Annotated in this window: 53 protein-coding genes, 1 tRNA gene and 1 pseudogene; 11 read left to right on the plus strand and 44 right to left on the minus strand. The window is 40.3% G+C overall.

Going from position 1 to position 57,671, the window contains the following annotated elements; genetic code table 11:
• Positions 1–389: 389 nt before the first annotated feature.
• Positions 390–1,424: a YeiH family protein gene (locus FC26_RS05225; RefSeq protein WP_057778459.1), complete on the minus strand. Its 1,035-nt coding sequence runs from the start codon at positions 1,422–1,424 to the stop codon at positions 390–392.
• Positions 1,425–1,537: 113 nt separating this feature from the next.
• Here FC26_RS05225 and FC26_RS05230 point away from each other — a divergent pair, with 113 nt between their 5' ends.
• Entirely contained in the window at positions 1,538–2,464 is a 927-nt protein-coding gene (locus tag FC26_RS05230; protein WP_057778461.1) for a LysR family transcriptional regulator, read from the plus strand.
• Here the strand turns inward: FC26_RS05230 and FC26_RS05235 are convergent.
• Together FC26_RS05235 and tagD (FC26_RS05240) are read right to left on the minus strand one after the other, a co-directional pair.
• Positions 2,401–2,937, minus strand: coding sequence for a GNAT family N-acetyltransferase (locus tag FC26_RS05235; protein ID WP_057778463.1), 537 nt, complete (start codon positions 2,935–2,937; stop codon positions 2,401–2,403). The two genes, FC26_RS05230 and FC26_RS05235, sit on opposite strands and share 64 nt — an antisense overlap.
• A gap of 126 nt (positions 2,938–3,063) precedes the next feature.
• The gene (gene tagD / locus FC26_RS05240; protein WP_057778465.1) at positions 3,064–3,456 is read right to left on the minus strand and encodes a glycerol-3-phosphate cytidylyltransferase; all 393 of its coding nucleotides are present in this window, start codon (positions 3,454–3,456) and stop codon (positions 3,064–3,066) included.
• A 228-nt stretch (positions 3,457–3,684) separates the two neighbouring features.
• On the opposite strand from tagD (FC26_RS05240), the gene FC26_RS05245 reads away from it, so the two are divergent.
• Positions 3,685–5,079 carry an LCP family protein gene (locus tag FC26_RS05245; RefSeq protein ID WP_057778467.1) on the plus strand — a complete coding sequence of 465 codons (1,395 nt, stop codon included), beginning with the start codon at positions 3,685–3,687 and terminating at the stop codon, positions 5,077–5,079.
• A 245-nt stretch (positions 5,080–5,324) separates the two neighbouring features.
• On the opposite strand, the gene FC26_RS05250 is transcribed toward FC26_RS05245, so the two are convergent.
• From FC26_RS05250 to recX, 19 genes and pseudogenes are all read right to left on the minus strand, one after another.
• Positions 5,325–6,290 carry a glycosyltransferase family 2 protein gene (locus FC26_RS05250; RefSeq protein ID WP_057778469.1) on the minus strand — a complete coding sequence of 322 codons (966 nt, stop codon included), beginning with the start codon at positions 6,288–6,290 and terminating at the stop codon, positions 5,325–5,327.
• A gap of 348 nt (positions 6,291–6,638) precedes the next feature.
• Positions 6,639–8,375, minus strand: coding sequence for a hypothetical protein (locus FC26_RS05255; protein ID WP_057778471.1), 1,737 nt, complete (start codon positions 8,373–8,375; stop codon positions 6,639–6,641).
• 26 nt (positions 8,376–8,401) lie between these two features.
• Entirely contained in the window at positions 8,402–11,023 is a 2,622-nt protein-coding gene (locus tag FC26_RS05260; RefSeq protein ID WP_057778472.1) for a YfhO family protein, read from the minus strand.
• Positions 11,024–11,112: 89 nt separating this feature from the next.
• On the minus strand, positions 11,113–11,499 hold the full coding sequence (gene tagD / locus FC26_RS05265) for a glycerol-3-phosphate cytidylyltransferase (protein ID WP_057778474.1): 387 nt from the start codon (positions 11,497–11,499) through the stop codon (positions 11,113–11,115).
• A 16-nt stretch (positions 11,500–11,515) separates the two neighbouring features.
• A complete protein-coding gene (locus tag FC26_RS05270; RefSeq protein ID WP_057778476.1) occupies positions 11,516–12,139 on the minus strand; it encodes a sugar transferase in 624 nt (207 codons plus the stop codon).
• An 18-nt stretch (positions 12,140–12,157) separates the two neighbouring features.
• Positions 12,158–13,171 carry a glycosyltransferase gene (locus FC26_RS05275; protein WP_057778478.1) on the minus strand — a complete coding sequence of 338 codons (1,014 nt, stop codon included), beginning with the start codon at positions 13,169–13,171 and terminating at the stop codon, positions 12,158–12,160.
• Positions 13,172–13,175: 4 nt separating this feature from the next.
• Complete coding sequence (locus FC26_RS05280; protein ID WP_057778480.1) at positions 13,176–14,336, minus strand: CDP-glycerol glycerophosphotransferase family protein; 1,161 nt, start codon at positions 14,334–14,336, stop codon at positions 13,176–13,178.
• 3 nt (positions 14,337–14,339) lie between these two features.
• Positions 14,340–15,095, minus strand: coding sequence for a DUF4422 domain-containing protein (locus tag FC26_RS05285; RefSeq protein WP_057778482.1), 756 nt, complete (start codon positions 15,093–15,095; stop codon positions 14,340–14,342).
• Positions 15,096–15,119: 24 nt separating this feature from the next.
• Entirely contained in the window at positions 15,120–16,547 is a 1,428-nt protein-coding gene (locus FC26_RS05290) for a flippase (protein ID WP_057778484.1), read from the minus strand.
• 2 nt (positions 16,548–16,549) lie between these two features.
• Positions 16,550–17,671 carry a UDP-galactopyranose mutase gene (gene glf / locus FC26_RS05295; protein WP_057778487.1) on the minus strand — a complete coding sequence of 374 codons (1,122 nt, stop codon included), beginning with the start codon at positions 17,669–17,671 and terminating at the stop codon, positions 16,550–16,552.
• A 4-nt stretch (positions 17,672–17,675) separates the two neighbouring features.
• On the minus strand, positions 17,676–18,662 hold the full coding sequence (locus FC26_RS05300) for a glycosyltransferase family 2 protein (protein WP_057778489.1): 987 nt from the start codon (positions 18,660–18,662) through the stop codon (positions 17,676–17,678).
• Positions 18,659–20,038, minus strand: a complete 1,380-nt coding sequence (locus FC26_RS05305; protein WP_057778491.1) for an O-antigen ligase family protein — start codon at positions 20,036–20,038, stop codon at positions 18,659–18,661. The genes FC26_RS05300 and FC26_RS05305 overlap by 4 nt, the downstream gene beginning before the upstream one ends.
• A 7-nt stretch (positions 20,039–20,045) precedes the next feature.
• Entirely contained in the window at positions 20,046–20,681 is a 636-nt protein-coding gene (locus FC26_RS05310) for a Wzz/FepE/Etk N-terminal domain-containing protein (RefSeq protein WP_057778493.1), read from the minus strand.
• A 12-nt stretch (positions 20,682–20,693) separates the two neighbouring features.
• The gene (locus tag FC26_RS05315) at positions 20,694–21,626 is read right to left on the minus strand and encodes a glycosyltransferase family 2 protein (RefSeq protein WP_057778495.1); all 933 of its coding nucleotides are present in this window, start codon (positions 21,624–21,626) and stop codon (positions 20,694–20,696) included.
• 145 nt (positions 21,627–21,771) lie between these two features.
• Positions 21,772–22,845 carry an acyltransferase family protein gene (locus tag FC26_RS05320; RefSeq protein ID WP_057778497.1) on the minus strand — a complete coding sequence of 358 codons (1,074 nt, stop codon included), beginning with the start codon at positions 22,843–22,845 and terminating at the stop codon, positions 21,772–21,774.
• 115 nt (positions 22,846–22,960) lie between these two features.
• Positions 22,961–24,553, minus strand: coding sequence for a glucosaminidase domain-containing protein (locus tag FC26_RS12490; protein ID WP_235809475.1), 1,593 nt, complete (start codon positions 24,551–24,553; stop codon positions 22,961–22,963).
• Positions 24,554–24,613: 60 nt separating this feature from the next.
• Positions 24,614–24,727, minus strand: a pseudogene (locus FC26_RS13195) (KxYKxGKxW signal peptide domain-containing protein); the annotation flags it as partial.
• A 939-nt stretch (positions 24,728–25,666) separates the two neighbouring features.
• Positions 25,667–27,220 carry a KxYKxGKxW signal peptide domain-containing protein gene (locus FC26_RS13045; RefSeq protein WP_057778500.1) on the minus strand — a complete coding sequence of 518 codons (1,554 nt, stop codon included), beginning with the start codon at positions 27,218–27,220 and terminating at the stop codon, positions 25,667–25,669.
• 93 nt (positions 27,221–27,313) lie between these two features.
• On the minus strand, positions 27,314–28,108 hold the full coding sequence (gene recX, locus FC26_RS05340; protein ID WP_057778502.1) for a recombination regulator RecX: 795 nt from the start codon (positions 28,106–28,108) through the stop codon (positions 27,314–27,316).
• 188 nt (positions 28,109–28,296) lie between these two features.
• Here recX and FC26_RS05345 point away from each other — a divergent pair, with 188 nt between their 5' ends.
• Positions 28,297–28,503, plus strand: coding sequence for a DUF1659 domain-containing protein (locus tag FC26_RS05345; RefSeq protein WP_057778504.1), 207 nt, complete (start codon positions 28,297–28,299; stop codon positions 28,501–28,503).
• A gap of 38 nt (positions 28,504–28,541) precedes the next feature.
• Positions 28,542–28,775: a DUF2922 domain-containing protein gene (locus tag FC26_RS05350; protein WP_057778506.1), complete on the plus strand. Its 234-nt coding sequence runs from the start codon at positions 28,542–28,544 to the stop codon at positions 28,773–28,775.
• 174 nt (positions 28,776–28,949) lie between these two features.
• Here the strand turns inward: FC26_RS05350 and FC26_RS05355 are convergent, their stop codons facing one another.
• Positions 28,950–29,834: a YihY/virulence factor BrkB family protein gene (locus tag FC26_RS05355; protein WP_057778508.1), complete on the minus strand. Its 885-nt coding sequence runs from the start codon at positions 29,832–29,834 to the stop codon at positions 28,950–28,952.
• 18 nt (positions 29,835–29,852) lie between these two features.
• Positions 29,853–30,635, minus strand: coding sequence for a type I methionyl aminopeptidase (gene map / locus FC26_RS05360; protein ID WP_057778511.1), 783 nt, complete (start codon positions 30,633–30,635; stop codon positions 29,853–29,855).
• A gap of 207 nt (positions 30,636–30,842) precedes the next feature.
• Here map and FC26_RS05365 point away from each other — a divergent pair, with 207 nt between their 5' ends.
• From FC26_RS05365 to FC26_RS05380, 4 genes are all read left to right on the plus strand, one after another.
• Positions 30,843–31,292 carry a flavodoxin gene (locus FC26_RS05365; protein ID WP_057778513.1) on the plus strand — a complete coding sequence of 150 codons (450 nt, stop codon included), beginning with the start codon at positions 30,843–30,845 and terminating at the stop codon, positions 31,290–31,292.
• Positions 31,285–31,701, plus strand: coding sequence for a GtrA family protein (locus FC26_RS05370; protein WP_057778515.1), 417 nt, complete (start codon positions 31,285–31,287; stop codon positions 31,699–31,701). The genes FC26_RS05365 and FC26_RS05370 overlap by 8 nt, the downstream gene beginning before the upstream one ends.
• A gap of 266 nt (positions 31,702–31,967) precedes the next feature.
• Positions 31,968–32,309: a helix-turn-helix domain-containing protein gene (locus FC26_RS05375; RefSeq protein WP_162259972.1), complete on the plus strand. Its 342-nt coding sequence runs from the start codon at positions 31,968–31,970 to the stop codon at positions 32,307–32,309.
• Between the two features lie 145 nt (positions 32,310–32,454).
• Positions 32,455–33,465 (plus strand): DNA/RNA non-specific endonuclease, encoded by a 1,011-nt coding sequence (locus FC26_RS05380; protein WP_057778518.1) that lies wholly within the window; start codon positions 32,455–32,457, stop codon positions 33,463–33,465.
• An 81-nt stretch (positions 33,466–33,546) separates the two neighbouring features.
• On the opposite strand, the gene FC26_RS12725 is transcribed toward FC26_RS05380, so the two are convergent.
• From FC26_RS12725 to FC26_RS05395, 4 genes are all read right to left on the minus strand, one after another.
• Positions 33,547–33,708, minus strand: coding sequence for a hypothetical protein (locus FC26_RS12725; RefSeq protein WP_157061074.1), 162 nt, complete (start codon positions 33,706–33,708; stop codon positions 33,547–33,549).
• A gap of 249 nt (positions 33,709–33,957) precedes the next feature.
• Positions 33,958–34,030: transfer RNA gene (locus FC26_RS05385), tRNA-Arg, on the minus strand.
• 56 nt (positions 34,031–34,086) lie between these two features.
• Positions 34,087–35,439, minus strand: coding sequence for a DEAD/DEAH box helicase (locus FC26_RS05390; RefSeq protein WP_057778520.1), 1,353 nt, complete (start codon positions 35,437–35,439; stop codon positions 34,087–34,089).
• Positions 35,440–35,452: 13 nt separating this feature from the next.
• A complete protein-coding gene (locus FC26_RS05395) occupies positions 35,453–36,448 on the minus strand; it encodes a Gfo/Idh/MocA family protein (protein WP_057778522.1) in 996 nt (331 codons plus the stop codon).
• A gap of 178 nt (positions 36,449–36,626) precedes the next feature.
• Between FC26_RS05395 and FC26_RS05400 the strand changes: the two genes are divergently transcribed.
• Entirely contained in the window at positions 36,627–36,989 is a 363-nt protein-coding gene (locus FC26_RS05400) for a DUF4828 domain-containing protein (RefSeq protein ID WP_057778524.1), read from the plus strand.
• Positions 36,990–37,058: 69 nt separating this feature from the next.
• Here the strand turns inward: FC26_RS05400 and FC26_RS05405 are convergent, their stop codons facing one another.
• Positions 37,059–37,841, minus strand: coding sequence for a GH25 family lysozyme (locus FC26_RS05405; protein ID WP_057778526.1), 783 nt, complete (start codon positions 37,839–37,841; stop codon positions 37,059–37,061).
• Positions 37,842–37,928: 87 nt separating this feature from the next.
• Entirely contained in the window at positions 37,929–38,771 is an 843-nt protein-coding gene (locus tag FC26_RS05410; RefSeq protein WP_057778528.1) for a MurR/RpiR family transcriptional regulator, read from the minus strand.
• A 181-nt stretch (positions 38,772–38,952) separates the two neighbouring features.
• Between FC26_RS05410 and gntK the strand changes: the two genes are divergently transcribed.
• Together gntK and FC26_RS05420 are read left to right on the plus strand one after the other, a co-directional pair.
• The gene (gene gntK / locus FC26_RS05415; RefSeq protein WP_057778531.1) at positions 38,953–40,491 is read left to right on the plus strand and encodes a gluconokinase; all 1,539 of its coding nucleotides are present in this window, start codon (positions 38,953–38,955) and stop codon (positions 40,489–40,491) included.
• A gap of 122 nt (positions 40,492–40,613) precedes the next feature.
• The gene (locus FC26_RS05420; protein WP_057779074.1) at positions 40,614–41,183 is read left to right on the plus strand and encodes an LOG family protein; all 570 of its coding nucleotides are present in this window, start codon (positions 40,614–40,616) and stop codon (positions 41,181–41,183) included.
• Positions 41,184–41,224: 41 nt separating this feature from the next.
• On the opposite strand, the gene FC26_RS05425 is transcribed toward FC26_RS05420, so the two are convergent.
• The 14 genes from FC26_RS05425 to FC26_RS05490 form a co-directional block, all read right to left on the minus strand.
• Complete coding sequence (locus tag FC26_RS05425) at positions 41,225–42,733, minus strand: hypothetical protein (RefSeq protein ID WP_057778532.1); 1,509 nt, start codon at positions 42,731–42,733, stop codon at positions 41,225–41,227.
• A 136-nt stretch (positions 42,734–42,869) separates the two neighbouring features.
• Complete coding sequence (locus FC26_RS05430; RefSeq protein ID WP_057778534.1) at positions 42,870–43,118, minus strand: YdeI/OmpD-associated family protein; 249 nt, start codon at positions 43,116–43,118, stop codon at positions 42,870–42,872.
• Between the two features lie 168 nt (positions 43,119–43,286).
• Positions 43,287–43,421, minus strand: a complete 135-nt coding sequence (locus FC26_RS13150) for a hypothetical protein (RefSeq protein ID WP_057778536.1) — start codon at positions 43,419–43,421, stop codon at positions 43,287–43,289.
• Positions 43,422–43,455: 34 nt separating this feature from the next.
• A complete protein-coding gene (gene rlmD / locus FC26_RS05440) occupies positions 43,456–44,823 on the minus strand; it encodes a 23S rRNA (uracil(1939)-C(5))-methyltransferase RlmD (protein ID WP_057778538.1) in 1,368 nt (455 codons plus the stop codon).
• Positions 44,824–44,984: 161 nt separating this feature from the next.
• Positions 44,985–46,001, minus strand: coding sequence for a diacylglycerol kinase (locus tag FC26_RS05445; protein ID WP_057778540.1), 1,017 nt, complete (start codon positions 45,999–46,001; stop codon positions 44,985–44,987).
• Positions 46,002–46,021: 20 nt separating this feature from the next.
• Positions 46,022–47,449 (minus strand): Asp-tRNA(Asn)/Glu-tRNA(Gln) amidotransferase subunit GatB, encoded by a 1,428-nt coding sequence (gene gatB / locus FC26_RS05450; RefSeq protein WP_057778542.1) that lies wholly within the window; start codon positions 47,447–47,449, stop codon positions 46,022–46,024.
• Entirely contained in the window at positions 47,449–48,918 is a 1,470-nt protein-coding gene (gene gatA / locus FC26_RS05455; protein ID WP_057778544.1) for an Asp-tRNA(Asn)/Glu-tRNA(Gln) amidotransferase subunit GatA, read from the minus strand. The genes gatB and gatA overlap by 1 nt, the downstream gene beginning before the upstream one ends.
• A complete protein-coding gene (gatC, locus tag FC26_RS05460) occupies positions 48,918–49,229 on the minus strand; it encodes an Asp-tRNA(Asn)/Glu-tRNA(Gln) amidotransferase subunit GatC (RefSeq protein WP_057778546.1) in 312 nt (103 codons plus the stop codon). Before gatC ends, gatA begins: the two co-directional genes overlap by 1 nt.
• A 283-nt stretch (positions 49,230–49,512) precedes the next feature.
• Positions 49,513–50,598: a CamS family sex pheromone protein gene (locus tag FC26_RS05465; RefSeq protein WP_057779076.1), complete on the minus strand. Its 1,086-nt coding sequence runs from the start codon at positions 50,596–50,598 to the stop codon at positions 49,513–49,515.
• 32 nt (positions 50,599–50,630) lie between these two features.
• Positions 50,631–52,670 carry an NAD-dependent DNA ligase LigA gene (ligA, locus tag FC26_RS05470; protein WP_057778548.1) on the minus strand — a complete coding sequence of 680 codons (2,040 nt, stop codon included), beginning with the start codon at positions 52,668–52,670 and terminating at the stop codon, positions 50,631–50,633.
• An 18-nt stretch (positions 52,671–52,688) separates the two neighbouring features.
• Positions 52,689–54,989: a DNA helicase PcrA gene (pcrA, locus tag FC26_RS05475; RefSeq protein WP_057778550.1), complete on the minus strand. Its 2,301-nt coding sequence runs from the start codon at positions 54,987–54,989 to the stop codon at positions 52,689–52,691.
• 134 nt (positions 54,990–55,123) lie between these two features.
• Positions 55,124–56,284: an ATP-grasp domain-containing protein gene (locus tag FC26_RS05480; RefSeq protein WP_235809476.1), complete on the minus strand. Its 1,161-nt coding sequence runs from the start codon at positions 56,282–56,284 to the stop codon at positions 55,124–55,126.
• Between the two features lie 17 nt (positions 56,285–56,301).
• Complete coding sequence (locus tag FC26_RS05485) at positions 56,302–56,877, minus strand: xanthine phosphoribosyltransferase (protein ID WP_057778554.1); 576 nt, start codon at positions 56,875–56,877, stop codon at positions 56,302–56,304.
• Positions 56,878–56,899: 22 nt separating this feature from the next.
• Complete coding sequence (locus FC26_RS05490) at positions 56,900–57,535, minus strand: glycoside hydrolase family 73 protein (protein WP_057778557.1); 636 nt, start codon at positions 57,533–57,535, stop codon at positions 56,900–56,902.
• Between the last annotated feature and the right edge of the window lie 136 nt (positions 57,536–57,671).

Raw genomic sequence — 57,671 nt, forward strand, 5'->3', positions numbered from 1 at the left:
GAACGTAAGTTCCCTATAATATTATAATGAAAACACTGCGAAAAATCGTAGAGCTAGATGAGGTTACAATAAAAAAATGGAAATCATATCAGACCATGTTCACACGTTGATAAGTTTCAATTCCCACTAATATCGTGAAAGCATTTAAGAGCACACTCTGCACGCATTTTTTCGAAAGGCACCCGAACTAAAGCAACAAAAATTCTGGAGGGAGGCTATCTATGATCTCATAGTTACTACATGAATACCCTAGGTGATATAAGCAAAGATGCTACGAATCAATATATCCAAAATCAAAATAAAAACGCCTTACGGCGTTAACACATGGGCATTCGTCTACCTGATTAAAATCAGAAGATTTCTGCCATATTTATTATTAAATTATCGACTTAGAAAAACGTCTTGCTGACAATAATCACAAACGTCAATAGAATCACAGATGAAATACCGGCAGCTAAGAAGGCGTTTTTGCCCCGATGAAGAATTACCTTGAAGTTGACACTCATCCCGAGTGCAGCCATGGCCATCCCCAATACAAGGTACGCAATCTTTACAAGCCCATTCAGCGCTTCGGTCCCCATTGGTACAAAGGTCCCAATCACACTGGCCAAGATGAACCCAGCCATGAACCATGGAATTGGCAATTTTTGCTTTCCAGCAGTTGCCGGATTATCCTTGTTCACCTTGTGTTGATACCAAACACCGATAATAAACGCCGCTGGGGCCAACATCAGAACCCGTGATAGTTTAGTAATAATAGCGGTATCCAAACTAACTGGGCCACCAGCACCACCCGTTGCAACGGCATGGGCAATTTCATGTAGTGAACCACCAGCCATAATACCGAACTGGGTGGGTGTCATATGCAGTAACGGCTTGAGGCCAATTTCAATCAAAGTAAAGACCGTTCCCAAGATGGCGACAATGGCGACAGCCAATACTTCGTCCTCACGTTTTTGATCAGCTTTATCTTCGCTCACCTGAATTTGGGGTGAAATTCCCATAACAGCCGCTGCACCACAAATTCCAGTCCCACTTGCTGCTAAGATGGATAGTTGTTCGCTAACCCCCAACTTCCGCGCAATATTATAGGTTAAGATAATCGTCCCGGTTACCACGACAATGGCTAAGGTAATCGTCTTCACCCCCGCCTGTGCGAGTTGGATGAGGTTCAGTTTAAATCCTAATAGAATAATTCCTAAACGCAGGAACTTATTTGAAATAAATCCAATCCCCGCCTTCGACGATTCAATTGCTGGTTGATATACCTGAAGTAACATTCCCAAGATCAGTGAAATCACCAGCGCACCAATAATTGCAAAATACGGTAAGCCCGCCAACATTGTCCCAATCGCCGAACAGATCAACGTTAATACAGCGGCTAAGTAAAAACTGCGTGTCCGCATTACACCAAAAGCTAACATATTATTTGTCTCCCCTCTCTTATTTACGTTTCATATCTTAGCATGATTCTATGATAAGTAAAAATTAGTATTTTTTGTGTTAATATAAGGACAGCTTATAAGGAGATGACACGATGCTTGATAAACGATACCAAACACTTGATTTAATTGCCGAAACCCGATCCTTTACCAAGGCTGCCGAAAAGCTCTTCATCACACAGCCAGCGGTCTCCCAACAAATTCGGAGTCTAGAAACGGAACTCGGCTTCCCCCTCATCACAAAGGTACACAACCATATCGAAATGACGCCAGCCGGCCAATCGTTGGCCGACTACGCTCATCAAGTACAATTGGAAAGTACCAAAGTTCTCAAACAAGTTCACTCCACAACCGATCAACGACCGATTCGGCTTGGCTGCACATTATCGCTTAGTTCTTCAATGCTGCCACAGCTGGTCACCCAGCTCAGCACCATGAGTCCACTCATCACCACCCAAGTTGCCAATACGGGAGCCATCTTATCCGCACTTCGGAATGGAACTATCGATTTCGGCCTCGTTGAAGGAAATTTTAATAAGGAAGAGTTTGATGCCATTCACATCCTAGACGAACCATTTGTCGGGGTTACAAGTGCCCATCATCCACTCGCCCAACTAACCCACGTCACCCTTGACGATCTCATTGATGTTGCCCTGCTCATTCGGGAATCAGGATCTGGCACCCGTAATATCTTTGCCAACTGGTTAGCTACCCAAAACTACCGCGTTCACGACTTCCATCAAATTATCGAAATTGGGAATCCGTCTCCCATCATAAAGCTACTCCTCAGTGGGTTCGGTGTAAGTTTCATGTACCGATCACTTGTGCATCACGAATTAAAAAACGGGCAACTCATTGAGTTACCCGTCACTGATTTTTCAATTCAACATCCAATTAATTTGGTCTATCTAAAGGACAGTTATTTCGCCGAAGACTATCAACAAATTGCAACCTTGATTCAGCCTTCCTCTTTCACAGAAACGCGTGATCGTAAACCGAGCGCCGCCAAAAAGTCAAAGTAGTCTTCAAGTGACACCTGTTGACTACTTCTTAATAGATGGAACACACCACCCAGTGTATCACTCAGATACCCAGAATCCATTAACCCATTACGCAGGTAAAAATCATAACGCCGCTGACGATCAGTTCGGTTATTTGCATGAACATCAAGAACTTCGCTCTCTAAAATAATCCCGTTCATAAAGCGCTGTGTCAGATACGAAATCGCCTGTGATCCCAGTCCATCTCCGCGCCGATCAGGATCAACCGCTAGATAAAGGATAAAGGCCTTGCTATCGTCAACACTGACAACATAGTAAACAATGCCGATATTCGTCTGGTTTTGCTGAATAAGTGCAGCGTGCGCCCGACTACTTGGATCATCACTAAGCATGTACAGCTTGTCCGTACGCATCTGTTCCGCCGCAGGAAATGAGTCTTCATAAATTTGCGTCCAGTACGCACGTTGGTTCCCCACCGGGGTTAAAGTAATCATTTGATTGAACTCCTTTATTATTTCGTTACGTTAATTATAACGAATATGATGTGGGAAAACGATTAATTTAATTTCAACCATAAAAAAAGGGCTGCTAATCTGTTCACAGTCCCGTTCATGATTACGTTAATCAGCTGTATTTAAGTCGTGTTTGATTTGTGTCGTCGAAACGCCCTCGGTCCGCGGCAAGTAAATGACATCGTAGTATTGTTTTAAATCATCAAACTGACCAGTCCAGTCATTGCCCATCACCAAGGCATCAACATGGTATTTTCGGGCGTCACTTACCTTTTGATCCCAGGAGGTTTCGGGGATGACCAAATCTACATATTTGATTGCCTCTAACATGAATCGTCGATCTTCATAACTCGTGTAGGCCCGTTTCCCCTTCACTGCGTTAAATTCATCAGTCGCCAAACCGACAATTAATCGATCACCATAGGAAGCAGCCCGTTGGAGTAACCTAATATGTCCCTTATGTAATAGGTCAAAGGTGCCATAAGTAATAATTGTTTTCATAATAATCACTCCTCATATAGTGTTATATAAGACGGGGTATCTTTTGTAGTATAACATATAGAATAAAATAAGTGGTGTTTACACGCTCTTAAGGGCCACTACCATAAACTCAAAGAAATATTTAAAATCGCCTTAATTTTATATTTTTACTCCCATAACTAAGCCTAGGCGGGTATAATAAACGAGAATGTTCCAAAAATCATAAAAAATACGAGGCATAATTAACTAATGGATCAAGAAGAGACCCGGGTCAACAGACGCCGGAACACACATAATCATAAACAGCAAAAGCCCCAGAAGCATCAACATCATTGGATTCGCTGGGTGGTCGGCGTTGTCGCTATCCTCCTCTTAGCCGCTGTTGGGTACGAATACCATAAGGTGCACTCTACGGCTACTGGTATCTTCAGTAATAGTAGCAGTAAGGTCAGCAAGAAATTGCAAGAAGGTAAACCCGTATCCGTTCTTTTGATGGGCCTTGATACCGGTGCACTGGGTCGCGCAAATACTGGTGGTAACACCGATACACTTGAAGTTGTGACCGTTAACCCGAAAAAGGAAACCATCACGATGACCAGTGTGCCGCGTGATACGCTGGTCAAGGTCAAAACCTCTAAGGGGGCCGACTACGTTAAGATCAATGCCGCCTACGCCATTGGCGGTCCCAAGCAAACCGTCAAACAGGTTAAAGAACTGCTAAATATCCCAATTGATTACTACGCGATTGTTAACATGGGCGTCCTCAAGAAAGTCGTGAACGCGGTTGGCGGTGTAACCGTTGATAATCCATTTGCCTTTACGTATGAAGGTCACCATTTCCCTAAAGGAAAACAAAAGTTGAATGGAAATAACGCTCTGAAATACTCACGGATGCGTTACGATGATCCTAATAACGATTACGGTCGTCAAAAACGACAACAACAAGTGATTAAGTCAGTCATCAAGGAGTTAAAGGGTCTCGGTTCAGTTAGTGCTGTGAACAAAATTTTAGATGCCGCTAAACAAGGTGTGCGAACCAACATTCCAATTAATAGTTTAGCAACGCTATACGCTAACTACCACAAGTCAATGAAACATGTTAAGACCTATCATTTCCAAGGATTGAATGCGACGATCAGTGGCACATCCTTCCAAATTGCATCACCAAAGGAAATTAATCGTGTTTCTAAACTAATCCGTCATGCTTTAGGATTGAAGTACACTAAGGTCACTAATAATGAAACTGCCATGTACGACGGACAATCAAACTATGACGGTATTACCAATGTTGATTTCATCCTGCCCAACAACGCAGAATATAACGTTGCAGGCAGTGGTTCTTCAAGTTCAAGTAAGTCGAGTTCAACTAAATCGACATCTACGACCTATGGCACACACTCTGGTACAACTGGATCAACGACTGGTACCACAGCCAGCAAGTCGACAGGGACTGGTACCACGGGTACAACGACCTATGGCAACTATACCACTCGTCATGTAAGTGGCACTGGTACAACAACGGGTGCCACTAGCACGAGCGGAAACACCGGTACAGGTACTGCAACAACTACAACCGGTGGAACCACAACTGCTACTGGTACGGGCACGACCACCGGTACGACTGCTGGTGCTACTAGTAACTAAGTTTTTCTCTTGTTCCAGCCTACGTATTAAAAAATCCCTTTACATGTTCTCAAGTGAAACAGCACAATTCACTTGAGAATCTGTAGAGGGATTTTTATTACATATTTTAATGTCACTTCGTAAGCACCTGTGAATAGCGGCGATAAAATGTAGGAAACGACATTTTGGTGCCGCTATTGACAAGCACCCAATAACAGACCGACTATAATTGTAAATAGCAGCGGTTAAGTTAGTGCCGTTTTCATTTAGTCATTTTTAAACGAACTTGAATATTTATCTTTTTCAATCTCAAATCGCGGTCTCTTTTTGGTTTCGGTAAAAATCTTTCCAATATACTCCCCAAGTACACTCAATGCCAATAATTGAACACCGCCAATAAACCAAATTGAGATCATTAGGGATGACCATCCAGGTGTTACGTTTCCTAAGACATGACTAACAAGTGTATAAATCATCAGACCTACACTCATTAACACTATCAATACACCTAAATACATTATCATTCGAATCGGTGCAATTGAAAATGAAGTAATACCATCCATTGCAAAACTCAGCATTTTTTTCAGTGGATATTTGGAAGTGCCAGCAAATCTTTTTTTTCGAGCATAGTACACTTTAGTGCTCTGGTATCCAATCAACGGAACAATACCTCGTAAAAATAAATTACGTTCAGAATACTTAAGTAACCCCTTAATAGCGCGATTACTCATTAAACGATAATCGGCATGATTAGGTATCATATCAACACCCATTTTTTTCATAGTTCCATAAAATAACTCGGCAGTTTTACGTTTAAAAAACGTGTCCGTATCACGATTATTACGAACAGCATATACTACGTCATTCCCATTACTGTATGCCTCGACCATTCTGGGAATGATATTAACATCATCTTGAAGATCTGCATCGATTGTGATTGCCATATTAGCATGTTTTGAAGCCATTTCTAAACCAGCCAATAGTGCATTTTGATGACCAAAATTCCGACTAAATTTCAATCCTGTCACAATTGAGCTCTCATCACTTAATTGCTCAATAATTGACCACGTATTGTCATAACTGCCATCGTCAACATACAATATTCGACTATCTGAACCGATTAATTTTTGTACAATCTGATCATTAATTATGGACGTAAGTTGCTTATTTGTCTCCAATAAAACCTGTTCTTCGTTGTAGCATGGAACTACAATTGTTAAGTTACTAAGCATTGTTTATCCTTTCCCAAAAGTGGTTCTCGAATTTATCAAGCAATAGATTTAAATTAAAACACTTGTAACAAGTATAGCAGTTTCCCTTTTCAAGGTTTTCCACTCTTCTAGTAGTTGCTATGCTACTCTCAAGAATACCCTATTGCTTTATTCATATCGATCAAGTTGCGTCCCCAAAAAGCATTTATCATAGTTTACATAAGACATATCATCTTGTGGTTAATTCTTTCATAGATTGAGTGTCTTTAACACTCCTAGTTCTAATTCCTAATATAAAATCGGTAAAATCATAGTGTGTAAATGCCACTAATCGATTAAACATGCACCAAAAATAGAACTTCGTGTCTCTCAAATTTTATCATCGTCATGAATATTAACAAAATTACTAAAAGACTTTTTGCTTCTAAAGTCTTTTCTAAAAAAGCAAATCCAAATAAGTCCTAATATGCTTGCTAATGTTACAAGAATTGAAATCATATCCATTTTTGACATTGAATACTTTACCGTATACGTATCAGAATTATGCTTTCCAGTTTTCAATTGAATTAACCCATTGGAGGATTCATCTATTTTCATACGATTTTTACCAACCATTACAACAACGTTATCATAATAAGCAAACGGTAATTCAATTACAGCATTACTAGAAATTCGATGTTTTAAGTGAAATTTAATACTACTTTGATCCGTATTTCTTGCAAAATGAACGATCTTTCCATTTATATATCCGTTTCCATTAATTATGTTGTTCAAATTCTTTATAGCCTTTCGAGGCGTATATTGATCCAAATAATATCCGGAAATATTAGTTTCTCTATTTATATTTTTTGAATCAAATGTATACTCACTTTGGTTCGAATCCGGTGAATTCACAAGAGCAACAACACTTGAATACCAAGGTACAACAACTAATCCTATCAATATAACAATTTGCATACCACTATGATGGTTGATATGCGCAGAATCTTCAATAGTATCGATTATTAAATTCGCACCAACAAAAGATAGTAATAACGTTCCGATGCTTAAAATTCTAAATGGAAATTGAATTACATTAATCGGTGTATTATCAAAAAGACTCCAAGGAAACAATGATGAAGCCATCAAAAAAATTAAAATACCAATCCAAAATAGAATGTAATTTAATTTATTCATTTTTTTTAAGTTCATTACACCAAAAACACAAATAGCCACACAAACGAATCCGATACCATAATAGTTAGAAAAATTTACATTACGTAAAACATTATTATCCAAACTAGACATCAAAATTTTTGAAAAGGCACCAGGCGAAAAGGGCATTTTTGATGGTTGCGGAAATTTTTGCATCAATTCTTGTTCTAGGAACGGTATTAAATACGCAGCAGAACATAGAACAGTAGCAATTACAGCTTTGATCATAGATAGTAGACGAGAAATTTTCCCATTTATGTTCCAAAATGAACACAGGAAAACTAACGCAAAAAATAATGTGACTATAAAAGTACTTAACACATGGGAAAAAATTAATAATGTCATTCCAAGTGTAAGAAACGGCCAATTTTTTCTATTACCAAACATAACTTCATAAAACCCATACAAACTAATGGGTAGGAATACTGTTGCTAAAAATTCTCCCAAAGCAAATCGTGTGTAAATATCAATGGTTCTGTATGTGGCAAATACATACAGAATAGAAAACAGCAACGCCTTTTTATCACTACTCGTCATTCTTTTTCCGACGAAGAAAGTGACCAAAAAAGTCAGCCAAGTATAAAACGCAATTCCAAGATATATCGCTGCAACTGGACTAACTATAAATCTTAACAATGCAAATGGAATTAAAGTAAACCAAGGATAAAATAAATTCACGGGATATCCAATTTTTGCGAAAGTATGTGTACTTAATACTGGAAAAAAATTCCCTTCTTTGAAGTTTTCATAAATTTCATTAATTCTTGCAATATGATATGGTGCATCATCACTGCTTAAAATAATACCATGGCTAGCAACGGGAAATACAAAGACAAAACTTAGCACAATAAAAAGTACAGTAAAAACAAACATCTTCACTACATGTGTATCACGAAAATACATTTTAAACATAAAAACAGCCTCTACTCACAAATAATTCAAGCTCTTCGCTTGTAATGTCCCAACAGTAGTACTACCGAAATAACCAGTAGCGAAACAGTAGATACTAATAATCCAAAAAAGAAACCAGGTATACTATACTTAATTTTCACTGTATGTACACCATCTGACACATGTACAGCCATTAGCATTCCAAACTTCTCTTTTAATGTCACCTTTTCACCATCAACATATGCTCGCCATCCACTGTCTGCAGGAATCGTTAGCATAATATCACCTTTTTTAAAGGTTCCTTTTGTATTAAATGAAATCAAGTTTGATTTCATTTTCAGGTTTTCTATTCGCGTATTTTTAATTACTTTTTCCCTTACTGTAAGATACGCGGTTCTATTTTCAACCGTAACAAACGGCACCGAATTAACATTTTGGTATCCTGGAATAACCTTTTTTGAAGCACGGTTTGAAATTATCAACCTAGTTCCTTTCTTAAAATTCCCAAGCGAAATAATACCATTTTCTGACTGTCCATTTTCACCTTGACCCGCATATAAACTTGCTACCTTATTTCCATTTATATATACATCGAATGGATTATAATTTATATTCTTTTCAGTCGGATAATAAGCATACAACTCACCCGTTCGAGGAACAACATATTGAAATTCCTCAGAGCTTATTTTTTCTGCTTTTCCTATACTAAATATAGATAATTTTTCTCCACTTAAATCATCAAAAAAGTTATTTTGTATCTCAAAAGGGTTTTTCATCGGATCATATTTCGTAAATATACACGTTTTTCTACTTGAAACTTTATTTACTAACGGAAAAACTGATGTATTTTTGTACACTTCAACAGTATCAAATCGATCAATTTTTTTATAACTTTTTGAAATATCAGAGGTAAACCCGCTCATAATATTGTTTACATTCAATATATCTTTTTTTAATTGAATGCTATCACTCGCTAGAATGTATTTAATACTGAAAAATCCATCCATACTTGTTGTGGCACCATTATTATAATTGGTCCAACGATCAAAAGTGTGATTCTGATAGTATCCCAAACTAGACATAAAATTTATAAGTTTATTTGGTTGTTGTGACAAATAGTTAGATAATCCTCGATAATTAAACGTTAATGGATCATTATTAGTGATTTGAAAAGAATTTCCAATTCGATACATTGTCTTATCGGACTTCTTTATCTTATTAACACTATATTTCACTTGTTTGTAATATTTTTTATAAGCAGTTAGTTGTATTGAACTTTTCACTTGCTCATGTTGAATTTGCCAATCAATAAGTGTAATATTTCCCAGTATTATGCTTCCTATAAATAACAGTATTATACTGACGCTAAAATTAGTCTTTTTGAGAAGATAAGCAAAACCGTTAAAGAGTACAATTGCACCAACAATAATCAACGCATATTTCTTCCTAAATCCCGTCAATAAAACTGGATACGATAACAATACACAAATAATTATCATAGATAGCATGAATTGTCGTAATGTAATTCCGAAGTTTAATACATGCTTAAATGAAACATAAACAATCGAAACTATAAAGAAGACAAGTACAAAACTTTCTCTTTGCGAATATCCGTTAGGCCAAGTAAATACATGCCAAATTACATATGTAATATCTAGCCAGCTAGATAATAATAGGGCCACTAAAAACAAGAATACTAGAATTCTTGTCTTCACATTTATTTTTTTATACAAGAAAAATAGAATAAGTAAAAAAACAGGAATAACCCCAATCGAAAGTGCAGGTACGTTATTGCCTGTCGCTCCGCCAAAAATTTCACTTAGAAGATATACTGGATTATAAACAACTTTAAAATGAAACGAATGATCCTGCTTTATTCCAGCGGTAGAAATAATGCTTGGAATCAAAACAATCGCCGATAAACCAACAGAAAGGATGTTAGATCCAATAAATTTTAAAAGACTAGTTCCATGTTCAATAGTTTTTTGTTTATTCCAGTTAATCAATGTAAACAATACATATGCAAAGCAAGCCGCTATTCCAACAATTACTCCCATATAGTAGTTAAGTACAATCGTAATAAAAAAAATAACAACATAAAGATTCACATGTTTACCAATAGAAATTTTCTCGACACCTAAAATTACCAAAGGTAACAATGCAATCGCATCCAACCACATAATGCATTCTTTATAGAAAAAAAGGAAACTCATGGTAGAATATAACGATGAACATATAAGTGCAGCAAATACCCTATACTTGTATTCCCCTTTTTCTGAATTAACAATTGTAGAATGTGATAACCAGACAAACATAAAAAGGCCAGCTATTGCTACTTTAGCAACTGTCAGAAGTTCCAAAAAGATTGGTACATTCGCACCTGAAAAAAATACCACAAGTAGATTAAATGGATTCAGCAAATAATATGTTAAAACTCCAAAAAAGCCACTACCAATATTCATTGAATTACTGTAAATTAGGTTTTGCCAATTACCATCGAGTAAGTTTTCCCTAAAATACGTAAATAGTGCCAAATATTGATTATTCATATCACCGTGGAGAATCGTGCCATCACCAAACGGAAAAAGGGAATTCCCCATCAATACAATTACAAATATTATAATCGGTAAAACTGCCGAAATCACATAGTATCTTTTCTTCACATTCATCTGTTAATCCTTTGTAATTAATCACATAATTCGTAAAATGACGTAAGTAGTCAAAAATATCTTTAAATACTTTTTAAAATCATTCAATGTCAATCATGTAAATCCGTCTTTATTTTTGTTGTCGAGATTCCTTCTGTACGAGGTAAATAGATTACCTCACAGTAGTCTTTAAGAAAGTCAAACTTTCCCTTCCAATCGTCTCCCATAACAAACACGTCGATGCTATTTTCCTGTACATCTTTTATTTTTTGATCCCAACTATTTTCAGGTATTACCTTATCTACATATTTGATAGCTTGTAAAATATACTTTCTATCTTCATAAGATGTATAGGCTTTCTTCCCTTTAATAGCGTTGAACTCGTCCGACGAGAGTCCCACTATTAACTGATCGCCATACGATGCTGCCCGCTCTAATAGACGCACATGCCCCTTATGCAATAAATCAAATGTTCCATACGTAATTACTTTTTTCATGATTACCTCCGATAATTTAATATGCACCAGTACCTTTAAAAATACTGATCACATTCTTAAAAAAGATTTTCACATCAAACAGCAACGATGCATGTTGAACATAATAAAGCTCCACATCACAGCGTTCCGGGTACTCTATTGTACTTCTTCCCATAGCTTGCCAATATCCCATCGCCCCCGGTTTAACAGACAAAAATTCATCTACTCTATCTCCATAGTACTCAAGTTCGCGCTCCACCACCGGCCGGGGCCCGACGATACTCATCTCACCCTTTAAAATATTAATAAACTGAGGAATCTCATCAATGGAACTCTTCCGTAGTACAGAACCAAACTTCGTAATTCTTGGATCTTCCCCATCAGGCAACTTAAAGCTATTTGCCACATACTGAGCATATAACTTTTTATTCGAGTATAATTTTTCTTCAGCATTTACAACCATAGATCTGAATTTATATATATAAAACTTTTCTCCGCTTTTTCCAACACGTTTTTGTTTGTAAAAAACTGGTCCCTTATTTTTACCAATCGAGTCTACTATAAGTACAATCAAAAATAAGGGAGAAAAACATAACAAAGCCACAAATGATAAAACAACATCTGTAACCCGTTTTAATCCGATGTAGATACTATCATGCATAATTATTCCACCATACTTTTACAGTAATTCTGCTTTTTTCAAAGCTTCTTTCGTGAATGTGCCAGTTACGAGTTTTTTTGAAAGCTGTTCAGCATTCGCAACCATCTCATTATATTCCTTTGGCGAAATTTGAGCAATTTTATCTGCTACGGAGTCCAAAGAATCCACAACCAGTCCGACTTTATTCTCAAGTACAAATTCAGCCAATGCAGCTTGATTCCATATTATGACTGGAAGTCCCGCACTTAGGTACAAAGATACTTTATGAGGATTATTATATCGTTGATATAAACCAATCTTACCAAGCACCTTATGCGGTGACTCTCCATCCCAAACAAGTCCAAAACCCTTTTTAAACTCACCCGGTAACTGCTCTGGCAAAAATGATCCATTATACTTTGTAAAACTTGGAAGATTTTCTTTTTCAGTTAGCTTGCCAAATAACTCATACTTAATAGTACCGTTTCCTTCAAGATCTTGAAGAAACTTCGATTTATCAAGATTCCCAGCAAAATTTAAAGTTTCACTAAATTCTTTTTGTTGAAGAGTTGCATTATGCTTATAATCAAAAATATCTAAACTTATCGTAGCTGGGTTCAATCCATTATTCTGCAGAAATTTACTCATTACTTTATTTGAAGAAATCACAATATCAAAATTATTCAGTTGGTTAACTACAGTTGCTAGAGATGGATACTTTGGATCATCAAATCGCAAACAATCAATATCATGGATTAGCGCAATTGTTTTAACTCCATGTGTTTTTAACCACACAAACAATCTATCATCAAAATGTTTTCCCATATACGTTGGAAATTGGACTAACAATGTATCATTCTTTCGAAGTTTTCCAAAGGCTTTTTTAATAATAAAATTAGTGAGTACAACTCGTTTTATTTTATTGTCAATTTGAGCGAGATTAATTGGTTCATAGCCTATTTCGCTAGCAAAATCCGTTACATCACTTTTAGCTTTAGACATAGCATTTCTCTGCTTTTCCAATGTAACATTAACCACATATTTATTCGCCAAAATCTTACCTCCCATTGATAATAAAGTTTTTAAGATAGTTAGAATTCACATCAAAATACTGATTAAATTCTTTATTTAAGGCTACTACAAAATTTTTATCATTTAAATTATTTATTTTTTCAATTAATCCTTGTTCCGTAAAAGCTTGTTTTAATTCTAAATTACGTGGACTAAGATAAAATCCTCTATATTTTTCATATTCTTCAATGTCATTTAAATACAGGACAATATCTTTTTCCAAAAGAGCATAATCAAATATTAGACTGGAATAGTCACTAATTACGATATCCGATATCTGAAATAATTCATTTAAGTTTTCATATTTCGATACATCAACGATTTCGTTATACATTTTAGAGTTAATTTCAAGATTCTCAATAAAATAATGTCCACGTATCATGAAATTATATTTTTGCGTTACTTGTTCAATAAACTTTTCACTAAAAGGCAGTGTAAAACTATTACTGCCATTTTTTTGAGAATACTCTCGAAATGTTGGAGCATACAAAATCGTTTTTTTATTTTGATTCAAATGCAACTGATCATAAATTTTTTGTTTACGTACTTCATCGAGATTTGTCATTAGTTCACGATTTCTTGGTAGTCCGAGAATTCTAATATTTTTTGTACTTGGAAAAATGTGCTCAAATATTTTTTTGTCATATTCTCCAGAGCAATATAACAGATCAAACTTCACATTTTTAAACCAGTTTTTGACAAGAAATTCCAAATTAAGCTCATCTGGGCCTAAATGTTTCAGCGGAATACCATGCCAAGTATTAATATAAATGTGTTTGCCATGAATTGATGGAATTAGTCTTTCAATACTTGAATTTGAGATCCAAAATTTAGATTGCAACAGTACCTTCCAAAAAGAAAACGTATCCATTTTAACCTTGTTTTCAACCGGAATTTCTGAAAACTCATTCGGATCAACAAACGCCCAGATTAGCTTGTACTCTTTGAAACGTTTGTCATCCTTAAGCTGCTGGTAAATGATATAGGGACTATCGCTACACTGCCTTCCAGAATAACTTGCAAAAACAATCTGTTTATCCTGAATAGGAACACATAACTGCAAAACACGTAGAATGAAACTCATAATCACTAAATAGATTGTTCCGAAAAATGAATTGTGTTTTATGAAATTTTTGATTTTTTGCATTTTCTACCTCGATATTTTTCGCTTCAAAAAATTAAAAATCTTACTAGGCCAATGCTGACTTTCAAGATAGATAACATTCACTTCTCGATATTGCACATCATTATGTTGTAGCCAAACGTCTAGCAACCTCTCGCTAATAAAACCGTAAACGCGCGATTGATACTTATCATAATCCGTTGTATCTAAATTTTTTTCAATCTCAGCTAAAATATCAAATAACCATTCGCAATACCTATCAAGTAACTCTTTTTTCATCACAAACATATTAAACATATGTGCAGAGGTCTGCTGCATAACTGATTCATAATCATCAATATATTCGGGATATTTTTGGCTAATAATCTTCTTCGCTAAGTCCAATTCTTCTTTAGGATGCGCGTGAATATAGTGTGAATAGTTAGTTTCAATGTAATAGTGACGTTTCTTTGGCAGAATAACATCACTATTTTTCAACAGCTTTTCTATTTCAACAGTCGATAAAATTGAACTTAAACTTTTTTTATGATGTAAAGATAAATATCTACGATAATGAACCAATCCAAGTGCATCAACATCCAAATTTTTCCATCCCCAATACAATGCCGTTAATTCATTATAGGATGAATTTTTAGCCGAGATATTATCCCCTGTATTGTCTCCTTGAAAATCTTCATTAACCTTTGGATGAATTTCTTTTCCCACAAAAACTGGTAAATATAAGCTTCTATTTTTCGGCATAACATAATTTTTATGAACTGCCACCATAACCTTAGTGTTCATATAATCTCTCCTAGTCCTACTAATCTAATCTTTTTTTAGAAAATGCATGATTTGCGTTAAAATTGGCGCCTGAGTTATAACCAAACCAACTGTGTAAATAATAAAACCAATCATGATCTGAACAATCAAATTTACAACTGACATATTCATCATACCATTCACCCTATTCACGACAACAAACATAACTGCTCCTGAAAGCAAATACTTCCAGACACTTCCAAACAGTTGTCTTCTCCGAATAGTGGTTCTAATGCAATAAATCTGAAACGCGGTAACTGCAAACTCCGAAATAGTAGTGGAGAGGGCTGCCCCCTTCGCACCATACACTTCGATCAAAAAGATATTGCAGATTATGTTAACAACTGCGCCGACGGTAACAGACATCGTATACTCTTTAACGCGATTAACTGGCATCAAGTACTGAGTTCCCGTAACATTACTCCATGCAATTAATACAATAACTGGTGCCTCAAGCATCATTATCTTTCCACTCATAGTAAATTGGTCACCCAAGAACCACGGTGCAAACTTTTCAGCTATTGCTGAAATACCAAACATCATTGGAACTGACAAAGCTGTCACAAAATCAAATGAATTATAAAGACTTTTTCGAATTCCTATCACGTCACCATGCGCAAAACGATTGGCAATATGTGGGAGCATTACCGTCCCTGTGGCAGTAACAATGGCGAGAATTAGTTTTATAATTTTATCAGATTGACTAAACAAACCAACCGCGACCGTTTTTGTGGGATCCATAAACCTTAACATTATACGGTTAACAACTAAGTAAACCTGTGTTGTTATTGTAGGAATGAATAGTAGTAGAGCTGGTGATAGATGACTAAACGGTCTAAGATCAGAAATTTTAACTCTTTGGATACTTTTAATAAGATATGGCCAAAAAGTGATATTCCCCATTAGCTGAGATGCAGAAAGAATCAAAATATACTTCCAGACATCCGAAGGTTGCTTAATAAATAAGAATACCAAAAAAATTGATCCTAATTTAACAATCATGTTTCTAGCAACTGTTTTTCTGAAATCTTCAAGGCCCATAAAATACCAAGAAATATCAAATGCTCCTGCAATAATCAATAAAGACTGTACAAGAAAGAACAAATGATAACTAGCACTAAAGTTCCAAACAAATACAATGAAAACTGAATATGAAATCGTAATCGTCGTAAATTGCATCATAACAATTTCCCAGAAAATTTTTGAGCGTTTATACTTATCATCTCGATGATAGGCAATTTCTCTATTTCCATAGGTTGTGATACCAATTTGCCCAATCAACAGAAAAAAGGTCACGACAGCGTTGGTATAATCGTTAATACCTACACCTTGTGCCCCCAAAACTCGCGAAACATATGGAACTGTAATCAACGGCGCTATCAATAGTAAAATCTGATAGCTCATGTTGTATAGATAATTTTTTACAACTTTCATAATTACTTCTCGTTAAACTCCTGCGAAACAGTCACCAATGCCGCGTGTATAACTTGATGCATATCATAATAACGATATTGACCCAGTCGTCCGCCAAACACCACATTTGGTACTGACTCTGATAATTTTTGGTACTTTTTGTAAAGCCCATTATTTATACTATTGTTTACGGGATAATAAGGCTCATCCCCGCGATGCCAAGCTTGTGGATATTCCTTGGTAACTACCGTCTTGTCCTTATCACCCTTACCGAATTCGAAATGCTTGTGCTCAATTACCCGCGTAAATGGTGTTTTAGCATCTGTATAATTTACAACAGCATTCCCTTGATAGTTATCAACGTTTATTTCTTCGGTTTCAAACCGTAAGCTTCGATATTCAAGCTCTCCAAGTTGATAGTCAAAAAACTGATCAATCATACCAGTGAAGATAATTTTTGGATATTGTTTCAAATATTCATTTTTTTTGTCAAAAAAATCAACACCCGTTTCAACATCAATCAAATCGCTAGCTAACATTTTTTCGACAATCTGCGTGTATCCACCAATTGGTATGCCTTGATACGTGTCATTGAAATAATTATTATCATATGTCAAGCGCACCGGTAAACGACGAATTATAAAGGCGGGTAAATCAGTAGCCTTTTGGCCCCACTGTTTCTCAGTGTAACCCTTAACCAATTTTTCGTAAATATCACGACCAATCAAAGAAATCGCCTGCTCTTCAAGATTAGTCGGTTCCTTACCTGCCATTTCTTGACGCTGCTCGTCAATTTTAGCTTGCGCTTCTGCCGGTGTCTGTACTCCCCACATTTTATTGAAAGTATTCATATTGAATGGCATATTATAAATTTCACCATTATAGTTAGCGATTGGACTATTCGTATATCGATTAAAGTCAGCAAAATGATTCACATAATCCCAAATTTCTTTATTACTAGTGTGAAATATGTGTGCACCATACTGGTGTACTTGGATGCCATCCACCTCTTTAGTGTAAATATTACCCGCGATATGATCACGTTTTTCAATGACTTTCACCCGCTTGCCACGTTTGGCAGCTTCATAGGCAAAAGTCGCACCGAAGAGGCCGGATCCAACAACTAAATAATCATATAATTTCATTATTCTAGACCTTTTTCTTTCTTCTTTTTATTTGATACAACTCACCCAAAACTTTGAATAGATGCATTTTGGCTAACAATAACTTTAACTTTTCCTGCTTACTAACACCTTCACAAAAGAAAATTTCTTTAAATTTAATTGAATAAAAACGGTATTCATCAGTAATGCTATTTCCGACTTCTTTTAAGTTTAAAGGTGAAGTTTCACGATATGCATTCATAATAACTCCACTCATATTGCGTATCTTAAACAATCGGAGTATCTCTTCTTTATCCAACGCGTCATATCCAAGTAATACATTTGTGAGTATTTTAAATTGTTTTCTTAATACGTAATTACGATCCTTAGAATACGTCTTGTACAGTGATCCAATCGTATCCAAGTTATAATAATACAATTTTTCATTTAAAGTGGCAATACGTGGCTTTTTTTGTAACAAATTTAAATTAAATAAATAATCTTCGCCAATTGTTGTCGAATAAAATCTCATATTTTTCAATATATACGCTGTATACAATTTATTATACAAAACCGAAATCAAATTATTCTTTATTAGTTTTTTTAGTGAAGTATCATTTTCACAACCTACTGGTGTTGCCTCCTTTAACTGCTTTCCGTCAACCAAACTAGCATAACCAAAAACGACAATATCACTCTTGGTATCTAAAATCCTTCTAATTGTGTGACTCAGAAGATCCTTATCACAAGTGTCGTCACAATCCATAAAAAAAACAAACTGTCCTGAAATTTTGCCTAAGGCAGCATTTCTAGCAGCGGACACACCACCATTCTTTTGATAAAAATACTGGATTCTATCATCTTTTTCCTGAAACATTTTAACAATTACTGCGGTTTCATCCGTCGAACCATCATCCATACAAATGAGTTCCCAGTTAGTAAAAGTTTGGTTCAGCATACTCTCAATTGCAAATTTTACAGTCTGTTCGGCATTATAGAGAGGCATAATGACACTGATCATATTCTTTTTCACAATATTCCCCTCTTATTTGCATAATTATTGATAACCGTTAAATAAAAGAAAAAAATAACTAGATAATAATTGTCAAACCATCCAAAAGAAAAAAAGCTAATGCAAAGATACATTATTAAAAAATAGTAAAAAGCATCAATGATCGTCAAATGAAATAAGTCCTCTTTATTTGTTTCTCGAGAGTTAGTAATATTCTTTTTTAAGTTATGGGCTAATAAAATTTTTCTCACAATATATATCAAAAACGGTATCATAATAATCAAACCAAAATGCGCAAAAAATGAAAAAAATTCACTCTGTACAGGATACCCTGTTTGTCGAAAAACATCTTGAAATTCCCAATTATTAGTTGTGCTTTTAGGAACGAATTTCATCAAATAATAGCTCTCATAGGCATTACCAACACCAAAAATTGGATAATGCAAAAAAGTTATAATTAATCCAATGGTACCCCCTAATCGATTGCTAACCCCAGATTTGTGTAATAAATACTTATTTACAATTTCTCTAATTGGTTGAATCGTAAAATAGGCAGCAACCACGCCAAACATGGCAATTATTCCTAATACAAAATAGAGAACTTTTCGATCCATTTTTTCGAAAAAAAACATTATCAAAAGTGACAAGAATATTACCAAAATACCAGTGGACGTCTTTGCAAAAAGTAAAATTATCCATACAAATATTAAAAGAATCCAATTTAAGATTCCAGTATTATCACGAGTTCCATTGAAAATATTAAATCGGTTTTTCAAACTAGCTAATAGTACAGGAATAAAGACAATTCCCAGTTGTGCGGCGAGAAAAGAGGCTTCTGAGCATAAACCATTGATTCTTCTCAACGTTGTCGTATAACTACCCATGAAATAGAAATCTCCACGCCCTGCATGACGCTCCTCAAAAAAACGACCAATCAAATTTACCCATGAACTTCCAAAATTAGTAAGTACAACCAGTAATTGTGGTAACAGTACAATTAATCCAAGCAGACAAAAACTGATGTAAAAACTCTTAATAAAATGATATTTAGCATTTTCACTATAGCTAATTAAAAATTTGACAAGCAGCGCAACGACAACGATGTTAAAACAGACCGCATAAACGCCAAAAAACACTCCGCTGATTAAGTTTGGACTCCCCGGATCATTTTTTACTTTACTAAAATAGAAAAAATCAACCGCTGTCTGTGATAATAGGAATAGTAAAACAAAGTACAGTGCCTTTTTTGGAAACTTAATCAGGGACAGGCTATCATGTTTTGTTACAATCACGTATGCAAGCATTAATGTGTAAATCGCAATTGGAAAAATTGCAAGTGTGTTGATCGAAAAGTATCTTTTTGAAAAAAATGATATCGGTATTAACCAAGCTTCCATAATAAATCTACTTTCTCTCTTTAAACTGTTTCAGAATAATATCTTTGATAAGAACAACCATCAAACCAAAAAGCAGACCAAATGCAAGACCAACAACCAAATATTTACTGATACTTAGGCCGTCCTTTTTGACACTACTATCATTCGCAACACCTAGTTTTCGAACAACACCAGCGTTTATATAAGAATTCAAATCATTCTTAATTGCACTAGCCATCCCATTTGCAATTAATTTAGCATCATTCTTTTTCGTATTCTTAGCCTCTATTTTTAGTACTGCCGTTTGATCATCGTTACTAATAGAAACTGCATTTTTAATTTCTGAAATTGATAACTTTACACCATTTTTTTTATCAATTATATTCTGCGCATCTTTCATAATCACAGAATCTTCCGAAATCGCTTTGTAAGTATTCATCCTGCCGATCTCTTTATTGTAAACTCCGTACTGATCATACTTAGTTTTACTTGGGTTATAGACAACAACGCTCGTTTTAGCAACGTATGGTTGTGAATTAGCTTTATGCTTTGCGTAACCAAAAGCCAGCGCTCCAAATACTATCATCGAAATAATAATCCACACTAAATTTCGCAAAATTACTTTTATAACATCAAGAAGAGTCAAATCTGAACTAGTTTCCATCTTAAATACCACCTATTTTTTTTCTTTAACAATATATATTGGACGATTTTTACTTTGTAAATATATTTTACCTATATATTTACCAACAATCCCTAAGCAGAGTAACTCAATACCGCCGATAAACAGCATAATGCAAACCATCGAAGCCCAGCCAGACACACTACTATTGGGTAATATTATCGCTCTTACAACAATAAACAACATCCCTAAAATAGACGCCATAAATGCTAAAACTCCAGTCCAAGAAGCAATGGATAACGGAACTTCTGAAAAGTCCGTAATACCATCAATGGAATACTTAAACAGTTTCCAAAATGACCAACTAGTATTGCCTGCCACACGCTCAACATTCTCATAACTTATATATTTGGTTCGAAATCCAACCCAACTAAATATGCCCTTTGAAAATCGATTATACTCTGTCATCGACAATACCGCATTAACCATTTGTCTAGTCATCATTCTGTAGTCTCTGGCTCCATTAACAATATTCGTACTCGAAATTCTATTAATCAACTTGTAGAAAGCATTTGAGAAAAAAGATCTTATAACTGGCTCTCCGCGTCGGTCAACTCTTCTAGTTCCAACACAGTCAAATTTTTTTGTTTCTAAAATATTTATCATATCTTCAAGAACTTTTGGTGGATCTTGCAGATCAGCATCCATAACCACCACGTAATCACCAACTGTCGCTTTCAGCCCAGCATACAATGCAGCTTCCTTTCCAAAATTTCTTGAAAACGAAATATAGTGAACCTGATTTGGATTCGATAAACTCAATTTACGAAGTTCATCAAGCGTATTGTCTGTAGAACCGTCATCGATAAACCAATACTCCCTCTCATAACTTTCCATTTTTTTAAAGTTTTTTTCTACTTCTGGATAAAATAAAGGAATCATTTCCTGCTCATTGAAACATGGAACAATAACGGAAATTTTTGTCATTTTTGTACCTCTTACAAATAAGATTAATATCATAGTTCTCAGTATATAGTATCATGTTTTTAATTCAAATTTTTCGGAAACTTCACTTACTCCGACAACAAGGCTACTACAATATGCACGTAAAATAGTATTTAAATTAATTTTTTTATTGAAACTTAAACGGAAATTTTCTGTTCATGTATACATTGCGCAATAGCGGCAAGTATTTGACTATAAATGCACAGACAGATGCAAAAAGAATTCTGTAGACAATACCAATAATAATTATAGTAACATAACTTATCCTACCACCTAATGCATCCGTTATCGTTCCCCATAACCTGACATTATCCAGTTCGATCAAATGAAAACACAGTATTAACAACGACTGTGATCCCCAAAAGGTAAATATTTTTTTTATATTTCCTAATTTTTCTCCAGATAATCTTTTCTCAAATAAGATAGATACACGCATAATGAACACACTTGCAGCAATACCTCCAACAATGCTAACAAACATGTTAGGGGATGTTGCAGATAGCATTGATAGTCTTCCAACCTTAGCGCTAATCAACCAAATCATCAGTAAAATAATCATTATTTTCCCATTTACTTGCTTCAACAGCTTAAATCTCTTTAACACATAGCCTGAAAATATGAACGATTGTGAACACAAGGCTGCACTTAACGAAAAGGGCAGCGTGACGAATGGACTAATAGAAACCCCAAGAAAAGTTAACGTAACTATAATAATCCCTTTCTTCAATAAATCATTTTCCTTAAACTTAACAAGCATTACACTGTTAAAAATTTGTGTTGCAAAAAACATAGCCATTAGAAACCAAATTGCACCAATCCAGCTCATATCATTTGAGAATGGTAGTGTCGGTCTGCTTCCAACACCATATATTCCTGCAATAATTAGCTGATTTGCGTTACCAAATCTACTGTACAAATATGAATTAGGAAAAATTTTACAAAAAAACAATATTAGTAGTTCAATCATAACAGTTCCAGCATATGGCAACAGTAAATTAAAAATTCCTTTTTTTAAAACAACTTTCTTACTTTGCAGATGGAATAAATAACCACTTAATACAAAAAATATCGGCATATGAAATGCAAATATAAATTTTGCAAATCCTCCCAGCCAATACTTACCAAGTGAATGCCCAATAATCACAGCTATAATCGCAATACCGCGACTTATATCAATCCACTCAACTCTTTTTTTTACCAACGCGCCACACCCTCAATATATTTAATATTATCCTTCGTCTTTTTTCAGATATATAAACAAAACAGGGTACGGTGGCATTCTTAACATGCCACCATACCCTGAAAAACTCTACAAACTATACGCGGAAGGCGATCTGGTCAAGTACTGTTAGATTATATGTTCTAATAACTGACCGTAGCGAACTCGTATATGATGGATCTGTTGCGTACCCATCTGCACGAATCAACGATGTTACAGTATTAGAATCCTTGACCCATAATAAATTATGATACCTTGTATTATCACTCAAGAACTTGCCATGATCTAAAATACTTTCACTAAGGTTTGAATACGCACGGAATGGCGCATCTACCGTCACATATCTTCCATTCAAATATTCAGATGTCTTTAGGATGGCAGACTTCCCATTGTAAGATCCCTTAATTCCAAAAAGATTATAATATTTCGATGCGAGCGATGAATCACCCCAGGCACTTTCTAAAATAGCTTGTGCAACTGTTAATGATGGCAACACCCCATACGTTTTCCAACCATCAATTGCAGCATCCCAAATACTATTCAAGAAGTTTGCATGTGCTGTGGCAGCATTACTATACACAATGACACCATTCTTATTGAAGGTAATATTACCAAATCCTAAATTTCGAGTTTGATTGGTTAATAATACACCATTGTCCCCGAAATAATAATAATTCCCCCAATTATGATAAAACTGGCTCGTGTATCTAATTCCTTGACCACCAAAGTAATAAGTTTGACCCCAGTTATGATAAAACTGATTTGTAAACCTTGCTCCATCGTCACCAAAGTAATAAGTCTGACCCCAGTTATGATAAAACTGATCCGTATATCTAGTTCCCTGCGCACCGAAATAATACGTCTGATTCCAATTATGATAGAACTGACCCGTATACCTTACGCCTTGACTACCAAAGTAATAGGTCTGGCCCCAATTATGATAAAACTGATTTGTATATCTTACCCCTTGATTATCAAAATAGTAGGTGTTGCCCCAGTTATGGTAAAACTGATTTGTATATCTTACTCCCTGTGCATCAAAATAGTAGGTGTTGCCCCAATTATGATAAAATTGATCTTTATATTCGATACCTGATTTATCAAAGTAATATACTTTACTATTGCTGTGCAAAAAATAATTTTTTTGCATTTGTTTTGTTGCAGAGTCAAAATAGTAGGTCTTACCGTTTATAGTCTGTGTTCCAGACTGCTTAGTACCATTCTTATAAAAATATGTGTTTCCATTCTCAGTTACTAGTCCATTTTTTAGCTGCTGTGCACTAACACTTACGGCCAGAGCCCTCGTTATGGTACGTGCACCATCAACGGTTGTAGTATCACTAATTAGTACATCTTCATCGGATTGTGTCGCGCTTGAGGCCAAAGTCGACGTATCTTCAGCATTTGCACTAACTGCTGAAGATTCAGAAGAGTTGCTGGTCTCAATACTCGATTGTACTTTATCCTCTGTTGCTGGTTGAGATTGAACTCCGCTACCGGTGGATTCAGAAGAGTTACTAGCCTCAGCGCTCGACTGCACCTTATCATCTGTCACGGACTTAGTCTCACTACTATTAGAGGCTTCAACCACATTCTCATCAGAAAAATTTAAATTTCCAGACGCGTTACTTTCACTTGTACTAGATCTAGGTGCAACTGTCTCTGCAGAATTTGTTGCTGTACTTTCCACAGTCGAGGTTGCAGACGCATTTGAGTGTTCATTCGTCGATGATATCTCTGTCTGATCTGCATGAGCTAATGACTGTGTACTAAGAATTCCTACTCCTAGAGTTCCAACTGCAATTGCTAGCGTACACCACGTTTTCCCTTTTTTATATAATTTATAGTGCTTTTTAATCTCCATAATACCAACTTTCTCTGCTACGAAAATTCTTCTTACCACAGATTAGCATAATTTTAAAAAAAGTTTGTTATTTTTATTTAAATGTCCTCATTTTGTTAACTACTTGTAATAAAAATCTCACATAAAATTTCTTTTACAGGAGCAGGAGCTAAAATGCCCAATTTTCTAAGTTTTACAAACGTACTGTCAGGGAATCACAAAATATCATAAAAGAATTATTAATTAGTAAACTCCACACTAGTGTATACATTTACTCAAAATAAATTACTCAAGATTAAAGAATAACCTTAATTGAGCACTGAATTACGGTAGAGTTGAACTTACCAACAACACATCTGACTATAACTATTTGACTAGAAAAAGTAACTATTTTCTGCCATTCCAAAAGAAACTAATACAAGAAAGTATCAAACTCAATGGTATCCGAAAATATGCAAACTTTTATTTAGTACCTCGTCGTAGTTTACGACTTCTCTGACAAAAAATATATTTATCACATAAAAATCTCTTTGTGGTTGTCAGACGAATTATTGTATTTCGTCTGACAACCACAAAGAGATTATCGCAAAGAATTCAACTTCACTTATATAAAATTACTACATTTGCACAAAGTAGTATTCAACCAGTGGCAAGAATGTATTCATTGAATAACTTGTTCTGAAAAACGAGCTAGCATTCTTTGACCAATATCCGTCGGGATCCGTATGATCGGTTCCACCAAGATACTGTGAAACATTGTGATGTGACCATACTGTACCAGTTTTATTTGATTTTGCCAGCGATGGAGTTAATCCATATTCCTTTAGCAAATACGCAGTATAATATGCTGCATTATTTAATTCCTTTGCAAAAGCAGCCTTACTATGAACTTCAATTTGTTCAAATTGGACAAATCTAGCATTTCCTGCGGCACCGCTACCCCAGCATTTAAGATCAGTATTAGCAAACGTTCACAATCTGCTTATCACTCACATATGAATGAACAAATGCATTTTTCCAGTTTGATTCAGCATAATTAATTTCCATATTAATTGAATCATTTCCGGTATTGGCAGTTTCATGCACAACTACACCTTCGGGTTTATCATATTCATAGTTCATTTCTGTCGTTGGGTATCCACTCCAAATATTGGTTTGAATCGTGGCATGACCTAACTTGTTCGAAATAATATATGAATTAATTGCATTTTCTAAATTCAAAATCCCTTTGGAATTGGCAATGAACTTTACACCGTTATAGTAGAAAGAACTATTGGTATTTAGCGCACCATTACCGCCAAAGTAATAAAGATTACCCCAGTTGTGATAAAACTTATTTGTATATCTTACACCACCATCGCCAAAATAGTATGTGTGGCCCCAATTATTATAAAATTGATTTGTATACCGTGCACCATTACCACCAAAGTAGTACATGTTTCCCCAGCCACTATAAAACTGGTTCGTAAACCTTACACCACCATCACCAAAGTAGTACATGTTGTTCCAGTTGCTGTAGAACTGATCCGTATACCGTGCACCGTCACTACCAAAGTAGTACATGTTTCCCCAGCCACTATAAAACTGGTTCGTATATCTTACACCACCGTTACCGAAATAGTACATTTTATTCCAGTTGCTGTAAAACTGATTCGTATACCGTGCACCGTTACTACCAAAGTAGTACATGTTTCCCCAGCCGCTATAAAACTGGTTCGTATATCTGGCGCCATCGTTTTCACCAAAATAATACACCTTATTCCAATTGCTATAAAATTGTTTTATAAACTTTTGTCCATTTTCACCAAAATAATACATATTTCCATTTTGATTCAAAAAATAATTTGTTTTCATAGCTCCGGTATTAGTATCAAAATAATATTCATGACCATTAACAGTTTGTAATCCAGTTTTAGCTACACCATTTGCATAATAATAAGTTTCTCCATTTTGCGTGTATAATCCATTTGCCGCTGTATTAGCAGCAAGTGCTTTATTAATGGTTCGCACACCATTTTCAGTCGTATCACTAATTAGAACACTCTCATCGCTATTTGTAGTCGCTTGCGATGAAGTATCCGAACCAGTTACGGCACTACTGGCGCTAGAATCAGCAGTACTTATAGAAGTAGTTGCAGCACTCGAATTACTTGAATCAGCATTTACAGCCGAACTTGCTGAAGTTTTTGTATCACTTGCTGCACTGCTAGTTTGAGTCGCACTACTTGTGGCCTGTTCTGCTGTCGGTGCTGTACTTACTGCATTAGTTGATTCAGTACCGTTGGTAGCTTGAACACTACTTGAACTCGCTATCGTACTATTAGTTGTACTAATGCTGGCACTAACATCAGTAGTCGTACCGGCGCTAGTAGTTAGCGATGTACTAGTTTGATCCGCTGCTTTGACGGTTTGTACATTGTTAGCCATCCCAATTCCCAATGCAACGGTAGCGATTGCCATTGCGCACCAAATCTTACCTTTTTTGTATAGCTTATAATGACTTTTGCTTTCCATAAGTTCTCCCCCTAATAAATAAAACTAGCCTTATAGTAGCATCTACTTATAAGACTAGTTAGTAAACTAACAAAGTGTTACATAACTGTAATATTAATCTTCATTCTCATCCATCCACCGTTGAATCTCATCAAACGAAAATCCCTTGCCAACCAAACTACGCTTAGTTTTCATTACCCGTTCCCGATAATCGAACCGGCGATTTCGTTGCCAAATTTTGCTAGCTTGGAGGTTCAACTGCTCCCATTCTTCGTCCGGATCATCCTGAATTTCTAACTCATCTAACACCTGCGTAATTAAGTCACTTTTGAATCCCTTCGTCATCAACGATTGGCGTACCTTTTGTAGGCGCATCTTCAACGGTACCTTATGGTAGTGCTTCAACTGTTTTTCCGCCAGCTTAGTCGCATTTTCCACCATTCGATCTTGATCGTACTTCTCTAGTGCCGCATCAATCAGGTTTTCGCCAATCTTTTTGGCACGGAGCTTCTGCCGAATCACAGTTGGCCCCTTATCCGACGTCAGCATCATCGTCCGCACGAAACTATCCGCATAGTTTTGATCATCTAGGAGGTGTTGCTCGCGCAGCATCCCCATCACCGTCGGAATCTTATCCGCTGGAATTTCCAAATCCTTTAACTTCTGAATAACTTCGCTTTCTGCCCGTAATTGATGCGACAAATAATCTAACGCCCGACTATAGGCCTTCGCGACATCGTCTGCATCAATTAACCGCTGCTCGGTTTGCTCATCAATTTCCAATCCTCGCGCGAGTTGGAAGCGAATCAGCACGTTTTCAGCCACCCCGAAGGCAAACTTGCCATCCAAATAAATGTTATAGCGTCCCTGCCGCTTCTGAGCTTCAATCTTCGTAATTTTTTTCGTCATTGATGCCCTCCGTTAAAATCCTAGTTAACATTATAGCCTAGCGATCCTCTAAGATAAACCATCACCGTGTCTTTACCTATTAATCAAACTTTTTTCCAACGATGGTTAACTTTTGCCGTTTTATTTCGTTCTTGTTCATGTAAGCAGCGGCCGCCACTTACTAAATCAAATTCAAAGGAGTTTTCACAATGATTAAAACATTCTCAAACGCAAAGGTTCAGTTGATGATGGTAGGCGAAGGGCACGAAAAGGGCATCGCGCGGACTTTCAGTCACCTAGCCGAAGACGCTAAGGAAGACAACATTCAACAACTTGGTGAATTACTACAAACAATCTCTAAAGATACTTTTGATAGTGCCATTGTCACAACGGCCTACCAATTGGACGTTAAATAATCCCAGATAATCGGTTTAAATAGAAAGGAAGTTCATATATGAAAGCATTGAGTTTAGCATTTAAGGGTAGTTTAGGAAAGTCACACACGTTAAAGTTGAATTACGCGAACGATAACATGGACGAAGCCTCAGTTAAGGCTGCGATGGACATGCTTGCCAAACTAGATCTGTTTGAAAGTAACGGCGAAAAGCTTTACGTGGAACCCGTCTCTGCCAAGTACGTCGAAACCATCGAAACTCCCGTCTTCAAAGCGGAAGAAGCAACAGCATAGCATATTAGGCCGAAATTCATTCACTAAAATGGATTTCGGTCTTTTTGTGCCATCATCCATTGGCTTACAAATCCATTTTCGCCGACACAGCTTAAAATTCCTCATCAACCGTCACGTTCACGATCAATCAGGAATTTTATCTTACGTGAGGGTACCTAGTCAGATCTCCTCACATTATTTCTTAAAATGTTCAATCATATTCTCAAACGGGTGCTTTTTTTCTCGAATCACACCGAATAAGTTTTGGAGTGTGGCATTCAACGTGGCCCCGATCATGACGATAATACCCGATAAATCTAGCCAAAGCATCAACACAATAAAGACCCCAATCGTCTTGTACGATGTAACCGTTCTGGCAAACAAATGCGTATAGATCGAAAAAACCTGTGACAGGAGCATCCACAAAATGGTGGCGAGCAGCGCGCCCCACACTACATAGCGTAGCCGAACCTTGGCATTGGGCACAAAATAGTACAGCAGACATAATAAAATAAATAGTCCAAAGAATGTTACTGGCCACTTAATCGATGCAACGAAATTAATCAGGCTCATGTCGATATGAACATAGTGCCGGAGTTCCCGTAAAATTAACTCGCCAATACTAAAGAAGATAATGAGTACGGCCATGATCAAAATCACAACCACCATCCACATAAACGACAGTACCCGGTTAACGATTGCGTTTTGATCCTCCGCCACGCCATACGCATGATTGACGCTCCGCTGAAAAGCAGCGACCGCTTGGCTAGTGGACCACAACGTCACAATTGCCCCGATTGACAGCAAGCCACCACTCCCCGATTTCAAGAAATCTAAAATCAGTGGCCGGATAAAGTTAAAAATAGACGGCGGCATGGCCGTCGACAGGTAATTCAGTACGGTGTCTGCTTTCAATCCAACCAATGGCAAAATATTCCCCACCACGATGACTGCCGGGAAAATAGACAGTAGCGAATAATAAGCAAGCACGATGGCCGAGGTTGAAACCTGAGCCATCCCATAATGTCTAAAAAAGGTCTTAAAAAACAGGCTGACCTTGTTAAAGGCTGATTGTCGCATAATAAACTCCTCGTCTACTTATAAATACTTGGCATCAAATTCCGGATCCTGGGAGGTTAAAATCTTAGGTCCCTCTTTCGTAATCGCCAGCGTATGTTCGTACTGACAGCTCAACCCGCCATCGGCAGTCTTGGCTAACCAACCGCTTGGATCACTCGTATCAGCCTTCCACGTTCCCGTATTAATCATAGGTTCGACAGTAATCGTCATCCCCTCTTTCAGGCGTAACCCGCGACCTGCTTCGCCATAGTGGGGCACCGCTGGATCCTCATGCATGGTGGGACCAATACCATGACCGATAAATTCACGAACATCACCATAGCCATTTTCGTCTTCGGTGTAGTGTTGAATAGCCGCTCCAATATCACCAATCCGGTTGCCAATCACACACTGGTCAATGCCCAGGTAAAGTGCCTTATGCGTCACGTCCATTAAGCGTTGGACCTCATCACTGGGGGTCCCAACGGCATAACTCCAACATGAATCGCTGAAGGCCCCGTCCAAATTAACGACCGTATCGACCTTCACCAAGTCACCATCCTGCAGAAAAACGTGTTTGCGGGGAAAACCGTGACAAATTTCATCATTGATACTGACACAAGTGGCATATTCATAGCCTTCAAACCCGATTTGGGCCGCAATCGCGCCGTGACTTTCAATGTAGTCGCGTCCGAATTCCTCGATCTCCCAGCTGGAGATGCCTGGCTTAATGATGTCGCGCAAACCAAGATGCATCCCGGCCAGTAGTGCACCTGATTGGCGCATTGCTTCAATTTCACGTGGTGATTTTAAACTAATCATAATGGACTCCTTTTTTAGACAGTTTCATATCCGTTACTTTGGTAACGACGATTTTGGTCGGGTTCATCCGTCCCTTATTCTATAATAGTATACACTTTTACTAACCTGAGTTTAAAGATTTCGCTGGGGCTTTTCTTTTTTCAAAAGCCGATATCTGCTATACTAGGGGACATCGAAGTATTACATAATGAAAGAAGGAAATTCCATATGGCTAGTGCACTTGTCGTATACGCAACCATTACTGGTAACAATGAAGATGTTGCCGATGTTATCACCGAAGCATTGGAAGATTTGGGAGTTGATGTTGACGAAACTGAGATCACCCAAGCCGACGCTGAAGAATTTGAAGACGCTGATATCTGTGTCGTTTGTCCGTACACCTATGATGAAGGCGCCCTACCAGAAGAAGGCATGGACTTCTATGAAGATTTACAGGAACTAGACCTCTCGGGTAAGATTTACGGTGTGGCCGGTTCTGGGGATACCTTCTACTTGGACGACTACTGTGTCTCTGTTGACAAGTTCGCCGCCGCTTTCGAAAAGGCCAAGGCCACCAAGGGCGCCGAAGCTGTCAAAATTAACCTAGAACCAGAAAACGAGGATATCAACACGCTCAATGCATTCGCAAAGAGTCTTGTCGAAAAAGTAAATGATTAATAAAGTTTGGGTCCTGTTTAGAAAATATCAATCTATGATCGCTTACATCTTCTTTGGTGGCATTACCACAATCATCAATATTGGTGTATTTGCCATCTTGGATTACTGGAACTGGAACTATCAGGTAGCAAACGTTATTGCTTGGTTCCTCTCAGTGCTGGTTGCCTACCTCACGAATAAGGTTTGGGTTTTTTCGTCACACTATACCACCTTCAAAGCGTTTATCGTTGAGTTCGTTAAATTCTACTTCTTCCGAATCCTGACCCTCGTCATCGATATCATTATCATGTACGTCGGTATTTCCATGCTCAATTGGAACTCGATCTTGGTGAAGGTCATCGATAACGTCATCGTGATCATCGTGAACTACGCATTTTCTAAATGGTACATTTTCAAAAAAGTCAAATAACCAACGGTGTTTCCATGACGGAGACACTTTTTTTATATTATTAATTAACTCATACGACCTATCAGCCTAGCTAACGCTAGCAAGAAGGCGTTTTAATTGCCGGTTTGATAGACTTATCGTGAAAACGGCTTGAAAAATGATCAAACAATTAAATTATGTGTCTAATAATTAGAAGTAGATTAGTATTTGGCATATTTCTTGCTTTTTAGGGCGCAACATTAGATGATTAGGGTATGTTATTTAAAGCTAAGAAAGAGGTTGAAACAGTGACACAACGCGAAAATAAACCAGTGCTTTCCATGAAGATTGCTGCTCTCAGAAACGAACGTAACTTGACTCAAAAGGAACTGGCAGAAGCCTTAAACTTCTCCAAGCAAGAAATTAGCAACTGGGAAACCGGTTTGAAAAAGCCACGGATTTCCGCAATGTACCAGCTGGCACAATACTTCGATGTGACGATTTCTGAATTATTAGATGAACATCTCGATCCAGAACACATCGATCGAACAGCTCGGATCTTAGCATCTCACCTTCCTAGTGATTTATCAGAGGAAGAGTTGAAGAAGATTACCGAATACATTGACTCTTTCAAAAGAGAAACGGTCTAACTAAAATTAAATTCAATTTTCATTTCCCGCCCTCTACGGTACGGGAAATTTTTTTATCTTCTTTTTTGATAATTTCCAGATGTGATTACTTATCATACGATGGTATGATGAATTTACATTAAATTTATCATGGGAGGATTAATTGATGTTACCTAAAATTATTAGACGGACGATCCTCGCTCCGATCATCACAGTGTTGGCCACTGTGATGGTCAGTACTGGCGGGCTCAACGTCTCAACAACATCTAGTTCACAAACAACGGTTCAGGCCGCTAAGCACCACAAAAAAACCAGTACGGCAAAGGACAACCAAAAGCTCGCCAAGTTAAAGTACCAGGGTGACCAAACAATTGACGTTAATAACGGTAACCCGACCTTCACCAAGAAGGAACTGACAACGACCAAGGGTGCTTGGCAAAGCTACGGTAATCTAGACCGTCAAAATCGACCGACCGTAGCAAATGCCATGCTCAGTAAAAGTCTCATGCCAACTGAAAAACGGGAAGCATTAACTGTCGATCCTACCGGTTGGCACAACAAGCGCATTAAAAGTGGGTATCTCTATAACCGATCCCACCTGATTGGGTTTCAACTCACCGGGCAAAACAATAATCCCAAGAATCTCATCACTGGTACTCGATCTTTAAATTCACCAGAGATGTTACGCTATGAAGATGATTTGGCCTACTACCTCAAGAACAATCCCAACGGTTACGTTCGCTACCAAGTCACCCCCATTTTTCGTGGTGACGAACTCGTAGCACGCGGGGTTCACATGCAGGCGCAGTCAATTGGTAGTAATGCCATTTCGTTTAATGTCTATATTTTCAACATCGAGGATGGCGTCAAAATTCACTACGCTGATGGTACTAGCAAGGTAACAGCAAGCGCCCAAGCCGCCAGCTCAACACAGACACAAAGTCATCAATCCGCAACCACCACTTCTTCAAGCACGACCACAGCGACTGCCTCCAATACCACCAACACGGGTGATATGAATACGGGTGACGTTCAAGGAAAGATTGTCGGTAACGCTAATAGTCATATTTACCACGTTCCTGGACAGGCAGGTTACCGAATGAACGCATCTAATGCCGTTTACTTCAACACAGAAGCACAAGCCCAAGCGGCCGGATACCGCAAATCATTGCGCTAACCAATCCAAACAAAATAAAGACGATCTTTGTTTTCCCACTACCGGGTAATTTCAAAGATCGTCTTTATTTTAAAATTGTCATTAGCTTTTAGGGGTGGCAAACCCATTGACGAGGTCCGCATAGGCTTCTGCTTTTTCGAACGTTTGAAAGTCATATGCTGAATCACTACTGTCCACTAGGCAGTAGTTTCCCTGTTTATTGGGCTTTCCGATCCACTTATGGCCGACTTTAATAATATACATTCCATTAGCACCTCTTTATAGTAAATTATTATTTAACCATAGGCCAATTATAATATCGCTTCGAAGAATGTAAAGTAGTTTGCACACACTTTACCGGGTTTTAGTCAATTTTTAAATTAAGACCATTTAATCCTTATCGACAAAAACCCTGTATCAAACCATCCCCACGCACAGGCGAAAGTCATCATTGCCACTTTCTTGCAATCGAAAAGAGCATCCCCAACATCATGTTGAAAATGCTCAAAATACTGGTCCAACCCGGGTTCGAACCGGGATCATCCGCTTAGGAGGCGGGAGTACTATCCAGTTATACTATTGGACCAAGACAACCAATATTTTCTCATTAATCATGAGTTCTGTAAAGGTTATCCATTAAAATTACTCGTCGTGAGAATGTTCGGCTTCCTTCTTTTGGGCCTGCATTTGCCGCTTATGCCGCATTCCCTTATCCTTTTGACTACGCTTCTTCTTTTTATTGTGCCGCTTGGACTTATTGTTATACTGATCGGCCTCATCAAACATCTTGTTGACGTGCTTATCGACACTTACCTTATCATTGGTGTGCTGATCCTTGCGCATCTTACGGTGAGCCTTAGCTTGAACTGATTCGGCCTTTTCGCCTTCTTGCGGTCGTTCATCTATGAGCTGATTGTGATAGAAGTAAATCGGCTTTAGCGTATAATCCGTGTCCGCTAGCAACTTTTTCAGGTCTCGCAGATCATGATCATTCCCGAAATTAATCACCATCCCGGGTTCCCCTTGCCGTCCGGTCCGCCCTACTCGGTGCACATACGTCAACGGATTCGTCGGTAAGTCGTAGTTCACCACCGTTGGTAATTTTTCAATATCTAATCCCCGGGCTACGACATCCGTCGTTAGCAGGAGCTTCAATTGGCGTTTTCGGAACATTCGAAGGGCCTTTTCCCGCTCTGTTTGGCGCTGATTACCACCTAGCACCGCAACTGAAACATGTTCATGGCGTAACCGAGCCGCCACGTAGTTTAACGTCTTAATTTGATTGAAAAATACCAGCGCTCGAAAATCTTTGATATGACTGAGCTTCCGCAGCATATCCGGTTGATGGGTCCGACTGACCTGTAGATTAGCATGCCGCACGACTCCTTGGGAATGGTCTTCATGCCGCACATCGTATTCTACGATATCTCGGCCAAACATATAGCTCAGTTCGTCCAATGTTTTCGTCCGGGTTGCCGAGAAAAAGCCCAACTGCGCCGTCATTGGCGTAGTCCGTTCAATATCTTCAATGACTGCCAGCGTTTCATCCTGGAGCATATCATCGGCTTCATCAACAATCATTGTCTGCAATTTTCCCAGCTTAAGGTGCCCCGTGTCAATAAGGTGTAAGACTCGTCCCGGTGTACCAACCACCACTTCAGGATGCGCCTTTAACTTATCGACTTGGCGGTGCATGTTCGCCCCCCCAGTGAGTGCTAAGACCTTGATATCCAGTAACCGGGCCCATTCGCGCATGACGTTAGCCGTTTGTACGCCGAGCTCCTGTGAGGGTGATAGCACTAAAATTTGAACCCCCTGCTTAGGCATGACCTTGGGTAAAATCGGTAATGTGAAGGCAATTGTCTTCCCCGATCCCGTTGGTGCAATCCCCAAAACAGAACGGTCCTGTGATAGGGCGTCAAAAACCGCGGTTTGGATCACCGTCGGTTGCTTGAACCCCAGTTCCTTAAAATGTTCTTGAAATACTTCGATCACGTTGTTATCCTCTCTATTCATTCGGGAATTTGATTCCGGCTGATTGACGTAGTGTGTACAATAATGAATTGACCAGTCGACTCAGCTTAAACCAGGTTTCATAGTTTTTTAATTGATTTAAATCGTTCGATGCTTCGAACAAAGCGGTAAAGGCATCAATTTCAGGCCGCATTGAATTTTCAGCCACCTCGGCCGTTAAGGCATGGGCAGTTTGTTCGGCGTCATAGTACGTAGCCGTTGTCATATCCGCAATATTATCCATGACAAGGGTATCCTTTAACCCATATACCTCTGATGGCAGGTGCGAATTGGCAATCTTACCAAAGTTCAATGTCACCTCGAAATCATCATACGTGAGAATGGCAACCCCTTTTCCGTCGGCCCCTGTTTCAATCATTGTTGGAAAATAGACAACACTATTGGGTTCACCAAACAGTGCGGCCGCCGCATAGACTGGATATACACCGAGATCTTGTAACGCACCACCGGCAAAGTCCAACGAAAAAACGTTGGACTGTTCGCCAGCCAGCACCTGATCGTAACGCGACGAATACTTCATGAATGTCAAAGTCGCGCCCTGAATGGTGGCCATCTGTCCCAGCTGCGCTTGCACCTGTTTAAACAACGGCGTGTGAATATGCCGGGCCGCTTCGACCAGTCTTACTGCTGGATGGGCCTGAAGTAGCGCCTCAATCTGACTAAATTCATCGGGATTGGTAAAAGCAGGCTTTTCGACAATGACATGCTTATCGTTTTCAATGGCCTGTCGAACCTGTTGATAATGGAGTGCATTGGGTGAAGCAACGTACACGACATCGAAATCACCATTCATAAAAAAGTCGTCTAAATTATCGTAAAACGCGGTTGCACCATGTGGCTGACCGTAGTCTTGCGCCCGTTGCCGATCACGAGAGTAAACACTCGTCAATTGCCAGTGCCCATTTTGCACGGCTGCATCCAACAACTGATCGGTAATCCAGTGGGTGCCAATGATTCCTAATTTTAACATGCGCCATACCTCCTGAAATAATTCTGTCATCTAATCATAATGTACTTTATCAACTAATTACTATATTTTACGTAAATGTAAAACATATTGATCATTAATTATTGTATAATGTGCTTGAATGTTCGAAAGATCGCTAACTGCGGTGCCACAAACTAACAAAGAAGAGGAGTATGATAGGATGAAGAAACGCGGCATGTTACTATTCGGTGCAGGATTAGCGGCTGGACTGACCAGTACGTTCGGGATAGGCCGAAGCAAGAAAAAGCATGCTACGTCGCTGCCAATCTTCTACGCCGGAACGTGGGAATATTACGATATCGAACGTAATCGAACACACTACCTAGAAATCACACCCGAACTTAAACTATCAATTGATAAGCATGAGATTTCCGCCAACGTTGAACTAATTGACGAACACCATCTAATTTACATTGATAAATTTGGTTACCACATCACAATTCAAGCTAACGAGCAACGGCCTATTACCCTCGTTGATGAAGCGGATGATCAAACTTACACCCTAACAAGTCCCAAAAAATAGCTATTATTCGCCCGCCATATCGGTCGGGCTTTTTTTGTAGCTTCATTTTGCGCGTTAACACCCACGCGACTAGTTCACTTCTTCTTTCCATTCTTTGCGACTACCATTGAACACGGAAATGACTAGGTCGGTCTTCTTACCGCCTACCTCTAATTTTTCGTTCCCCGTGTATTGCATAAACTTCACTTGTGAACTTTGGCGTTTGAGCTGATCGGTAATGGTCCACCGTTTCGTGCCCGGTGTATGCGGCATCACGAGTTTCTTTTGAATCTGTGGTCCCGCCCAGATAATGCATCCCTGTCCATAGCGTTCCGATAGCAGCTCAACTAACCGAGCCAGCTTTCGCCCCTGCTTGTCGTAGTTTGGTGGATTACTAGCATACTTGCCGTAGTCGGTAATGTGAATCGCAATCGGTAAGTTTCCTGACTGTTGCCCGATTTGGCTCACCATATAGCGATATTGTTGCTCCGCGCTACTAGAAAAGCTGAATTCCTCATAAATTCCAACCTGCAGCGTCGTTCCTGAAACACGCTCATAGTTAGAACTAAAATTGTCATCGATGTAGCTCGCTCCCGAGGTTGCCTTGAGGTAGACAAACTTGACCCCCGCACTCTGCAGCTGATGAAAATCAATGTAGCCATCATCCTGGTCAATACTGACACCCCGAATTGGATACGCCTTAAGCACCGATTGCTGATGACTATGCCACCAAACGCCGCCAACTGCCAGCATCCCCAAAAGCAAAATCACCACAGTAACCACCCATCGGTGACGCCCGTGTTGACGCTGATGATCAAATCGCTGACGGCGACTAACTGGTGCCGCATTTTTTGGTTCGGTTGTTACACCCATTCATCCCTACATCTCCTACCAAAATTCATAGTTCCATTTTACCAAATATTCGTCTCAAGTAACATTGTTGGTAGCAGATTGTAACGATTACTTATAAGTTTGATTAATTGCCTGGTTGACCTCATCGATCACCTTTGCCGTCTCATCCGCCTGTTCGGTGGCCACTGCCAAAAATAAACTATCCATAATTGTTAGTTGTGCGACCAAGGACGATAGATTTTCCGCACGCTCGTTAATATTTTCTGCGACTGAAATCAACCTGATTTCAGCTAACTGCGCGAGCGAACTATCTGGAGAACTCGAAATAACAATCATCGGCACCCGTTGTTGGTGCAACCGACGTGCAATCGCAACCGTCTGATTGTTCTCACCAGAATGCGAAATAATAATGGCACATTCTTTTTTGGTCATTTTAACGGCTTGCATCATCTGAATATCGAAATCGGGATGATACTGACAATCAAGACTGGTCCGCAAAAACTTGTGATACCCATTTAAAGCCACAATTGATGACCCACCGAGGCCAAAGAAAGTAACCCGCTGGGCCTTACTGATCAGGGCTACCGCTTGATTGAGTTGCCGTTCATTGAGCATTGCTTTGGTCGATTGAAGTGCATTAATTGCCCCGTTAAATGTTTTTTCAGTAATTCTAGCAGCTGTATCCCGTTGTTCGATCATCTCCGTTAAACTGGATGGCGCCTTATCGGTCGTGGCTAGGTTAAACAAAAAGTCTCGATAGTTAGAATAACCAATGCGTTTCACAAATCGAGAAATTGAAGCTGTCGACGTGTGACAATTATTGGCCAATTCTGAAATTGTATTTCTCTGAATGGTATCTAAATTGGCCAACATGTAATCCGCAATCTTTTGCTCGCCATGACTAAAGCTAGGATAATACGCCTTAATTCTAACAACGCCGTTATTTTTCAAAGTTTCATCTCCTGAATTTGACTGTCATTTTTATATGTAAATATTTTACAATAAATCGCTTGATTTGTGAAAGCGTTTTTCATATAATGTAGTCTGATACTTTAATTTAGTACTACTATAAATAGGTTATTTCAACTTAATTTTAATCCTTAAGCACACTCAAAAAGGAAGGGATATTTTAATGGATTACATGATCGGGGTCGACTTAGGTACCACCAGTACCAAGGCTGTTTTATACGATGATAACTGCAACGTACTGGGCTACGCTAATAAGCTATACCCACTCTACCAAGACAAACCGGACATGGCGGAAGAAGATCCCAATGAAATCTTCGATGCTGTTGTTGATGCATTAACTGAAGTGGTCCGCAAAGCAGATTTGCAAACCGGTAAACTTCGCGGTGTTTCGTTCTCTGCCGCAATGCACAGTCTGATTGGTTTGGATAAAAACCACCAACCAATTACACGGGTCATCACATGGGCCGATAACCGCGCCGAAAAATATGCAGATGAATATAAGAAAAATGGAATCGGTTTCGAACTCTATAAAAAGACGGGAACCCCAACACACCCAATGTCACCACTCTACAAACTATTGTGGTTGAAGAACGAACATCGTGACATCTATGACGATGCTGCTTACTGGGTTGGCATTAAAGAATATATCTTCTGGCGTCTCTTCGGCGTTTTGAAAGAAGAATATTCGATTGCTTCCGCAACTGGTCTTTTCAACATCTTTAACTTAGATTGGGACGAACAAGCCCTTGAAGTAACCGGCGTTAAGCGGGAACAATTACCAGAATTAGTCGATCCACTGGCACAAGTAACTGGTATGCACGACGAATACGCCAAAGTCATCGGCATTCCAACTGATACCCCATTCATTATGGGTGCTTCAGACGGAACACTCTCTAACTTAGGCGTTAACGCCATCAAGCCGGGAGTGGTTGCTGTTACAATCGGGACCTCTGGTGCCGTTCGTGTGGTCACTGATAAGCCAACCATTGATCCAAAGGGCCGAGTTTTCTGCTACGCCCTGACAAAGGACAAATGGGTGGTCGGCGGACCTGTTAACAACGGTGGTATCGTCTTCCGTTGGGTTCGTGATCAACTCTTCGCCCCTGAAAAAGTGACTGCCGATATGATGAACATGGATTCATACGATTTATTAACTCAAATCGCAAAAGAAATTCCAGCTGGTTCAGATGGCTTACTCTTCCACCCATTCCTTGGTGGCGAACGGGCACCAATCTGGGACGCTAACGCTCGTGGTTCATTCTTCGGTTTGACGCGGAACCATACTCGTGCACACATGGTTCGTGCCGCACTGGAAGGAATTGTCTACAATCTCTACACCGTGATGCTAGCCCTTGAAGAAGTCGTTGGTAAGCCAAAAGAAATCATGGCAACCGGTGGTTTCGCCCGTTCAGAACTCTGGCGTCAAATGTTAGCCGACATTTTTGAAAGTCCTGTTACTATTCCTGACGCCTTCGAAAGTGGCTGTTTAGCCGCTGTTGTGCTGGCGATGAAGAGTATTGGAACCATTGATGATCTATCAGAAATTGAAAAGTTCATTGGTAAGACCAACACTTATCAACCAAACCCCGACAACTTCCCTGTTTACCGCGAACTCGTTCCAATCTACATTCGTTTGAGCCGTCAGCTTCAAACAGAATACGCAAACATTGCGAACTTCCAACGTAAATTTGGTAATAACTAGTCAATTAATTCAGCATCCCCGTCATATTTAATGGTGGGGATGCTTTTTTACGCCGTTTTCATCTCCGTGTAATTTGCTGTACAATAGTGGTATTAAAATCCAAAGTAAGCAGGTTGATGAATGTGAAAAAAATTGCAGTCTATTGTGGCGCTTCTCTCGGATCTAATCCGGTTTACCAGCAAGCAGGAGCAGCCCTAGGCCAATGGTTGGCCGAACATGAAATTGGTTTAGTGTACGGCGGCGGTAAGTATGGCCTCATGGGCGTCATCGCCAAATCGGTTCTTGATCATAACGGCGTCGTTTGGGGCGTGATTACCAAGGAACTTGAAAATCGAGGAACAGTACTCGATACAGTTACTCACCTCCAAGTAGTTGATAACATGGCCGCCCGCAAATCCGCCATGATGAACCTTTCGGAAGGCTTCATCGCCTTTCCCGGTGGTCCAGGCACCCTCGAAGAAATTGCCGAAGCCTTTTCATGGGCCCTCATTGGGGACAACAGTGAACCATGTGCCTTTTATAACGTCAATCATTATTATCAACCCCTGCAGGCGATGTATGATCAAATGACCAGCGAAGGCTTTCTCTCGGAACAAGGCCGCAGCAAACTGCTTTTCTCTGATTCCATCGATGAAATTCAACAGTTTATGGCCAGTTATGAGCCCCCAACAATTCGGACTTACCATCGTTAAAAAGTGAGCGCAACTCCAAAATTTGGAATTGCGCCCTTTTTTTATTCATTCACTAATTTAATTGCTTCTGGAAAATGCTGTAATACAAACTCGTGCACACCCTTAGGAAATTCCAAGGTGGCCTGCGCGTCGAATGTTTCTTGGTTGTCCTCATACGTTAGTTCAACCTTATAATTCAGTAGCTGACACCGAATCCCGATCACAACCGCCTCACGAACTAACTTCTGAATAGACTCCGAATAACGATCGGCGAGCACCTGCACCGGCTGTTGGGCACTACGAACCCGAAGATAGCGATCATTAGCCACTTTCAAGCCGTACGACAGAAGCGAATCATCTTCAATTCGAACGGCTAACTGCGCACCGAGTGTCAAGTCCACGTTGCGAACTCGTTTAGCCGCAATCGCGATCGCCGTGGTATATTTTTGCGGTGCATTCACGCGTTGGGCAAAAATTGCCAGCTGATTCAATAGTTTACCGCCCAAATCGCGGACCCACTCAGGACGGTCTTTGGGATCACCAAGGGCAATCTCTTCATTACGCTGATCAGCGTCTCGTAACGCCGTCGTCATGTCCGTTGGTAAGTCAGCCGCCATACTATAGGCCAAAAAGATTTCTAGTAAATCCAGCGTATCATCGCTAAGACCTGCCCGTGACAGTGGATCTAGGTCAAATGACCGAAATTCAAGGTAGTCAATACCCTGTTTAAGCAACTCATCAAGATTGTCCGAAGTTCCTTTAATTCGAACCGGTCCATAAAATTCATGAATGGAATAAAATTTACCATCTGCGACAAATTGCTTAAGCTGACTTACCTGATCAGCCAATGACTCATACGTCACCACTTCATCATTGTAATTACTGTATCCCAGACTGCTACTCCGAAGACTTCTCACCGGGTAGTCTAGGTCGCGTGGTAATTTTTGATAATTATTTTCGGAAATTGGGGAGGCACCAAACAAATATGTGAAGAACCAGCGATTTAACACAAAGTTTTGCGCTAGCTTAAAGTAGAGCGCGTTTTTGAAGGCCGCTAAGCTCTCGTAACCGTCCGCCAGGCCATTTTCATATAGCATCTTTAGCACTTTTTCATCGACACTATAGTTGATATGAGCACCCGCAACAATTTCGTGTTCAATGCCATACTTTCCTTCTAGGTAGTCCCGATACCCTTGAAACCACGGTCGGGTAAAATCTTCTTTCGCAAAATTGAGATCATCAGCAACCAATTTAGGGGGCATGCTCAGCGGCCAAATCCGCTCGTCTTGGTGCAGATAACTTTGCACAATTTGTTGCAACATCTTTAAATTCTTGACCGCTTCTTTACCACCACGCGTCGGTTCTGTGATTAATTCCAACATACTATCTGTAAAGTCAGACTGAAGGTAGGGATGGTACCGACGAGATCCGAACGCACCAGGATAGGGATAACGACTGAGTCGCCCGTCCGTTGTAATTCGATGCTCCTCAACCTCCAAACCAAAGAAGCCTTGGAATAGCTGTTCGTTAAGGCCTAATTCATCAATCAGTTGTTCGAATTTATCTACCATCACTACCACCTGAAATCATTGTATTGTTATGCAAACTATTATAACGAAATTGCTACAGAAAAAGTATCATTTGACCGTCCTTTTTCTGATTTAATGAGTCGCCACCGTGGCTAACCTAACCACTGATCACAGACGCTTAGTCTTTAGGCCGTTGATCGTAGGCCCGCTTGGACTTATACCCCGCCTTTAAAACTGTTTTCATTTGTTCAAGATGGCGTTGCTTGGTTGCTTCCGCCTTCGCACCGTATATAAACCGGGCCCACTCGCGTTGGTATCCGGGAGTCAACGATTGGAGCATTGCTTGCAAGTCTGGCTCAGCCGCGAATAATTCAATTAATGCTGGAATATCTGCTTCATAATCCTGTAACGTTTTCTTATCTGCCATTTGGGTCACCTGCTATTTCTATTTTTACTTATTTTAGCATACATTCATCAAATATCATCATTGACTTGTTCTTCAAATAGTTTTGATAACAAGCTATTTTGTATTAAACTTTGATCCAATAAAAAAAGCAGTCGACTCAAGGAACTCTTGAATCGATTACTTTTTAGATTACTTGTTAAAAATTTTAGGCCCCTTACGCATGTTCTTGCGATCGTTTTTAGCCGTTGAAACTTGATTTGCAGGACGGTTACCGCTCTGCTTTTTCTTGTTGATGAGTTCCTTCATCTTTGCTTTGGCATCCATCAATTTATACCGCCTTTATTTTTTTAATCTGAATTTATTGACGGTTTAATACCGTAATACTTTCAACATGGGTTGTCTGTGGAAATTGATCTACTGGTTGAATTGGCTGGGCCACTTGATAACCACGTTCTTGGAATAACTGGATATCACGAACCAATGTGGCCGGATTACAACTTACGTAAACCACCTTATCCGGTTTCATTTCGCTTGCAGCTTCAATAAATTCCGGTGCCAATCCTTTCCGTGGTGGATCAACAATGATAACATCCGGTTTCAATCCGTCAGCTTGCCACTTCTTCATTTGCTTTTCAGCTTTATCAGTCACAAACTCGACGTTTTCGATGTGGTTCTTCATCGCGTTCAGCTTTGCATCCGTGATGGCATCGGCGACGACTTCTACCCCGTAAACCTGCTTTGCGTGCTGAGCCACAGCCAGTGAAATCGTCCCGATTCCGCAATAGGCATCAATTACCGTTTCGTTCCCCGTCAGGCCAGCTTGGTCAATTGCAGCTTGATACAATCTTTCAGTTTGCTGTGGATTAACTTGGTAGAAGGACAATGGTGAGATGGTGAAGGTCAAACCTAAGAGTTGATCTTCAATCGTATCACTGCCCCAGAGCGTCTTGTTTTCTTTCCCCATCAAAACATTCGTCTTTTCTGGGTTAATATTTTGCACAATGCTCTTCACTTCTGGTAATTTTTCAACAATTGCTTCAACAATTTGATCGTGCATTGGAATCTTTTTAGCCCGGGTCACAAAAACAATCATCATTTCATGGCTGTAGTATCCCCGTCGAACCATTACGTTCTTAACCGTTCCCCGATTAGTTTCTTCATTGTAAGGTTCGATGTGATAATGGCGCAACAAGTCCCGAACGACCAAGATTGCTTCGTCAATCTTAGGATCTTGAATGTAAAAGTCTTCGATGGGAACCAAATCATGGCTACCACGTTTGTAGAATCCAGTTTCCAACTTACCATTGACCATTCGAACCGGAATTTGTGCCTTATTCCGATAATGATAAGGTGTTTCCATCCCCATCGTTTCTGACACATCAATATCCAAGTGCGCCTTTTGCAATAATTCTGCAATTTGGTGCTGCTTGAACTTCAACTGTGCGGAGTAGGCCAAGTGTTGCAACGGCGCAATCCCCGTTTGAGTGTACTGCCGATCCCTTTCAGGGACCCGGTCAGGACTCTTCGTGATTAAAGTCATCATGCGTCCATAAGCAAAGCTCCGCGCGACCTTCGTAATCTTAAATTCAATTTCCTCACCGGGAAGTGTGTTGGTGATAAAGATGGGAAAATTATCCACTTTGACAACGCCCATTCCTTGGTACGTCAAATCAATGACAGTTCCTGAGAGGGTTTCATTTTTATGCACTGGTGCGTTAATTTTCAAGTGCTTTCTCCTTTTTTAATTGGAATAGCCCACTAGCGGCTACTCACTCCTGCGACAATGTAACTTAAAATACCAACTCATATTCTAGCATGTTTTCTTAACAGCTAAAAGGATGATGATAAACTGAACGCTTATCACCATCCTTTTTATAGCTTAATTTACTATTCAGTTTTACCGTTTTTTTCATCTTCAGGTAGTTTTTCAACCGCCTTGATAAACTTCTCTTCGGCTTTTTGAACGTCTGCTGGTAATCCTAAAACAGCGTCATCTGGAATTTCATCCAGATTAGCAACCATTTCAATGTGCCGAGCTAAGTTCTTAAAGGTCATCGGTGCATCGCCACCGTACTCGCCATCCAAGTTGATCATCATGCGGTTATCAACCGGCTTGGCAACCACCTTAGACGTCTTCCGATAAATCACCTTCGGATCATTGATATGTTTTCCACCGTTCAAAACAAGCGTCATCAACCGCATCATTTCAAACATGTTGGCAGACTTAACAATGATCATGGTAAACTTACCATCATCTAATGAGGCATCCGGAACAATTTGTTCAAAGCCTCCGACAGAATTGGTCAATGCCAGCAAGAACATTGAGGCTTCACCGTGAAATTCACCGCCATCGTACTTGATATCCATTTGAATTGGCTTAATTTGCGGCATTAACTCCGCTCCCTTAACCAAGTAGGCTAAGTAGCCAAACAATGACTTCATTTGTGATGGCACATCATAGGTCAGCTCCGTCAGTAACCCACCGGCGGCAATATTGATAAAGTACTGATCATTGGCCTTACCAATATCCATATGAATGGATTGGTCCTTCAACACAATTTTAGCTGCCCCAACCGGATCCTCACGTGGAATTCGCAATGCACGCGCATAATCATTCGTCGTTCCGGCCGGAATGATCGCCATCTTTGGACGGTGCCGCAATCCGGCAATCCCATTGACTACTTGGTTAATGGTTCCGTCACCGCCGGCGGCAATAATCAAGTCAAAGCCCTCTTTAGCAACCCGATAAGCCTCATCGCGTGCTGAATTAGGTTCTGGCGTCGTCGCATAGGCACTGGTTTCATAACCGGCTTTTTCGTACACCGCTAAAATATCAATCATGTCGTCCTTAAGAGCTTCACGGCCAGAAGTCGGATTATAAATTACCCGTGCTCGTTTACGCATTGTTTCTTCCTCCGTTTATCTTACAAAGCTTTCAGTGAAGCAATCAAAAGTTGGTTAACAACCTTCGGATTGGCTTGGCCATGTGTCTTCTTCATGATTTGACCCACTAAGAAGCCAATTGCCCGGTCTTTCCCATTCTTAAAGTCTTCCACTGATTGTTCGTTAGCAGCCAAAACTTCATCGATCATTGGTTGCAACTGTGCTGGATCTGAAAGTTGGATTAAGCCCTTTTCCTTCACGAAGGCATCTGGATCTTCACCCTTAGTAATCGCCTTGAAGACCTTCTTAGCAATCTTAGTTGAAATCGTGCCATCAGAAATCAATTTAATCATTCCCGCAAGGTGTGCCGGTGTCAAATCAGTTTCTTGTAAGTCAACTTGGTTGTCATTCAAGAAGGCATTCACGTCACCTTGCAGGTAGTTAGACGCCATCTTGGCATCGGCACCTTCAGCAATCGTGGCTTCAAAGAAGTCTGACATTTCCTTGGTCTGTGTCAAAACCATGGCATCATAGTCGGTCAAGCCAAGATCGTTGATGTAGCGCTTGCGACGATCACCAGGCATTTCTGGCATTGTTTGACCAATCTCGTCAATCCAGTCCTGACTGATATTTAGTACTGGCAGGTCTGGTTCTGGGAAGTAACGATAATCGTCTGAGCCTTCCTTCACCCGCATCAAGATGGTTGTTCCACTTGCTTCGTCATAACGGCGAGTTTCCTGACCAATCTTACCGCCCGACATCAGAACTTGTTGTTGCCGTTTTTCTTCGAATGCAAGGCCCTTACGAACATAGTTGAAAGAGTTCAAGTTCTTCAATTCAGTCTTAGTACCGAACTTATCAGAGCCAATTGGCCGAATTGAAATGTTGACGTCAACACGCATCGATCCTTCTTCCATCTTAACGTCAGAAATACCAGTAAATTGGATTCGTTGACGCAAAGCTTCGAGGTAGGCATACGCTTCATCAGGAGATGCAATTTCAGGCTTCGACACAATTTCGATCAAAGGTGTGCCTTGACGGTTCAAATCCACATATGAGAAACCGTTAGGACTATGCGAGTTCTTTCCGGCATCTTCTTCGATATGCATCTCGGCAATTCCGATTTTTTTCTTTTGACCGTCGACTTCAATTTCAATCCAGCCATCGTGTGCCATTGGGCTTTCAGACTGTGAAATTTGGTAAGCCTTTGGATTATCAGGATAGAAGTAGTTCTTCCGGTCAAAGTGTTGGTGGGGTTCAACTTCGGCATGCAAAGCTAAAGCAGCACGAATACCATCTTCGACAACTCCCTTGTTGGTACTTGGCAGAACACCAGGATAGCCCCAATCAATAACGTTCGTATTTGCGTTAGGGTCCGAGCCAAATTGGACTGGTGAAGGACTGAAAATCTTGGAATTGGTCTTCAATTCAACGTGAACTTCTAGTCCGATGGTTGTTTCAAAATTCATTAGTTTTGGCCCCCTAAGTTCGGTGTTTGTTTATGAAAATCTGTGGTTTGTTCAAATGCATAGGCTGCATTGTACATCGTTTGTTCGTCAAATGGCTTCCCAATGATTTGCAACCCGACTGGCATGTTATCTGAGAATCCAGCTGGAATAGACATTCCGGGAAGACCTGCCATGTTAACCGGAACGGTTAACACATCGTTCATGTACATTGCCTTAGGATCGGTAATGTTAGCGCCAATCTTGTAAGCAACGGTTGGGCCAGCAGGACCCATCACTAAGTCGTGGTTTTCGAAAACCTTTTCGAAGTCTTGACGAATCAAGGTCCGAATTTGACTCGCCTTCTTGAAGTAAGCATCGTAGAATCCGGCTGATAACGAGAAAGTTCCCAACATGATCCGACGTTTAACTTCATCCCCAAAGCCTTCGGAACGAGACTTCACGTAGACATCTTCAAGATTTTGGACATCGGTTGCCCGAACACCATAACGAATACCATCAAACCGTTGTAAGTTCGATGAAGCTTCTGATGATGAAATGATGTAGTAAGCGGCCACCCCATATTGGGTGTTTGGCAGGGAAACTTCGTCGATGATTGCACCCAGTGATTCGTAGTGCTTCAAAGCGGCTTTGATCGTTTCCTTAACGCCTTCATCAACCCCTTCGCCAAGGTATTCCTTTGGTACGGCAATTCGAAGACCCTTAACGCTGGTGTCATCGTTGAGTTGACTGGCAAAGTTAGGTACTTCACGAGTTGACGATGTCAGATCGTGTTCGTCATGACCACTGATCAATGACGTCAACAAGGCATTGTCCTTTACACTTTGAGTTAACCAACCCACTTGATCCAAACTCGAACCAAAGGCAATGATTCCCCAACGTGAAACACGACCATACGTTGGCTTCATTCCCACAACCCCGTTATATGAAGCTGGGAGCCGGATTGAACCACCGGTATCAGTTCCTAGTGCAGCAAGCACTTGGCCAGCGGCAACGGCAGCGGCAGAACCACCCGAAGAACCACCTGGTACACGGGTTAGGTCCCATGGATTATGCGTGGTTTGGTAAGCTGAATTTTCAGTTGACCCCCCCATCGCAAACTCATCCAAGTTGAGCTTACCGGCGTTGATAAAGTTTTGCGCCTTCAATTTTTCAATCACTGTAGCATCGTAGATTGGGTTAAAGTTATCTAAAATCTTGGATGCGGCGGTTGTCCGTAATCCCTTGGTGACAATGTTATCCTTCACACCCAATGGAATCCCGGCTACCAGTTGGTCAGCATTAATGCCATTGGCATCAACTTCTTGGGCCTGCTTCATGGCTACTTCTTCATTCAACGTCAAAAAGGCCTGAACCTGGTCTTCAGTTGCATGAATATTTTCAAACGTGGCCTTAGTTAATTCGGTTGCGCTAATCTTCTTGTTAACTAGGTCATCGTGTAACTGTGTTAAATCGGTATCGTAAAAATTCATTACTCGCCATCCCCGCTTTCATCAATGATTGCCGGTACTTTGATGTATCCGTCTTCTGTATCAGGCGCGTTCTTCAGTAATTCGTCGCATTGATGACTGTTAACTGCTTTGTCTTCGCGCATTGCATTGATCTGGTCGCTTGCCGATGTCATCGGAATTACACCAGTGGTATCAACCTTGTCGATACTTTCGAACAAGTCGATGATACTTTCTAATTGAGGGGTAAACTTGCTGAGTTGTTCGTCGGTAAACTCTAATTTTGCCAGCGAAGCAACGTGCTTTACTTGTTGTTCGTCAATTTGACTCGCCATTGTGCTATTAACCTCTTTTCAGATTGTTCATACTTACATCATGTTATTGTATCACATCTGCCCTATAAATTTTTAGTTATCAATTTAAATATCTGATAAATTTACCGGTAGAATGCGCTTCTAGCTTAAAATTGCGGTATTAGTCATTATTTGCCGGTTCAAAACCTGTTCGCGGACGCAGACCCCTAGCATATAAGAGAAGGGCCCATCAATCGCATCGTTCACGATTAATGGGCCCTTCTCTTATATGACGGCGTCTATACGCGCCCGCTCACACTCTATTTTAATAACTATCAAACACATGACTCGAGAACTTCTTTTGTCCCGAATCCCGGTATACAAAGGCCTGCATATCCGTCGATGATTGAATCTTGATATCAATTGGGATCCCACTTGGTAAGTACTTTTGGGCCGCCGTCGAAATATACTGCGTAAAGCTCGTAATTTCGGTTTCGCTGTAGAACTGCGTCGTCACCGTAATGTGCATTCCGGATAACGTGCCGTCCTTGTACTGAGCTTGGGCCGTGACTCCACTCAAATTAGGGAAGAACGTCTGTACCTGAGTCTTAAAGTTGTCAAATGAATCGTTGTCATCGCTGCTGGTTGAACTCGTTGATTCAGATGACTTTGGTAACACCTTATTCTTGATGTTCAACGTCTTCCAACTCGATAACGAATCACCCTTGTTGACGTTATACTCGATATACGTCCCACCAACTAGACTATCGTTCGCCGCCTGCTTGTACAGGGCAATGACAATTGGGACATTCTTCAAAGCTTTCTTCTGACGAAGACGCTTCAAAACTTTTTGGGCTGCTTGTTGTCCGTACGCTTTCAGCTCTGCATCACTAATCTTTTGCTGATATGTTGGGCCATCGGTCGTTTTCTTGTAGTAGTCAACCGAGTTCAAGCCAATTCCGATCGTAATCCCATGCAACTTCAAATTATCCCCATCTTGAGTCATATAATCTTGCTCTTCAATGGTTTGAATGTAGGTTGGGTTCCGCGTTCCGTTGGTCTTCCCCTTTTTGGGATTCAAGCCAGATGCGTTACTCTTTGTTTTCCGGCCCAACCAGTTAGTAACCGTACTCTTAGACAGGTATTGGCCTTCCTGAAAGACATAGCTCTTAGTTGAGAAAACCTTTTTAGAAATGTCCGTTAACCCACTTTCAAAGCTTTTCAGGTTAAACGTATTTTGGTTTTGCGCGGCAGTAACGCCCCGCGACTTACTCGTCCGGTACCGCCCATTTTTAATCACACCTTGGTACGTGCCACTGGCCGCACTCCCGGTTGTCGTGTAGTTGCTTGAACTCGACGACTTTGATTTACTCCCAAAACTACAGGACGCTAAAATCATCGTACAGGCCATTAGCGCCACGGTTAGGCAAAATTTTTTTGACTTCACTTTTGGAGATCCTCCTTCATTGCGGCCACAAATTGCTGTTCATTCCAGACATCGACTCCGAGTGACTGAGCCTTCGTCAACTTACTCCCAGCATCCGTTCCAGCAATGACCAAATTAGTTTTTTTCGACACACTTCCAACCACGTCAGCACCATGTTGTTCCAGCCATTCTTGGGCCTCTTTACGGGTCATTTCCGTCAACTTACCAGTTAACACAACCTTTTGACCAGCCCAATCACTGTCGATAACTTGTGCATCATCATCTCCGAGATAATCTGTGTTAACCCCTGCGGATTGCAGTTTAGCCACTAATTCAGCTACCTGTTGGTTAGCAAAATACGTGGCAACACTATCACCAATAATTGGCCCAATCGAGTCAACCTCGGCCACTGCTTCACTGGTGGCTGCCATAAGCGCTTCGATGGTTTTAAAATGCTTGGCGATTATTTTTCCGGCCTTGGCACCTACATGACGAATACCTAAACCAAAAAGTAACCGTTCCAGTGAATTATGACGGCTATTGTCGATTGCTGTCAATAGATTTTCGGTCGATTTAGCACCAAATTTATCTAAAGTTAATAATTGCGCCTCAGTCAGGTGGTATAAATCTGCCACATCCGTCACTAATTCGCGTTCAAACAACTGCTGGACAATTTTGGGACCTAACCCATCAATGTTCATCGCATTGCGAGAAGCAAAGTGTGCCAGTCCTTCTTTGATCTGAGCCGGGCACATTGGATTAATACACCGTAGTGCCACCTCGTCGTCGAGGTGAACCAATTCAGCCCCACATTCCGGGCAATGCGTTGGTATCATGTATGGCACACTATCAGCGGCTCGTTTCTTCAATTCTACCATTGAAATTTCTGGAATAATGTCGCCAGCCTTATGCAGATATACCGTGTCACCAAGCCGCACATCCTTTTCCGCAAGGTAATCGGGGTTATGCAGCGAAGCACGAGCTACCGTCGTGCCGGCCAGTTGAACGGGATCCATGACTGCCGTGGGCGTCACCGTCCCAGTGCGGCCAACCGTCCATTCAATATCGCGAACGATCGTGGCGGCCTCCTCTGGTGGAAATTTATAGGCGATTTCCCAACGGGGGACCTTCACCGTATTGCCTAATTCAACCTGCATCCCCAAATCGTTCACCTTTTCGACAATTCCATCAATACCGTATTCGAGATCGTTACGTTGGGCCGTATATTGATCGATATAAGCCTGAATCTGTTCAGCGGTCTGCACCACCTGATAATGCTCGTTAATTTGAAATCCCAGATCTTTCAACCGGGCTAGTGCCGCCGATTGAGTCGTTACTCCCAGAGTCTCATAATCGGGAACGTAGTAAATGAACGTACTCAATTCCCGCCGTCCGGTAATCTTAGCATCCAACTGTCGTAAACTTCCGGCTGCCGCATTTCGCGGATTAGCAAAAACCGGTAACCCATCACTTTCACGCTGCTGATTGAGTTTGACAAACGCCTGCTTAGGCATATAGCACTCACCACGCACCTCGATACTCAGCGGTTCGGGAAGTTGAGTTGGGACCGACTTGATCATCCGAACATTTTTAGTAATGTCCTCGCCAATTTGTCCATTCCCCCGCGTCGATCCCTGCACGAGTTGACCATTTTCATAGACGAGCGAAATGGCCAGCCCATCAATTTTCAGTTCCAGATTATACTCCGGTTGATCTAGTCCATTTTTTTGTAACCGGTCATTAAATGCAAACAGTTCTTCCGTGGAAAAAACATCTCCCATTGAAAGCATCGGCTGTTCGTGCGGGACCTTGGTCAACACGGTCTCGCCGAGGGCCCCAACCTGTTGAGTAGGTGAATCTTGAGATTGAAGCACCGGAAACTGCGCTTCAAGTGCTAATAGGCGTTGATAGGCCTGGTCATAAACAAAATCCTCTACCGTCGGTTGATCATTTTGGTAGTATTCCGTCCCCCACTGGGTTACCTGTTGTCGCAGAGTCTCGATCTCCGCTTGTGCCTGTTCAATTGTTAATTCTGTCACTGGCAGCTTTTCTTCCATTTTTATCACCTAAATATTTTAATCACTTGACGCCTTAGTAATCGGCGCAAAACTTGCTAACAATCGTTTGACCCCTTGCGATGGGAATGCAACGTCTAGTTCCATGTCTTCACCAGTTCCATTCACCTTCACAACGGTTCCAATGCCCCATTTTTTGTGGCTAACCTTATCGCCAGACTTCCAGTTTAACTTGTTTGCTCCGGTACCAGCATTGACCGCCACTGGTTTGACCGGCTGTGTGCTATTAACATGCCGGCCCTGTGAACGACCCTGCGTCTGGAACTGATGATAGGCTGATGCGGTCGCATTCTGATGAGCAAACGGTACCGAGCGGCCATTGGTCATTGACCCCGCCGCCTGATTTTCCACATGAATGAGATCGGGATTAATTTCTTCAACAAATCGTGATGCTTGGTTATTTTGCCGCCGACCATACAACATCCGTGAAAAAGCATTCGTCATGTAGAGTTTTTGCTTTGCCCGGGTAATGCCGACATAGGCTAACCGTCGTTCTTCTTCCAGTTCGTCATCTTCCAAGATTGCTCGTGACAACGGGAAAATTCCTTCTTCCAGTCCCATTAAGAAGACCACTGGGAATTCCAGTCCCTTTGCCGCATGTAGCGTCATTAACGTGACTGCCGGTGCTTGTTCATCGACATCGTCTTGATCAGAAACTAAGGCCAAATCTGCGAGGAAGTTCACGATTTTATTACCGTTTGATTCTACCTCATCATCCGCATGAGCATCGTCATATTCCTTGGTGACTGATAAAAATTCATCCAAGTTTTCTTGACGAGACTGTGATTCAAGCGTGTTATCGGCCTTCAGAGCATCCAAATATCCCGTTTTCTCAAGAATTTGTTGGGTCAACTCGGTAATCGTCATATAGTCAACCATCTTGCCCAGGTCCTCGACCAACGTCCCAAACGATTCAAGGGCGTTGCGGGACCGCGAAGTCAGATCATTGTTAATGCTGGCATTTTGTGCAGCTTCCAGCATGGACCACCCATGTTCTTGGGCAAATGCTTGCAGCTTATCCACACTACTTGCACCGATGCCACGCTTTGGTTCATTGACTACCCGTTCAAAGCTGATTGAATCACTCTTATTCACCGTCAGTGTCAAATATGACAGAACATCACGAATTTCCTTTCGATCGTAGAACTTATGTCCCCCCACCATCGTGTAAGGAATATTGGACTTCAGAAAAGTTTCTTCAATGACACGAGATTGGGCGTTGGTCCGGTAAAGGACCGCAAAGTCGTTATAGTTTCGGTTGTTCGTCTTCATTTCGCTTTGGATCTTAGAAACGACAAACCGTGATTCGTCATTTTCACTTTGGGCACGGTAATACGAAATCTTATCGCCTTCCCCATTTTGCGTCCACAACTTCTTCTTCCGTCGGTACATATTATTGGCAATGACTTCGTTGGCCGCATCCAAAATGGTCTGCGTTGAACGATAGTTTTGTTCCAACATTACGGTCTGTGCGTCCGGATAGTCATGTTCAAAATCTAAAATGTTGTTCATGTTAGCCCCACGCCAACCATAGATACTTTGATCGGCATCCCCCACCACACAGAGGTTGCGGAATCGTTTGGCAAGAAGGTTCACCAACCGGTATTGCGCATCATTTGTATCTTGGTATTCATCGACGTGGATATAGTGAAATTTATTTTGATAAAAAGCCAGTGTTTCTGGATTTTGTTCGAACAATTGGATCGTTAACATGATCAAATCGTCAAAATCTACGGCCTGATTTTCTCGCAACCGTTTTTGGTAGAGATCATAGGCGTTCGCAACAACATCTTCAAACGGGCTGCTGGCTTCTTTTGCGTAGTCAGCTGGCGTTTGAAGCGCGTTTTTTGCGTTTGAGATCGCGGACAAAAGTGCCCGGGGATCAAACTTCTTTGTATCAATGTTCAGTTCGCTACAAACACGCTTCATCAACGTCCGTTGTTCACTTGTCGCGGCAATCGTAAAGGCGCGGTTGTATCCGATTTGTTCGATATCACGTCTTAAGATGCGAACACACAACGCATGAAACGTTGATACCCAGACGTCGCGGGCCCCTTCATTGAGAAGCTTGCCCACCCGTTCCCGCATTTCCTTTGCGGCCTTATTCGTAAACGTAATGGCTAAGATATTCCAAGGATTGACTTGTTTTTCTTCAATTAAGTACGCAATTCGGTGAGTCAATACCCGGGTTTTCCCGGAACCGGCCCCCGCCATAATCAATAAGGGTCCCTCGGTTGCAAGGACGGCCTCTTGCTGACGATCATTCATTCCTGCTAATAGTGATTGGCTTGTCACTTTCATTCAATCCCCTCTAAAATTCAGTCACTGCATATTATAACAAATCCCGTCTTGATTTTGAGATTCAAAACCTAATAATTCGGGTCTCATTAAAAAAAGCCTCCTGAACTACCACTGCAGTCCAAAAGGTCTTCGATCTAATCTTCAGTCGTTTCGGTCTGGGCCGGACTCTCCGACCAGACATCTGTATTATCAATTTGAAGTTGTAATTTATCTAAGGTATCGCCAATTGCGGTTACAAAGCCATAACTATGAACTTTCTTTTGTAAAGTTGGCGTATAGAAATTAAACTGCCAGTTTTCTTTCAAAAGCCACTGTGTTTTAATTTCATCAATTTGTTCCTGATTAATTGCCATCGTAATGGCTGGTTGGAGCACTTTGATATCTGGGAGTGGCAGCCCCGCGACTGCCCGCAACAATACCGCATACTGGTCAATGGTGCAAACCGCCGTTAAGACGTCCCCCTGACGAACTAGGGCTGGTGTAATCCCCTTGACGTATAACGTATTGGTATCCGTCAGGTAGAACCCAACTTCAAACACACCGCGGTAGTTCAAGTTTTTGGCAACGGCTTGACCAATTCGGCCAATTTCTTCTTGCACGTCGTTTGGAAGAACCGCCGGCGCCTGGGCCTCTAATACACGACCGTCCCGATATTGATTTTCAATTAATGGGAACACTTTAATCGTATCATCGGTCTTAGCTACCATCAGTGAAAACTCACGGGAACGTGAAATCCACGATTCCAACACATAGGTGCCCGTATCCAGATAATCAGCCGCCTTTACAATATCTGACTGTCGCTCGATCACCATGGACCGCTCACCCAGTCCCTTTTGAATTGGATTTAATACTGCCGGGTACCCGATTGAATCAATCGATTGGTACACATCATCCAACTGAATCACCGTCACATAGGGCGCAATGTTAACGTTGATTTGATCAAAAAAGGCCCGTTCCAACAGCCGATCCTGTGTGATTTCTAAAATTTCTTTTCCCTGTGGGATGAAAGTAAACTGGGATAGGTATTCGATCACAGCGGACTGAACACTAGCCGATTCATAAACGACCGCATCACAGCTTTGACCAAATTCTTTCAGTTTGTCCCGATCATTCCATGCGCCAATCACGGTATAATCTACAAATTTTGCCAGGTCTCGTTCTGCTTCACTGTGAATGTAAGCCGCAACCCGAAAGCCCGCATTTTGAGCGGCCTGTGCTAATTGCCGGGTGCCGCTTCCTAACCCAATAATGCCAATTGTATTTCCTGGATATAAAATATGTTTATTTTCCATCATGACTCACTCCATTTAACCTATTCTGGCATAAATTCAACTTGTCCGTCCGTTAATGACTTGATTCGGGCCAATGATTCCAGATGAATTCCTTGTGCCTTGATCTTGTCAGCACCCGGTTGAAAACTCTTTTCGATCACAATTCCGACCCCGGCAACTTCGATTTGGGCCTGCTTAGCAATTTCAAGAAGGCCAAAGACCGCCTGCCCGTTCGCTAAGAAATCATCAATGATTAGCACTCGATCATTTGGTTCAATATACTTGCGTGACACCGTAATTTGGTTTTCAGTTTGCTTCGTAAACGAGTAAACATTGGCCGTATACAAGTCATCCGTCAATGTGAGACTCTTATGCTTTCGAGCAAAGATTACCGGAACGTGTAGTTGTAGTCCGGTCATTACGGCTGGCGCAATCCCTGAGGACTCAATCGTCAAAATTTTGGTAATTTTTTCATCCTGAAATTTTTGGGCAAATTCCTGACCGATGCTAAACATAAAGTCCGTATCAATTTGGTGATTTAAAAATCGGTCAACCTTTAGAACATCCCCTGATAATACTTCGCCGTCCTGCTTAATCTTTTCCTCGAGTGCTTTCATTACTTGTCTCCTCATACTAGTTTTATTGATCGTACTTATTTAGGTGATACGTTTCAATCACGCGAATTAGTTTAGACGCATAGTCCGGATCGGTTGCATACCCAGCCGTCTGCAACGCCTGTGCTGCCTGGGTATAACTACTGGCTTGTGTGACCCCAGTATATTTTTGTGGATCATCGGTCGTGCCATTGACCATCAGTAACGTGTGCGCATCAATAGACTGATCCCAGCTTGTGTAAACCCGAAACCGACCACTCGTGACAATCCACTTACCATTCACATATTCCTTCGTCGTCAGCACCTTACTGTTCGTGGTATCGGAACTCTTAACCCCGAACAAGTTGTAATACTTCGCCGATAGCGTGCTACTGCCCCAATCTGATTCCAAAATTGCCTGTGCGAGAGTTATTGAAGCCGGAACATTATATTTTTGATCCATCTTTTCAGCTTCCGGTGCGACCTGCTTAATAAATAATTGCTTAGAATCCGTTTGCTTTTCCACAATTAACTGTCGCTGCCGAACCTGATGTAGTTCCTGAACCCCGTACCCCACTAGCGCTAAAATAATCACCCATAAAACAATTTTAGCCAGGCGATTTTGACCACGCCGTGAAAATAATTTCTGCCATTTAAACTTTCGTTTCCGTCGACGCGCCAACTAATTCACACCCTTCTGTGTGCCTATTTTACACTGTCCACAGTCGAAGGGGTATCAATTTACTATAAATTTTACATCAATTTAATTATTTTAACTATGGTCATCCGGTGAAAAATGCCAGTAAACAAAAAAACTG

This window comes from Paucilactobacillus vaccinostercus DSM 20634 (genome assembly GCF_001436295.1).
GTDB lineage: Bacteria > Bacillota > Bacilli > Lactobacillales > Lactobacillaceae > Paucilactobacillus > Paucilactobacillus vaccinostercus.

Coding starts and splice junctions, on each gene's coding strand:
- FC26_RS05225 (WP_057778459.1), bottom strand. CDS start 1,424: ATGTTAGCTTTTGGTGTAATGCGGACACGCAGTTTTTACTTAGCCGCT.
- FC26_RS05230 (WP_057778461.1), top strand. CDS start 1,538: ATGCTTGATAAACGATACCAAACACTTGATTTAATTGCCGAAACCCGA.
- FC26_RS05235 (WP_057778463.1), bottom strand. CDS start 2,937: ATGATTACTTTAACCCCGGTGGGGAACCAACGTGCGTACTGGACGCAA.
- tagD (WP_057778465.1), bottom strand. CDS start 3,456: ATGAAAACAATTATTACTTATGGCACCTTTGACCTATTACATAAGGGA.
- FC26_RS05245 (WP_057778467.1), top strand. CDS start 3,685: ATGGATCAAGAAGAGACCCGGGTCAACAGACGCCGGAACACACATAAT.
- FC26_RS05250 (WP_057778469.1), bottom strand. CDS start 6,290: ATGCTTAGTAACTTAACAATTGTAGTTCCATGCTACAACGAAGAACAG.
- FC26_RS05255 (WP_057778471.1), bottom strand. CDS start 8,375: ATGTTTAAAATGTATTTTCGTGATACACATGTAGTGAAGATGTTTGTT.
- FC26_RS05260 (WP_057778472.1), bottom strand. CDS start 11,023: ATGAATGTGAAGAAAAGATACTATGTGATTTCGGCAGTTTTACCGATT.
- tagD (WP_057778474.1), bottom strand. CDS start 11,499: ATGAAAAAAGTAATTACGTATGGAACATTTGATTTATTGCATAAGGGG.
- FC26_RS05270 (WP_057778476.1), bottom strand. CDS start 12,139: ATGCATGATAGTATCTACATCGGATTAAAACGGGTTACAGATGTTGTT.
- FC26_RS05280 (WP_057778480.1), bottom strand. CDS start 14,336: ATGCAAAAAATCAAAAATTTCATAAAACACAATTCATTTTTCGGAACA.
- FC26_RS05285 (WP_057778482.1), bottom strand. CDS start 15,095: ATGAACACTAAGGTTATGGTGGCAGTTCATAAAAATTATGTTATGCCG.
- FC26_RS05290 (WP_057778484.1), bottom strand. CDS start 16,547: ATGAAAGTTGTAAAAAATTATCTATACAACATGAGCTATCAGATTTTA.
- glf (WP_057778487.1), bottom strand. CDS start 17,671: ATGAAATTATATGATTATTTAGTTGTTGGATCCGGCCTCTTCGGTGCG.
- FC26_RS05305 (WP_057778491.1), bottom strand. CDS start 20,038: ATGGAAGCTTGGTTAATACCGATATCATTTTTTTCAAAAAGATACTTT.
- FC26_RS05310 (WP_057778493.1), bottom strand. CDS start 20,681: ATGGAAACTAGTTCAGATTTGACTCTTCTTGATGTTATAAAAGTAATT.
- FC26_RS05315 (WP_057778495.1), bottom strand. CDS start 21,626: ATGACAAAAATTTCCGTTATTGTTCCATGTTTCAATGAGCAGGAAATG.
- FC26_RS13045 (WP_057778500.1), bottom strand. CDS start 27,220: ATGGAAAGCAAAAGTCATTATAAGCTATACAAAAAAGGTAAGATTTGG.
- recX (WP_057778502.1), bottom strand. CDS start 28,108: ATGACGAAAAAAATTACGAAGATTGAAGCTCAGAAGCGGCAGGGACGC.
- FC26_RS05345 (WP_057778504.1), top strand. CDS start 28,297: ATGATTAAAACATTCTCAAACGCAAAGGTTCAGTTGATGATGGTAGGC.
- FC26_RS05350 (WP_057778506.1), top strand. CDS start 28,542: ATGAAAGCATTGAGTTTAGCATTTAAGGGTAGTTTAGGAAAGTCACAC.
- FC26_RS05355 (WP_057778508.1), bottom strand. CDS start 29,834: ATGCGACAATCAGCCTTTAACAAGGTCAGCCTGTTTTTTAAGACCTTT.
- map (WP_057778511.1), bottom strand. CDS start 30,635: ATGATTAGTTTAAAATCACCACGTGAAATTGAAGCAATGCGCCAATCA.
- FC26_RS05365 (WP_057778513.1), top strand. CDS start 30,843: ATGGCTAGTGCACTTGTCGTATACGCAACCATTACTGGTAACAATGAA.
- FC26_RS05370 (WP_057778515.1), top strand. CDS start 31,285: ATGATTAATAAAGTTTGGGTCCTGTTTAGAAAATATCAATCTATGATC.
- FC26_RS05380 (WP_057778518.1), top strand. CDS start 32,455: ATGTTACCTAAAATTATTAGACGGACGATCCTCGCTCCGATCATCACA.
- FC26_RS12725 (WP_157061074.1), bottom strand. CDS start 33,708: ATGTATATTATTAAAGTCGGCCATAAGTGGATCGGAAAGCCCAATAAA.
- FC26_RS05395 (WP_057778522.1), bottom strand. CDS start 36,448: ATGTTAAAATTAGGAATCATTGGCACCCACTGGATTACCGATCAGTTG.
- FC26_RS05400 (WP_057778524.1), top strand. CDS start 36,627: ATGAAGAAACGCGGCATGTTACTATTCGGTGCAGGATTAGCGGCTGGA.
- FC26_RS05405 (WP_057778526.1), bottom strand. CDS start 37,841: ATGGGTGTAACAACCGAACCAAAAAATGCGGCACCAGTTAGTCGCCGT.
- gntK (WP_057778531.1), top strand. CDS start 38,953: ATGGATTACATGATCGGGGTCGACTTAGGTACCACCAGTACCAAGGCT.
- FC26_RS05425 (WP_057778532.1), bottom strand. CDS start 42,733: ATGGTAGATAAATTCGAACAACTGATTGATGAATTAGGCCTTAACGAA.
- FC26_RS05430 (WP_057778534.1), bottom strand. CDS start 43,118: ATGGCAGATAAGAAAACGTTACAGGATTATGAAGCAGATATTCCAGCA.
- FC26_RS13150 (WP_057778536.1), bottom strand. CDS start 43,421: ATGGATGCCAAAGCAAAGATGAAGGAACTCATCAACAAGAAAAAGCAG.
- FC26_RS05445 (WP_057778540.1), bottom strand. CDS start 46,001: ATGCGTAAACGAGCACGGGTAATTTATAATCCGACTTCTGGCCGTGAA.
- gatB (WP_057778542.1), bottom strand. CDS start 47,449: ATGAATTTTGAAACAACCATCGGACTAGAAGTTCACGTTGAATTGAAG.
- gatA (WP_057778544.1), bottom strand. CDS start 48,918: ATGAATTTTTACGATACCGATTTAACACAGTTACACGATGACCTAGTT.
- gatC (WP_057778546.1), bottom strand. CDS start 49,229: ATGGCGAGTCAAATTGACGAACAACAAGTAAAGCACGTTGCTTCGCTG.
- FC26_RS05465 (WP_057779076.1), bottom strand. CDS start 50,598: ATGGCCTGTACGATGATTTTAGCGTCCTGTAGTTTTGGGAGTAAATCA.
- ligA (WP_057778548.1), bottom strand. CDS start 52,670: ATGGAAGAAAAGCTGCCAGTGACAGAATTAACAATTGAACAGGCACAA.
- pcrA (WP_057778550.1), bottom strand. CDS start 54,989: ATGAAAGTGACAAGCCAATCACTATTAGCAGGAATGAATGATCGTCAG.
- FC26_RS05480 (WP_235809476.1), bottom strand. CDS start 56,284: ATGATGGAAAATAAACATATTTTATATCCAGGAAATACAATTGGCATT.
- FC26_RS05485 (WP_057778554.1), bottom strand. CDS start 56,877: ATGAAAGCACTCGAGGAAAAGATTAAGCAGGACGGCGAAGTATTATCA.